The 50770-nt window shown below is 61.6% G+C and carries 78 protein-coding genes, 1 tRNA gene and 1 pseudogene (1 of these 80 cut by a window edge); 31 read left to right on the plus strand and 49 right to left on the minus strand.

Annotated elements, in window-relative coordinates; genetic code table 11:
- Nucleotides 1-157 precede the first annotated feature (157 nt).
- The 18 genes from AWB80_RS15390 to AWB80_RS15475 all read right to left on the minus strand — a co-directional run bounded on the left by AWB80_RS15390 (nt 158) and on the right by AWB80_RS15475 (nt 12939).
- The gene (locus AWB80_RS15390) at nt 158-499 is read right to left on the minus strand and encodes a phage tail protein (protein ID WP_061175544.1); all 342 of its coding nucleotides are present in this window, start codon (nt 497-499) and stop codon (nt 158-160) included.
- Entirely contained in the window at nt 499-3447 is a 2949-nt protein-coding gene (locus AWB80_RS15395) for a phage tail tape measure protein (RefSeq protein ID WP_061175545.1), read from the minus strand. The genes AWB80_RS15390 and AWB80_RS15395 overlap by 1 nt, the downstream gene beginning before the upstream one ends.
- Nucleotides 3440-3874, minus strand: a complete 435-nt coding sequence (locus AWB80_RS15400) for an HK97-gp10 family putative phage morphogenesis protein (protein ID WP_244206521.1) — start codon at nt 3872-3874, stop codon at nt 3440-3442. The genes AWB80_RS15395 and AWB80_RS15400 overlap by 8 nt, the downstream gene beginning before the upstream one ends.
- Nucleotides 3858-4172, minus strand: coding sequence for a phage tail assembly protein T (locus tag AWB80_RS15405; RefSeq protein ID WP_061175547.1), 315 nt, complete (start codon nt 4170-4172; stop codon nt 3858-3860). Before AWB80_RS15405 ends, AWB80_RS15400 begins: the two co-directional genes overlap by 17 nt.
- A gap of 2 nt (nt 4173-4174) precedes the next feature.
- Nucleotides 4175-4561, minus strand: a complete 387-nt coding sequence (locus AWB80_RS15410; RefSeq protein WP_061175548.1) for a hypothetical protein — start codon at nt 4559-4561, stop codon at nt 4175-4177.
- Between the two features lie 3 nt (nt 4562-4564).
- A complete protein-coding gene (locus AWB80_RS15415) occupies nt 4565-4999 on the minus strand; it encodes a phage tail tube protein (protein ID WP_061175549.1) in 435 nt (144 codons plus the stop codon).
- A gap of 3 nt (nt 5000-5002) precedes the next feature.
- Nucleotides 5003-5323, minus strand: coding sequence for a DUF3168 domain-containing protein (locus AWB80_RS15420; RefSeq protein ID WP_341866812.1), 321 nt, complete (start codon nt 5321-5323; stop codon nt 5003-5005).
- Nucleotides 5324-5348: 25 nt separating this feature from the next.
- The gene (locus tag AWB80_RS15425; protein WP_061175551.1) at nt 5349-5585 is read right to left on the minus strand and encodes a hypothetical protein; all 237 of its coding nucleotides are present in this window, start codon (nt 5583-5585) and stop codon (nt 5349-5351) included.
- Nucleotides 5578-5904, minus strand: coding sequence for a phage head closure protein (locus AWB80_RS15430; RefSeq protein WP_061175552.1), 327 nt, complete (start codon nt 5902-5904; stop codon nt 5578-5580). Before AWB80_RS15430 ends, AWB80_RS15425 begins: the two co-directional genes overlap by 8 nt.
- Nucleotides 5904-6266, minus strand: a complete 363-nt coding sequence (locus AWB80_RS15435; RefSeq protein ID WP_061175553.1) for a head-tail connector protein — start codon at nt 6264-6266, stop codon at nt 5904-5906. The genes AWB80_RS15430 and AWB80_RS15435 overlap by 1 nt, the downstream gene beginning before the upstream one ends.
- Nucleotides 6267-6479: a hypothetical protein gene (locus AWB80_RS15440; RefSeq protein WP_061175554.1), complete on the minus strand. Its 213-nt coding sequence runs from the start codon at nt 6477-6479 to the stop codon at nt 6267-6269.
- 71 nt (nt 6480-6550) lie between these two features.
- Entirely contained in the window at nt 6551-7717 is a 1167-nt protein-coding gene (locus tag AWB80_RS15445; RefSeq protein ID WP_208635657.1) for a phage major capsid protein, read from the minus strand.
- A gap of 251 nt (nt 7718-7968) precedes the next feature.
- Nucleotides 7969-8652 (minus strand): HK97 family phage prohead protease, encoded by a 684-nt coding sequence (locus AWB80_RS15450; RefSeq protein WP_061175555.1) that lies wholly within the window; start codon nt 8650-8652, stop codon nt 7969-7971.
- On the minus strand, nt 8649-9941 hold the full coding sequence (locus AWB80_RS15455; protein ID WP_061175556.1) for a phage portal protein: 1293 nt from the start codon (nt 9939-9941) through the stop codon (nt 8649-8651). Before AWB80_RS15455 ends, AWB80_RS15450 begins: the two co-directional genes overlap by 4 nt.
- Nucleotides 9938-11611 carry a terminase large subunit gene (locus tag AWB80_RS15460; RefSeq protein WP_061175557.1) on the minus strand — a complete coding sequence of 558 codons (1674 nt, stop codon included), beginning with the start codon at nt 11609-11611 and terminating at the stop codon, nt 9938-9940. Before AWB80_RS15460 ends, AWB80_RS15455 begins: the two co-directional genes overlap by 4 nt.
- Nucleotides 11612-11614: 3 nt before the next feature.
- Nucleotides 11615-11788 (minus strand): hypothetical protein, encoded by a 174-nt coding sequence (locus AWB80_RS15465; RefSeq protein WP_208635655.1) that lies wholly within the window; start codon nt 11786-11788, stop codon nt 11615-11617.
- A gap of 2 nt (nt 11789-11790) precedes the next feature.
- Complete coding sequence (locus tag AWB80_RS45560) at nt 11791-12327, minus strand: terminase small subunit (RefSeq protein ID WP_061175559.1); 537 nt, start codon at nt 12325-12327, stop codon at nt 11791-11793.
- Between the two features lie 177 nt (nt 12328-12504).
- Entirely contained in the window at nt 12505-12939 is a 435-nt protein-coding gene (locus AWB80_RS15475; RefSeq protein WP_244206523.1) for an HNH endonuclease signature motif containing protein, read from the minus strand.
- Nucleotides 12940-12954: 15 nt separating this feature from the next.
- Here AWB80_RS15475 and AWB80_RS43275 point away from each other — a divergent pair, with 15 nt between their 5' ends.
- Complete coding sequence (locus tag AWB80_RS43275) at nt 12955-13185, plus strand: hypothetical protein (protein WP_143328050.1); 231 nt, start codon at nt 12955-12957, stop codon at nt 13183-13185.
- Between the two features lie 106 nt (nt 13186-13291).
- Here the strand turns inward: AWB80_RS43275 and AWB80_RS15480 are convergent, their stop codons facing one another.
- From AWB80_RS15480 to AWB80_RS15550, 17 genes and pseudogenes are all read right to left on the minus strand, one after another.
- Nucleotides 13292-13708, minus strand: a complete 417-nt coding sequence (locus tag AWB80_RS15480; protein WP_061175809.1) for a type II toxin-antitoxin system HicB family antitoxin — start codon at nt 13706-13708, stop codon at nt 13292-13294.
- A gap of 56 nt (nt 13709-13764) precedes the next feature.
- Entirely contained in the window at nt 13765-13941 is a 177-nt protein-coding gene (locus AWB80_RS15485; protein WP_061175561.1) for a type II toxin-antitoxin system HicA family toxin, read from the minus strand.
- Nucleotides 13942-14020: 79 nt separating this feature from the next.
- Nucleotides 14021-14578: a hypothetical protein gene (locus AWB80_RS15490; RefSeq protein WP_244206524.1), complete on the minus strand. Its 558-nt coding sequence runs from the start codon at nt 14576-14578 to the stop codon at nt 14021-14023.
- Between the two features lie 32 nt (nt 14579-14610).
- Nucleotides 14611-14961: a phage protein NinX family protein gene (locus AWB80_RS15495; RefSeq protein ID WP_061175562.1), complete on the minus strand. Its 351-nt coding sequence runs from the start codon at nt 14959-14961 to the stop codon at nt 14611-14613.
- A 103-nt stretch (nt 14962-15064) separates the two neighbouring features.
- The gene (locus tag AWB80_RS15500; RefSeq protein WP_143328051.1) at nt 15065-15370 is read right to left on the minus strand and encodes a hypothetical protein; all 306 of its coding nucleotides are present in this window, start codon (nt 15368-15370) and stop codon (nt 15065-15067) included.
- A gap of 355 nt (nt 15371-15725) precedes the next feature.
- Nucleotides 15726-16124: pseudogene (locus AWB80_RS15505) on the minus strand (hypothetical protein); the annotation flags it as partial.
- A gap of 124 nt (nt 16125-16248) precedes the next feature.
- On the minus strand, nt 16249-16716 hold the full coding sequence (locus AWB80_RS15510) for a hypothetical protein (protein WP_061175564.1): 468 nt from the start codon (nt 16714-16716) through the stop codon (nt 16249-16251).
- On the minus strand, nt 16713-17120 hold the full coding sequence (locus AWB80_RS15515) for a MarR family transcriptional regulator (RefSeq protein ID WP_061175565.1): 408 nt from the start codon (nt 17118-17120) through the stop codon (nt 16713-16715). The genes AWB80_RS15510 and AWB80_RS15515 overlap by 4 nt, the downstream gene beginning before the upstream one ends.
- Before the next feature lie 17 nt (nt 17121-17137).
- Entirely contained in the window at nt 17138-17608 is a 471-nt protein-coding gene (locus AWB80_RS15520) for a hypothetical protein (protein WP_061175566.1), read from the minus strand.
- Nucleotides 17608-18063, minus strand: a complete 456-nt coding sequence (locus AWB80_RS15525; protein WP_425266853.1) for a DUF1064 domain-containing protein — start codon at nt 18061-18063, stop codon at nt 17608-17610. Before AWB80_RS15525 ends, AWB80_RS15520 begins: the two co-directional genes overlap by 1 nt.
- 95 nt (nt 18064-18158) lie before the next feature.
- Nucleotides 18159-18419, minus strand: coding sequence for a helix-turn-helix domain-containing protein (locus AWB80_RS43975; RefSeq protein WP_061175568.1), 261 nt, complete (start codon nt 18417-18419; stop codon nt 18159-18161).
- On the minus strand, nt 18416-19588 hold the full coding sequence (locus AWB80_RS15535; RefSeq protein WP_061175569.1) for a replication protein: 1173 nt from the start codon (nt 19586-19588) through the stop codon (nt 18416-18418). The genes AWB80_RS43975 and AWB80_RS15535 overlap by 4 nt, the downstream gene beginning before the upstream one ends.
- Before the next feature lie 7 nt (nt 19589-19595).
- Nucleotides 19596-20306 carry a phage antirepressor KilAC domain-containing protein gene (locus AWB80_RS15540; RefSeq protein WP_061175570.1) on the minus strand — a complete coding sequence of 237 codons (711 nt, stop codon included), beginning with the start codon at nt 20304-20306 and terminating at the stop codon, nt 19596-19598.
- A gap of 8 nt (nt 20307-20314) precedes the next feature.
- A complete protein-coding gene (locus AWB80_RS43980; protein ID WP_160147444.1) occupies nt 20315-20506 on the minus strand; it encodes a hypothetical protein in 192 nt (63 codons plus the stop codon).
- On the minus strand, nt 20503-21096 hold the full coding sequence (locus AWB80_RS15545; RefSeq protein WP_061175572.1) for a hypothetical protein: 594 nt from the start codon (nt 21094-21096) through the stop codon (nt 20503-20505). The genes AWB80_RS43980 and AWB80_RS15545 overlap by 4 nt, the downstream gene beginning before the upstream one ends.
- 177 nt (nt 21097-21273) lie before the next feature.
- Nucleotides 21274-21447: a hypothetical protein gene (locus AWB80_RS43985; protein WP_160147445.1), complete on the minus strand. Its 174-nt coding sequence runs from the start codon at nt 21445-21447 to the stop codon at nt 21274-21276.
- Nucleotides 21444-21644 (minus strand): helix-turn-helix domain-containing protein, encoded by a 201-nt coding sequence (locus tag AWB80_RS15550; RefSeq protein ID WP_061175573.1) that lies wholly within the window; start codon nt 21642-21644, stop codon nt 21444-21446. Before AWB80_RS15550 ends, AWB80_RS43985 begins: the two co-directional genes overlap by 4 nt.
- Nucleotides 21645-21688: 44 nt before the next feature.
- On the opposite strand from AWB80_RS15550, the gene AWB80_RS44610 reads away from it, so the two are divergent.
- The 9 genes from AWB80_RS44610 (at nt 21689) to AWB80_RS43995 (ending at nt 25516) form a co-directional block, all read left to right on the plus strand.
- The gene (locus AWB80_RS44610; protein ID WP_087131323.1) at nt 21689-22648 is read left to right on the plus strand and encodes an XRE family transcriptional regulator; all 960 of its coding nucleotides are present in this window, start codon (nt 21689-21691) and stop codon (nt 22646-22648) included.
- Nucleotides 22649-22657: 9 nt separating this feature from the next.
- Nucleotides 22658-22981 (plus strand): hypothetical protein, encoded by a 324-nt coding sequence (locus AWB80_RS43280; RefSeq protein WP_143328052.1) that lies wholly within the window; start codon nt 22658-22660, stop codon nt 22979-22981.
- A gap of 84 nt (nt 22982-23065) precedes the next feature.
- The gene (locus tag AWB80_RS15565; RefSeq protein WP_244206526.1) at nt 23066-23482 is read left to right on the plus strand and encodes a type II toxin-antitoxin system RelE/ParE family toxin; all 417 of its coding nucleotides are present in this window, start codon (nt 23066-23068) and stop codon (nt 23480-23482) included.
- Nucleotides 23469-23900: a helix-turn-helix domain-containing protein gene (locus AWB80_RS15570; RefSeq protein WP_160147446.1), complete on the plus strand. Its 432-nt coding sequence runs from the start codon at nt 23469-23471 to the stop codon at nt 23898-23900. The genes AWB80_RS15565 and AWB80_RS15570 overlap by 14 nt, the downstream gene beginning before the upstream one ends.
- Nucleotides 23897-24418, plus strand: coding sequence for a hypothetical protein (locus tag AWB80_RS15575; RefSeq protein WP_061175576.1), 522 nt, complete (start codon nt 23897-23899; stop codon nt 24416-24418). The genes AWB80_RS15570 and AWB80_RS15575 overlap by 4 nt, the downstream gene beginning before the upstream one ends.
- A 102-nt stretch (nt 24419-24520) precedes the next feature.
- Nucleotides 24521-24778 (plus strand): hypothetical protein, encoded by a 258-nt coding sequence (locus AWB80_RS43990; RefSeq protein WP_061175577.1) that lies wholly within the window; start codon nt 24521-24523, stop codon nt 24776-24778.
- 280 nt (nt 24779-25058) lie between these two features.
- Nucleotides 25059-25223 carry a hypothetical protein gene (locus tag AWB80_RS44400; protein WP_167390459.1) on the plus strand — a complete coding sequence of 55 codons (165 nt, stop codon included), beginning with the start codon at nt 25059-25061 and terminating at the stop codon, nt 25221-25223.
- Entirely contained in the window at nt 25220-25342 is a 123-nt protein-coding gene (locus tag AWB80_RS45325) for a hypothetical protein (RefSeq protein ID WP_279628659.1), read from the plus strand. Before AWB80_RS44400 ends, AWB80_RS45325 begins: the two co-directional genes overlap by 4 nt.
- 24 nt (nt 25343-25366) lie before the next feature.
- Nucleotides 25367-25516: a hypothetical protein gene (locus AWB80_RS43995; RefSeq protein WP_160147447.1), complete on the plus strand. Its 150-nt coding sequence runs from the start codon at nt 25367-25369 to the stop codon at nt 25514-25516.
- Between the two features lie 112 nt (nt 25517-25628).
- Here AWB80_RS43995 and AWB80_RS15585 read toward each other — a convergent pair whose 3' ends face one another.
- Nucleotides 25629-25994, minus strand: a complete 366-nt coding sequence (locus tag AWB80_RS15585; protein WP_143328053.1) for a hypothetical protein — start codon at nt 25992-25994, stop codon at nt 25629-25631.
- Between the two features lie 32 nt (nt 25995-26026).
- Here AWB80_RS15585 and AWB80_RS15590 point away from each other — a divergent pair, with 32 nt between their 5' ends.
- The 7 genes from AWB80_RS15590 (at nt 26027) to AWB80_RS15625 (ending at nt 29446) form a co-directional block, all read left to right on the plus strand.
- Nucleotides 26027-26956: a phage Gp37/Gp68 family protein gene (locus AWB80_RS15590; protein WP_061175579.1), complete on the plus strand. Its 930-nt coding sequence runs from the start codon at nt 26027-26029 to the stop codon at nt 26954-26956.
- A 135-nt stretch (nt 26957-27091) separates the two neighbouring features.
- Entirely contained in the window at nt 27092-27826 is a 735-nt protein-coding gene (locus AWB80_RS15600) for an HNH endonuclease signature motif containing protein (RefSeq protein WP_244206527.1), read from the plus strand.
- On the plus strand, nt 27823-28122 hold the full coding sequence (locus tag AWB80_RS15605) for a hypothetical protein (protein ID WP_061175582.1): 300 nt from the start codon (nt 27823-27825) through the stop codon (nt 28120-28122). Before AWB80_RS15600 ends, AWB80_RS15605 begins: the two co-directional genes overlap by 4 nt.
- Nucleotides 28123-28125: 3 nt before the next feature.
- Entirely contained in the window at nt 28126-28635 is a 510-nt protein-coding gene (locus tag AWB80_RS15610) for a hypothetical protein (RefSeq protein ID WP_061175583.1), read from the plus strand.
- 84 nt (nt 28636-28719) lie between these two features.
- Nucleotides 28720-29037 (plus strand): hypothetical protein, encoded by a 318-nt coding sequence (locus AWB80_RS15615; RefSeq protein ID WP_061175584.1) that lies wholly within the window; start codon nt 28720-28722, stop codon nt 29035-29037.
- Nucleotides 29034-29246: a hypothetical protein gene (locus tag AWB80_RS15620; RefSeq protein WP_061175585.1), complete on the plus strand. Its 213-nt coding sequence runs from the start codon at nt 29034-29036 to the stop codon at nt 29244-29246. Before AWB80_RS15615 ends, AWB80_RS15620 begins: the two co-directional genes overlap by 4 nt.
- Entirely contained in the window at nt 29243-29446 is a 204-nt protein-coding gene (locus tag AWB80_RS15625; RefSeq protein ID WP_061175586.1) for a hypothetical protein, read from the plus strand. Before AWB80_RS15620 ends, AWB80_RS15625 begins: the two co-directional genes overlap by 4 nt.
- A gap of 99 nt (nt 29447-29545) precedes the next feature.
- Here the strand turns inward: AWB80_RS15625 and AWB80_RS15630 are convergent, their stop codons facing one another.
- Nucleotides 29546-29743, minus strand: coding sequence for a hypothetical protein (locus AWB80_RS15630; RefSeq protein WP_061175587.1), 198 nt, complete (start codon nt 29741-29743; stop codon nt 29546-29548).
- Nucleotides 29744-29844: 101 nt separating this feature from the next.
- On the opposite strand from AWB80_RS15630, the gene AWB80_RS15635 reads away from it, so the two are divergent.
- The 3 genes from AWB80_RS15635 to AWB80_RS15645 all read left to right on the plus strand — a co-directional run bounded on the left by AWB80_RS15635 (nt 29845) and on the right by AWB80_RS15645 (nt 32710).
- Nucleotides 29845-30051, plus strand: a complete 207-nt coding sequence (locus AWB80_RS15635) for a DUF4224 domain-containing protein (RefSeq protein ID WP_061175588.1) — start codon at nt 29845-29847, stop codon at nt 30049-30051.
- Nucleotides 30048-31082, plus strand: coding sequence for a site-specific integrase (locus tag AWB80_RS15640; protein ID WP_061175589.1), 1035 nt, complete (start codon nt 30048-30050; stop codon nt 31080-31082). Before AWB80_RS15635 ends, AWB80_RS15640 begins: the two co-directional genes overlap by 4 nt.
- Nucleotides 31083-31588: 506 nt before the next feature.
- Complete coding sequence (locus AWB80_RS15645; protein ID WP_061175590.1) at nt 31589-32710, plus strand: acyltransferase family protein; 1122 nt, start codon at nt 31589-31591, stop codon at nt 32708-32710.
- 232 nt (nt 32711-32942) lie between these two features.
- On the opposite strand, the gene AWB80_RS45425 is transcribed toward AWB80_RS15645, so the two are convergent.
- On the minus strand, nt 32943-33092 hold the full coding sequence (locus AWB80_RS45425; RefSeq protein WP_160147448.1) for a hypothetical protein: 150 nt from the start codon (nt 33090-33092) through the stop codon (nt 32943-32945).
- A gap of 149 nt (nt 33093-33241) precedes the next feature.
- Between AWB80_RS45425 and AWB80_RS15655 the strand changes: the two genes are divergently transcribed.
- A complete protein-coding gene (locus AWB80_RS15655; protein ID WP_061175591.1) occupies nt 33242-33667 on the plus strand; it encodes a hypothetical protein in 426 nt (141 codons plus the stop codon).
- 50 nt (nt 33668-33717) lie between these two features.
- Here the strand turns inward: AWB80_RS15655 and AWB80_RS15660 are convergent, their stop codons facing one another.
- The 6 genes from AWB80_RS15660 to AWB80_RS15685 form a co-directional block, all read right to left on the minus strand.
- The gene (locus tag AWB80_RS15660) at nt 33718-34827 is read right to left on the minus strand and encodes an enoyl-CoA hydratase/isomerase family protein (protein WP_061175592.1); all 1110 of its coding nucleotides are present in this window, start codon (nt 34825-34827) and stop codon (nt 33718-33720) included.
- On the minus strand, nt 34824-35522 hold the full coding sequence (locus AWB80_RS15665) for a TetR/AcrR family transcriptional regulator (protein WP_061175593.1): 699 nt from the start codon (nt 35520-35522) through the stop codon (nt 34824-34826). Before AWB80_RS15665 ends, AWB80_RS15660 begins: the two co-directional genes overlap by 4 nt.
- Nucleotides 35523-35571: 49 nt before the next feature.
- Nucleotides 35572-35754 carry a hypothetical protein gene (locus AWB80_RS15670; protein WP_061175594.1) on the minus strand — a complete coding sequence of 61 codons (183 nt, stop codon included), beginning with the start codon at nt 35752-35754 and terminating at the stop codon, nt 35572-35574.
- Between the two features lie 212 nt (nt 35755-35966).
- Nucleotides 35967-36251 (minus strand): DUF1488 family protein, encoded by a 285-nt coding sequence (locus tag AWB80_RS15675; RefSeq protein ID WP_061175813.1) that lies wholly within the window; start codon nt 36249-36251, stop codon nt 35967-35969.
- 175 nt (nt 36252-36426) lie between these two features.
- Nucleotides 36427-36780 carry a hypothetical protein gene (locus tag AWB80_RS15680; RefSeq protein ID WP_244206529.1) on the minus strand — a complete coding sequence of 118 codons (354 nt, stop codon included), beginning with the start codon at nt 36778-36780 and terminating at the stop codon, nt 36427-36429.
- The gene (locus tag AWB80_RS15685; protein WP_061175814.1) at nt 36780-37046 is read right to left on the minus strand and encodes a hypothetical protein; all 267 of its coding nucleotides are present in this window, start codon (nt 37044-37046) and stop codon (nt 36780-36782) included. The genes AWB80_RS15680 and AWB80_RS15685 overlap by 1 nt, the downstream gene beginning before the upstream one ends.
- A 309-nt stretch (nt 37047-37355) precedes the next feature.
- On the opposite strand from AWB80_RS15685, the gene AWB80_RS15690 reads away from it, so the two are divergent.
- Nucleotides 37356-37739, plus strand: a complete 384-nt coding sequence (locus tag AWB80_RS15690) for a hypothetical protein (protein WP_061175596.1) — start codon at nt 37356-37358, stop codon at nt 37737-37739.
- 17 nt (nt 37740-37756) lie between these two features.
- On the opposite strand, the gene AWB80_RS15695 is transcribed toward AWB80_RS15690, so the two are convergent.
- Both AWB80_RS15695 and AWB80_RS15700 read right to left on the minus strand, forming a co-directional pair.
- On the minus strand, nt 37757-38095 hold the full coding sequence (locus AWB80_RS15695) for a DMT family transporter (protein ID WP_061175597.1): 339 nt from the start codon (nt 38093-38095) through the stop codon (nt 37757-37759).
- A gap of 4 nt (nt 38096-38099) precedes the next feature.
- A complete protein-coding gene (locus AWB80_RS15700) occupies nt 38100-38597 on the minus strand; it encodes a heme-degrading domain-containing protein (RefSeq protein ID WP_061175598.1) in 498 nt (165 codons plus the stop codon).
- On the opposite strand from AWB80_RS15700, the gene AWB80_RS15705 reads away from it, so the two are divergent.
- The gene (locus tag AWB80_RS15705; protein WP_143328054.1) at nt 38596-38814 is read left to right on the plus strand and encodes a hypothetical protein; all 219 of its coding nucleotides are present in this window, start codon (nt 38596-38598) and stop codon (nt 38812-38814) included. The two genes, AWB80_RS15700 and AWB80_RS15705, sit on opposite strands and share 2 nt — an antisense overlap.
- Here AWB80_RS15705 and AWB80_RS15710 read toward each other — a convergent pair.
- Nucleotides 38793-38869 (minus strand) — tRNA-Met (locus tag AWB80_RS15710). The genes AWB80_RS15705 and AWB80_RS15710 overlap by 22 nt on opposite strands.
- A 200-nt stretch (nt 38870-39069) precedes the next feature.
- On the opposite strand from AWB80_RS15710, the gene AWB80_RS15715 reads away from it, so the two are divergent.
- The 3 genes from AWB80_RS15715 to AWB80_RS15725 all read left to right on the plus strand — a co-directional run bounded on the left by AWB80_RS15715 (nt 39070) and on the right by AWB80_RS15725 (nt 40328).
- Nucleotides 39070-39441, plus strand: coding sequence for a DUF2946 domain-containing protein (locus tag AWB80_RS15715; RefSeq protein WP_061175599.1), 372 nt, complete (start codon nt 39070-39072; stop codon nt 39439-39441).
- Between the two features lie 85 nt (nt 39442-39526).
- Nucleotides 39527-39889 (plus strand): copper resistance CopC family protein, encoded by a 363-nt coding sequence (locus AWB80_RS15720; RefSeq protein WP_061175815.1) that lies wholly within the window; start codon nt 39527-39529, stop codon nt 39887-39889.
- A gap of 7 nt (nt 39890-39896) precedes the next feature.
- Nucleotides 39897-40328, plus strand: a complete 432-nt coding sequence (locus AWB80_RS15725) for a copper chaperone PCu(A)C (protein WP_061175600.1) — start codon at nt 39897-39899, stop codon at nt 40326-40328.
- A gap of 75 nt (nt 40329-40403) precedes the next feature.
- On the opposite strand, the gene AWB80_RS15730 is transcribed toward AWB80_RS15725, so the two are convergent.
- Nucleotides 40404-42962: a penicillin-binding protein 1A gene (locus AWB80_RS15730; RefSeq protein WP_061175601.1), complete on the minus strand. Its 2559-nt coding sequence runs from the start codon at nt 42960-42962 to the stop codon at nt 40404-40406.
- Between the two features lie 485 nt (nt 42963-43447).
- Between AWB80_RS15730 and AWB80_RS15735 the strand changes: the two genes are divergently transcribed.
- From AWB80_RS15735 to AWB80_RS15745, 3 genes are all read left to right on the plus strand, one after another.
- A complete protein-coding gene (locus AWB80_RS15735; protein ID WP_061175602.1) occupies nt 43448-43879 on the plus strand; it encodes a plasmid mobilization protein in 432 nt (143 codons plus the stop codon).
- A gap of 223 nt (nt 43880-44102) precedes the next feature.
- On the plus strand, nt 44103-44783 hold the full coding sequence (locus tag AWB80_RS15740; protein ID WP_061175816.1) for a PspA/IM30 family protein: 681 nt from the start codon (nt 44103-44105) through the stop codon (nt 44781-44783).
- A gap of 146 nt (nt 44784-44929) precedes the next feature.
- Nucleotides 44930-46144 carry a tetratricopeptide repeat protein gene (locus AWB80_RS15745; RefSeq protein WP_061175603.1) on the plus strand — a complete coding sequence of 405 codons (1215 nt, stop codon included), beginning with the start codon at nt 44930-44932 and terminating at the stop codon, nt 46142-46144.
- Nucleotides 46145-46489: 345 nt separating this feature from the next.
- Here the strand turns inward: AWB80_RS15745 and glgX are convergent, their stop codons facing one another.
- Nucleotides 46490-48700: a glycogen debranching protein GlgX gene (gene glgX, locus AWB80_RS15750; protein ID WP_061175604.1), complete on the minus strand. Its 2211-nt coding sequence runs from the start codon at nt 48698-48700 to the stop codon at nt 46490-46492.
- Nucleotides 48701-48934: 234 nt separating this feature from the next.
- Here glgX and AWB80_RS15755 point away from each other — a divergent pair, with 234 nt between their 5' ends.
- Both AWB80_RS15755 and mscL read left to right on the plus strand, forming a co-directional pair.
- Complete coding sequence (locus AWB80_RS15755) at nt 48935-50320, plus strand: DUF2252 domain-containing protein (protein ID WP_061175605.1); 1386 nt, start codon at nt 48935-48937, stop codon at nt 50318-50320.
- A 169-nt stretch (nt 50321-50489) separates the two neighbouring features.
- Nucleotides 50490-50770, plus strand: partial view of a large conductance mechanosensitive channel protein MscL gene (mscL, locus tag AWB80_RS15760; protein ID WP_061175606.1) — the 5' portion only. It continues 163 nt past the right edge of the window; only the first 281 of its 444 coding nucleotides appear in the window; the start codon lies at nt 50490-50492; the stop codon falls past the right edge of the window.

Here is a 50770-nt window from a genome sequence, read left to right on the forward strand (position 1 = left end):
TTGTCGAAGTCAAAGCAGCCAGCGAAGTGAGCGCCGCCTGTGTATTCAGCACATCGACGTTCGAATTCACCTTCGTGTTTGCGACGCGCGCGGTATCGCCGTCAACTGCCGTCGGCGGAGTGCCGAGGTTGACTTTCTGAAGAGTAGCCATCGAGATTTATGGTGCGAAGGTTTGATCGAACGTCGCCGTGATCGTGTAGACGTTTCCGTCACGCGTCGGCTCGCTCCACGTTTTGCAAACGAACAGCGCAGGCGCCGACCACAGAAGCGGAGTGAAACTAAACGACGTGGCGCCACCATGCGATCGCAAGAACGCGAGAATCGCGCTGATCGTTGCGGCGTCGTTCACAAACTGAAAGCTGAAGCTGGACGAGACGTTGTTCAGACCGTCAGCGACACGTTGTCCATACCCATCGCCGAATTGCGCCTCGCGAACTTTCGCGGTCGTGCTGCCTGACGAGCTCGCGACCGTCGGCTTCCAGATGAAGGTGTCAGCCATTACGCCACCCCGTTAGCCATCTTCCAGAGCGCGCCACCTTGACGACGCTCATTTACCACGACCGCGCGCACGGCGGCCGTGATCTTCTTCTGCAGATCGGCCGCGCCGGATTGATTTGCACTAGCGTCCGCGCCACCCTGCACGGTGACGGGCGCGTCGATATTGATGTCGCCGCGGCGCGCGCTCGATGCGCTGGCAGCCGCGCCGACAAATCCGCCGCTTGCGAATCGCGCCGCGCCATTCACGTGACGCCCTTCATTCGCTGCGTCGAGTGCGCCCACGCCGATGCGCCGCACCGCGTCCGCACTCATGACGTATTCCCCGTTCGACAGCCACGCTGGAATCGAATCAGAGGTCGCCGTTCCCGCTCCGGTCACATGGCCGCCGGCCGCGAGGTGGAAGGGCGTGGCCGTGACCGATCCCGAATAGCTAGACGCAGTCGCATCCGCGAGCGTGCTTGTGCCGGACAGTCCCAGACCCGCCGACGTCGATCCAGCCGCAAAGTACGAACCGATGGCACTCGCAGCAAAATTGAACAGGCCCGAGATCGCCGCGCGCGCCTGCATCCGCGCGATGTCAGCAATGACGCTCGTCGCGAGACTCTTGAAGTCGAGTTTGCCGGTCGTGACGAAGCTGGCGAACGCGTCTTCCATGCCTCGGAATGCGTCCTGGAACGTCGAGGCCGTCGACGCGGCGACATTTGCAGCGTCATCGGAATAGTCCGCAAGCGCGCGCCGCGCGCCGGTCGTCCAATCGGCGTTCGCTTCGCGGATGTCAGCGGAGGATTTCTGCGCGATTGCGACGGACTTGGCGTAATAGTCCTGCGTGGCTGCGAGTTCGTCGTCGTACTGCTGCTGACCGATCCGATTCTCGGTGCGCTGCTTCGCCAGATCGGCAACCTTCCGGTCATAGTCCTGACGGATGGCAAGCAGGCGCTCGAAGTCCGCGCGGTCGTTGCTGCCCATGCTAAGCCCCGCGAGTTGCGAAGCAGCCGCCGCTTGCTGCGTGGCAAGTTGCTGCTGCAGCGCATCCGTATAGACCTTCAGGTCTGCCGTCCGCTTTGCCGCGAGCTTCGCCGAATCGTCGGTGAATTGCTGGTCGTTCGCTTTGATCTTGTCCTGCGTCGATTTGACCTCGCCCGCATATTTCTCGATCGCCGACTTCTGCTTCTTGCCCTGCGCAATCTCGACCTGCTGCTGTTCAATCTTCAGCTCGTCCTGCAGCGCGTCCGCTCGCACCTTGTGCATTTGCGCGAGCGCATCTTCCTGCGTGATCACGCCCTGATCCTGAAGGCTCTTGATGTGTTCGAGCGAGGCCTTTAGCTTCGTCTCGATGTCCTTTTGCTGCTGATCCAGCGATGCGAGCTGCGCATTGATCGCATTTTGGGCCGCCGCGGAAGCAGCGCTCGCAGCAGCCTTCGATCCATTGCGGCTCTGATATTGCTTCTCGATTTCGGCGAGATTGCCCGCGTGCCGCTTCTCTGCAGCCACATAATCTGCGGCAGTCTTATCGAGATCCTTCGTCGCCGCCGCGAAATCCGCGTTTTCCTTCTTGATCGCCAGATTGCGCTGCTCGAGCGGCGTCGCGAACTTCGTGTCGTTCAGGTATTTGTTGACGGCGACCGCCGCGTCGCCAGAGGCCGCGCGCTTCGCCGCAGCATCGGCAGCGGCTTTCTGCGCCGCCTGCACCTTCTGCAATGCAGCGACTTGCGCATTCGCCGCATCGAGTTCCTGCTGCGCGGACATCGTATTGCCAAATGGCATCGCCTGCGCCTGCGCGAGACTGCGCTGCGCCTTCGCCTGCCGCTCGATGGCAGCCGTCAGCTGGTCCGCATTCGACGTGGCAACGCCGATTTGACTTATGTGATTGATCGTGTCGATCACGTCGGCCTTCAGCAGCTGCCACGCCTTCTGAATAACGCCGATGTTCTCCTGCGCGTGCTGCTTGAACTGCTCGTGCGCCTGGTCCATCCCCTGCAGAACGGCCTTATAGGCGGACGCGGTGTCACCCGTCTTGATGTAGTTCTCGATGACGTCGACCTGTGCCGCCGAGAACGTGTGGTATTGGCTCTGCAGATCCTCAAGCGCCTTCTGCGGCTCCTTCGCAAACTTGATCAGTTCCTCAGCCGCCTTGTCTGCAGCCATGCCGGTGTCTTCGGCGAATTCCGCCGTGACTTTCGTCGCGAGCGAGAGTTGATCGGCCGCGATCTGCCCGCTCGAAACCAGCGCCGTCATCGCGGCTTGGACGGTCGTGATTTGCGTGCCCGTACCGGCGATGCCGCGCGACATCTCGCCCAACTCGTCCGTCGTCAGACCGAGATAGCCGTTCGTGATTTGCGATGCGTGCGCGAGCGCGCTCATCGACGTCGCGCCCTTCGCCACCTCGTACACGAAGCCGCCAATGGCCGCGGCGACCGCGCCGATGCCGATGCCGAGCGGACTCATCACCATCGAGAGCGCATCGGTTCGCTCCGCAAGCACCAACAGCGAGCCGCCGAAGTTGTTCCACGCGCCGGTCGCGGCCTCGTGCGCAAGCACAGCGAGCTCGCGCCGCGCCGACACGGAATTCAGACTGAACTCGTGAACTGCTTTGCCAGCGCTGGACGAGGCTGCGGACGCAGCTTGGATCTGCTGGATATATCCGGAAGCGGCATCCGAGACGCCAAGCTGCGCGGCCCGCATTTCCAGCAACTGCGCGCGCGTCTTGCCGGCCGCCGCCGCCTCCTGCGCCAACGAATCGATGAAACGCTTCGTGGCATTGATCATGCGCGAGTTAACGGCGACACCGTTGTCGCGCGCTTCATCGACAGCCTTCTGCGCCGCCGTCTGACGCGCGGACGCCTGCTCTACGGACGCGGTATAGGCCTGCCAGCTCGAACGCGCCTTCTGCAGCCCAGAGGTAACGCCTTCTGAGTTGACGCTGAGTTCGTATCGAGTTTCGTTAGCCAAGTTTCGCCTCTGCGAGCTTTTTGTCGATTGCTTCGATCACTGCATAGTCCCGTGCCATCTTCGTCGCGTCGACGGCCGGACGGAAGAATGGTCGTGCGGCCATCTTCGACGTTCCGTATTCCACGAAGCGCAGGTAATAGGCTTCCGACGCCCACGTGACCACGTATGTCGCCTGGCTCCCCGGCACCGATTTCTCTGGCAGATACGCAGCGAGCAGCGAGTCACGGCCGAAGCCGATAGGAAACTTCTTCGTGCCCTGATGCCGCTCGATCCAGCCGACAGGCACGCGCCGCTTCGCTTCCTCGAGAAGAACGCTCGCTGCCGCGGCGCCCGCCGTTCGGATCGCCGACTCGCCCAGCGCATCGTCCATGCGCCGAAGCAAGTCCGGGAAACCGTCCGGATTCGATATTTCAAGCAGCTTTGGCATTTCGGGAACGTCCGAAGATAGACGCGCGCATTAGGTTCGATTGCGCAACAGGGTCGTCGAGCAGGACGGGCTCGGGCTCTTCGCGCTTCATCAGGCCGCCAATCCACGGAATAACATCGGATGGGCCCAATGGCTCCGGACGCTTCCTGGTGTCACGATTGACGTTGTATGTCGCGGCAGCGATCACGCCAGCGCGAAGATCTTCCATCTGCGTACCGAACGGCTCGATCTGGTGATAGGCGAGCCATTCAGTAAATTCCGCGCTATCGACTTCCGCCTGACAGCGCGCGACCGACATGCCTAACTCGCGGGCGAGTCGGAACCAGAAGAGCCGCTCGGGGCGGCTTCGGAGTTTTTTTCTGCATCCTCCGTCGCTTTCACGCCAAGTCCATTGAGACGCATTGCGACTCTGGCGAGGCGCGAGACCACGTCCGCGCTGCGTTGCTGCAGCAGAGGAATATCATCTTCCGTAAAAAGCGGCTGATCGTCATCGCCAACGACCGTCGCAACGATGAGGGTGCCCTCGAAGAAGCTCACCGCGCGCGGCGCGTCGCTGTTCGTCTTCTGGAACGCGTCACGCGCGAGGCCGGTCATCACGGTCACCTTCACCTGGCCGCCCCATTCAGGCACTTCGACGACCTCGCTCTTGAGGTCGTTGGTCGCAAAGATCTGGCTGCGATTCAGCATGGCTTAGGTCCCCGCCGGCACGTCGGTGACCGGGCCCGAGATCGTGAGCGCGACGGTCGAAGTGATGACTGCATCCGTGCCGCCCGCGATCGGGAACGACTTGACGAATCCATCGAACGTCGAAGCCGTGCCGTCGGGATATTCGAGCTTGAACGACTCTTTGCTCGATGCCTTCTGCGCGCTTTTCAGTGCGAGCTGGCCGGGGTCGGTCATGTCGACGTTCACATCGATCGAAAACGAGCCGTTGTCGATCAGACCGAGGCGCTTTTCTTTCGCCGTCGAGTCGAGGTCGGTGACGTCGATTTCGCTCGCGCTGCCGTCGAAGCCACTGTACGACTTGACGTTCTTGACCTTCGTCCAGGTCGGTTGAGCAGCGCCGTCCGCAGCGGTGTTCACATAGAACTTGCTGCCTTGGGCGCTCATTGCGGTGCTGGGCATGGATTACTCCTTGTACCAAATGGAAAAGTCTTGCTGACTGCCGTAAAGCTTCGTGTCGTCCTCGTAGACGTCCACTGGAGCGCCGATTGGCACACCGCGAACAGGCTCAGCAGTCAGCGCAGCACGAACCTGTTGATTGATCGATTCCGCCTCGCCGGCAGTCGTCGCCCACACGACGACCTGCACACGGCGGTTCTGCAACGCATCTGCGCCGTCAAAAGTGGTTTCGTCGACACCACCAGCGCCCTGATAAACGATGTACGGGCGCGCCGTGCCCGCAGGCGCGACGCTCGGATAAACACGGCCGCTCGCGAGCGACTTCAAAGCCGCATAGACGATCGCCTTTGCGCTAGCCATCTTGTGCCTGACCTTGCTGCGGACACTGCATGTCGACGTCGAACTCCACGATCACGATGCTCATCGTCGTGAACTGGCGCGGATCAACGGAAATCTTCACGTCGGATACGCCAGCGATATGTCGACCATCAGGAAGAACGAGTCGCTTCCCGTCGCCATCTTCGACAAGGCGCAGGCGAACACTCTCTTTCTTCCCAGCGAACGGCGCGCGCGCGACGATGCTAGCCATTGTTGTTTCCTGTGGTGCACGGCAGATCGACGTACTCGCGCCCTGCCAGATCCGGCAGCGGCGCACCGATGTTGAACACGACGCCGTCGACGACCGCGCGCATGCCGTTGGTGACGTCCGTGCGATAACGGATGCGAATGCTCGCCAACGCTGTGCCGACATCAGCATCTGACGTGAGCGTTTCCTTGCCGGTGAGCATTCGGACGTTGCCCCATACCGTCGCGACTTCCGCCCAGCCCTCGATCGGCTGCCCGAGATCGTCGAATCCGCCGCCGTTGCGCTCGATGCGCACGCGCCGGTTGAGATCGCCCGCGCGCATCAAACGCCGAGCCCCGCGCGATAGGGAAACAGCAGTTGCTTCGAACCCGTCGGTAGTTCCATGACGCTCGACGACGTGCCGACGACGACATCCTCGCGGAACGCGTAAAGCTTGCCCAGAATGAGCAAGATCGCCGCGCGCACGGCGTCGTTCACCACGATCGGATCGTCGCCAGCGGTGTCGGCGAGGACTGCCGCTGCCATATCCTCAGTCGTCGCGTAAATCTTGCGGTCGAGATAGTCGGATGCCGACTGAATCGCTGCGCCGATGTACAACGCGATGAGATCGTCCGCGACGCCGGCATCCTCGCGCAGATGCGCGAGCGCCTGCTCCGTCGTGATGATGGGCGTCGGATCAGCCATTTACTTGGCCGCCTTGCTCTTGTTTTCAGGTTCCGGCGCCTTCTTGTTGCTCGGCACCAACGCCGCCTTCTCTTCCGCCGCGCCCTCGGTTTTCACCAGGCCAGCTTTTTCGAGGTCCGCGATCACTTCCGGCGTCTCGTGCACGTCATCGCCCTTGCGATAGTTCTTGCCATGCATGAAACCGGTCGTCGCCTTCGCTTTCACCTTGCTCATGTCCGTCTCCAAAAAGAAAACCGCCTCCGGAGAGGCGGTTCTCAGTTTTTACGCAGCCGACGCGCGGCCGATTACGACACCAGACCGAAGTCGCCCTTGGTGAATGCTTGCGGACGATAGACCGCCAAGCCGAGACGCTCTTCAGCCCGGATGGTGACCATGTTTTTCGTAAAGTTGTCGGCATCTTCCGTCGACACCATCACGTTGGCGTCTTCACGATCGAACACCTGCGCGCCGAGCTTGAACGCGCCGACGAGGAACGCATCGACGTCCATCGCTTGCGTGTTTACGACCGGACGGCCCCAAAGCGTCGGGCCGGCGATCGATTGCGGATTTGCGAACAAATACGCGCCATCGGTCGTCTTCGTCAGCTCGATGCGGGTCCAGTCCGTCGGGTTCAGAACGATGCCGGTGGCCGGAAGTTCTGCGAGTTCCGACTGCAGAAGCGCGAGGCGCAGCATGTCGATACTGGTCGCGTCAGCAAGCGCGAACGGAGCAGCGTAAGGCGTGGCCTGCGTGTAGATGCCGTTCAAATTGCCGCCAGTGCCGGAGCCCTTGAGCAGTTGCAGCTCTTCGACATAAGCGAGGCCGTAACGCAGGCGGCCGTCGATGTACGAAGCGAGCATCGCCGCATCGTCGAGAATTTGCTTCGACGCCTTGACGAAGTGCGCGATCGTCGCAACCGACGTCTGTTGCAGGTCGAACTTCATCGTGGATTCGGCCTTGGCGGCACCTTCCGTCGCCTGGATTGCAGCGTTGTTCGTGAAGCCGGTTTCACGAACGTATTCGATGGCATTCGACGTCGTACGGCCCGGCGTCAACAGGTCGCGCACGGTCATGCGGCGTTCCGGCGGAGCGATGATGCCCTGCACGCGCTGCGTTTCGACCAGCGCGCCGGCCGAACCGTCCGCGTTCGTGGTGAGGCTGGTGATGGCTTTCAAAGCCATGCGCGCTTTGCCTTCACGAGCGGCCATGACCGCCTTGATGGCGTCATTCTCCACGACCAGTTGGCCAAGCGACTTCGCCTGCTCGCCGCCTTCGCTACCACGACGCGCGAGCTTCTGCTCCGCTTCGTTCAGACGCGCCTGCAGTTCGCCCTGCTTGATCAGCAGTTCGTCGACGGCCTTTTTCGTCTCGGCGCTGACATCGCCGGCGTTTTTTGCTTCCTTCAACGCGAGCTCGCCCGACTTCTTGACTTCGTCGCCAATGCGCTTGAGTTCGGCAGTCACCTGCTCCATGACCTGCTCGGGATTGTCGCCGCCACCCGATCCACCGTTCTTGCGACGGAAGCCCTCCGCCGCCGCGATGGAACCGACGCCCGCGAGCGTCCACACATGGTCGCCGATTGCGCCCAGAATGTCGCCGTGCTGCAGCGCGTGCTGCACGACGATCGATGCGGCGTGAGCATCGACCGCGAAGACCATCGCGAGCAGAACGCTCGCCGCCATGAAAACCTTGCCCAGAATAGTGCGTTGCATGTTGAGTTTCCTCAGAAAGAGAGAGATTTGAGGCTGTCCAGCAGCCGATTGCCTACATCGTTCGCCTCGCTGCCAGACTCACTCTGGAGCAGGTGCTTCAGCCCGCGGTTGGCGATCACCGCAGACTGCGACTTCGAGAAGCCTGCCTCACGCAGGAACCGCTCGAACTCTGAAAGGGATGGCATGCCACCGTGCGCGATGACTGACTTCACCGCCTCGATTCGAGCGTCTGAATTCGCCGGGTTCGTCACGATGCTGATTTCGACCAAGTCGAGTTCGTTCAGCGTGCGCACACCGGTTTTTTCGTTGTAGCTGGCGTTGATCACGTAGTAGCCGATGGAGAGGCCGGTGATCGCCTTGGCCTTCATGCCGCGATACGCGATCTTCGCGTTCGGCGCATCGTCTAGCCATAGATCGCCGTCGCCGAACAGACCGTGATCGTCCTCTTTCAGACCGGACCACGAGCCGATCGGTGTATAGCTGTCGTGTTGCCAGAGAATCGGAAGCGCGCGACCGCTCGATTTCAGTTCGGCGAGGCTCTTATCGAACGCGCCCGGCGCGACGATCTCACCATAGCTGTCGACGTTGCCGAAAACCGAGCCGTATCCGGAGAATTGGCCTTCGTCGTTCACTGCTTTCACGTCGAGATCGAACGCGCGGACCTTATAGCCGCCCTTTCCGTTCTTGCGATTCATTTTTGTTCCTCGATGAGCCAGTTTTTCAGCGCGTCTTGTGCGCTGGCGGCGGCAGACTGCTCGCCGAGCTTGTCGATCGGCAGAAGCGCCGATTGGACCGTCAGAACGGCTGCATTACCGCCCATCGGCGGCAAGTTTTCCTTCACGCGGCACTCGTCGCGCGTCATGAGGCCGTTTTGCGTCATCGTCGAGTAAAAAGATGCGCGCCCGGTACTGTCAGCGCGCAAAAGACCCTCGACTGAAAACTCGGCGTAGTACTGCTTGCGTTCCGTGGTCGTCAAACAGCCCTTTTTCACGGTCTGCTCGATCCGTGTGAGCCACGGACGCAGTGCGAACGACAGGAAACCGAGCACCTGCTGCTCAAGCCCGGTTCCCCAGCTGGTCGATTTCTCGCTGTGGCCCACCATGAACGGCGGCACGCGGAACCAGCGGCAGATCTCTTCGACGTTGAAAGACTTCGTTTCGAGCAGCTGCACGTCACCCGGATTCATGGTGATGGCCTGATACTTCATGCCGGCCTCAAGCACCATCGTCTTTCCGGCCTGCATTGCGCCGCCGAACTGCTCGGTCAGACTCGTGCGAATCTCGTTGCGCTTCTCTTTCGGAAGCACCTGGTCGGTCGACAGCACGCCAGACGGGCGCAGACCATTCCGGAACACGCTGCTGCTCGTCTTGTTGGCCGCCGTGGCGTTGCCGAGCACCTCGCGCGCATACGAAATCACCGACAGTCCCATGAACCCGTCGAGACTGAAGCCGCGAAAGTGCAAAACATCGTCTTCCGATAGCGTCACGGTCGTGCCGTCGAGATCCTGATACTTGTACTGCAGCGCGCCGTTGCTCAGCCGCTTCACTTCCGTGCGCTGCGGCAGCATCGGTTCAAGGCCGATGATCACGTTGGCAGAGCGCAACTTGCGCGCGTAGCCATTGCCCCATAGCAACATGCTTGCGACGATCACTTCCCAGAACTCGACGGCGGTGTTTTCCGCGTTCGGCTGGCTGTGAAGGATGTCGTAGAGCTGGTGCGTCGTCGCGAGCGTGCGAGTGCCGTCCGATGCCTTCTTGTAGAGATTCATCGGCAGCGTCGCGATCGTCTCCGCGATCAATCGCACGCACGCCCATGCCGCCGACAACTGAAGCGCCGAATCGACCGTGACAGTCTCGCCGCTCGACGAATTCATGCCGCCCCATGCGGCCCAGAACGAGCCGTCCGTCAACGAAATGGGCACGCCAAGCCACTTCAGAACGCTCGCCTTGAAGCGTCCTGGCGACTTTTGCTTGTCCTGTTTCATACGATGATGGGGTTCTCGAAGAAATCGTTGATGCCCGCGAGGCTCTCAGGATTGAGTGCCATCAGCGAAATCGCATCGAATGTCGCCATCAAAGGGTCGATTTTTCCCGTCCCCGAGGCCTGTTTTGTGATGTTCACGGCGTTGCCGACCGGCACGATGCGCGCATTTCCGACGCACCACGCCATCAAAGTCTGTCCGCCGTGAATCAGCACGCCTTCAGCGAGCTTCCGCTCTGCGGTTTTGATCGCGCCAGACAGTTTCCAGCCTTGCGAGATGCCGATTACCTTGTCTTGCGGCACTTCGGCCTCGACAAGCGCGTCGAGCACCCCGCCTATGCCGGCCGGATCCGCGCCAACACGATCAAGAAGCCCCGCGCGCTCGATGCTCGCGACAATGTCGGCGACGTCGGTTACGTCGTCGCCAATCTGCGCCACTACCGTCAGGTCGCCTTCCTTCTCGAAGTCGTGCAAACGCGACGCGATCTCTTTGCGCCGCTCGAAGACTGACGGATGCGCCCATGCATGCGTCCACAGCAGCCAACGGCGCGTCTCGCGCTCGCGACCGATGACGGCGAGGCCCAGCAAATCGTCCAGGCCGCCGCCGTCGATGCCGACGTCGATTACTTCGCTACGTTCGATGAGCTGCTCAAGCGAGATGCGCGGCGCGCGCGCGGCGCTTTCCCAGAAATCCGCACCCGCCCAGCGATCGCTGCGCAGCGCGAGGCCGATTTCGACGTTCGCATGCTTCGCGAGGAAGCCGCGAAACGACTCTTCGCTCTCGGTTTTTGCCTTCGCAAACTCGCGTTTCAGGAACGCTTCGTCGACGGAAAACCCAAGATTCGGGTTCACCATCGCGAGGTTTTCCGCCAGCAGGTGCTCTTTGCGCGCCACCATCTCCGGCGGATGCTCGAAGATGACGGGCACGAAGCACTTGTCGAGCACCTTGCCGTCGCGCACGTCGCGCGCGTACTGCAACTTCTGCTTGAACACGCCCGCCGGCGGATCGTCGGACTGCGTCGTCAAGTAAATGACGAACCCTTCCGGGCGCGACGCCAGGCCGCCGATCGCTTCGCGCAGCATGTTCTCGGCGTTCGGCTGCTTGCCGAACAACCACACCTCATCGACCAACGTGCCGACGCTCTTCTTGCCGCCGACCGTGTTCGAATCGGCCGCCACCACCTTCAGCGTCGCGCCGCTCGTGCGGTGCGTGATCGTCTTGATGTGCGTCTGCACCTGGAACAGGTCGTCGAGCTCCGGCTCGTGCTTGACCATGTCGCGGCTCGGCGCGAACGAGTTGTTCGCCACCTCGATTGTCGGCGCCAAGATCGCGTATTCGGCCGACATGCGCCAGTTCAGGATCATCGCCGTCATCATGATCCCGGCTGCCAGCGTCGACTTGCTGTTCTTCTTCGGGATGCACACAAACCACTCGGTGATCAACCGTCGGCCGCTCTCCGCGTCGTATGCACCGAAGATCGATGCGACTAGATCGAAGACCCAAGGCGCGCACGACTCGCCGAACGTCGGGCTGCCCGGCGCGTCGACGATCTTCAGTTCCTTGAACACCGCGAGCGCCTGCTCGGCCTGCTCGGGAAATATCGGCGGCGGAATGATCGACCGCCCCGTCTTGAGCCGCTCGGCCCAATCGGGACATGCCGTCGACCATTCCATCAATCAATTGGCCCAGACGTTTTCGCCGCCGGCTGCCAGATAGCCGCTCTTGATCGTGTCGCGCACGTTCGGCAGGCTCTCGCGGAGCGCCCTCACATGCAACGAATCAGGCATAGGCATGCTCAATGCCGTAATCAGGTTATCGAGCGTATCGATTGCCTCGGCGATTTCGTCCATGGTCATTTCCGGTTGTTGACGATCAGCTTCGGCGCAGCGAGAGATGCGAACTTACTCGCGGCCTTCTCGGCAGCCTGCGTCTTCGCATCCTTCTTGCCGCCCTCGCCGAGCTTCTGGTGCATGAAAGGCATGAGGACCTGCGCGGCCGTCACGCGCAGACGCGGCTCCGTGCGGCCGTCGTTCATCGCGGCCAGCAGAAACGCCTTCGGATCCGAAAAGCGCGTCATCGCGTTCAGGTCGAAGCCCGCCGCGCGCGCCGCGCTCGCCATGGCGTCTGCCGCGCTCACCGCGTCGCCATCCACGCCTTCGTCGGAATCTCCATCGGTCGGCAAAGGCGCTTTCGGTGACCGCGCGGCCTTCGCGCCTCCTTTTTTGCGATGGTCCGACAGGTACGCGGTGACGGCCGGGTCTTTAACAAGACGCGATCCGGCAGCCGATGCAGTTTTAACGCTGTAGCCTGCCTCGACAGCCGCGTCCTTATTGGACTTGCCGGTCAAAACAGCGTCGGCAAACAGCCGTTTTTTCGCTGTTAAAGCCATTAACAAATCCTTAAAAGGGCGATTTTTTCTGTCCGTGCGGGAACGGGCGGTCTAGAGCCGTTTTAGGCTCAGACTATTGGCCCACCCCTCCCTATCTATCGGTATATTTTACAATCTGCTGAAATTTTGAGCAGACCGGCAAAATATCTGCCGATTTCGTTTGTTTCACGCAACGTTTCACGAGATTTGCTGCTCGATCCGTTGCTTTTCGGCGCTGTGGTGCCGCGCGCACAGGCTCTGCCACCTGCTGCTGTCCCAGAAGACCTGCATGTCACCGCGGTGCGGATCGATGTGGTCAACGACCGATGCGTACGGCAGCGCAATGCGCCGCTCGGAGCACGCGAGGATGGTCGCCTCGATGCTCGTCGCCGTGATTCCAGCGTCACGCAAGCAGAAAGCACAAAAGGGATGCGCGGCAAGGAACGTCGCGCGTGCCTTCTGCCACTTGTACCCGTAGCCGCGCTGCGTGCTGCTCGTCTTATCCGTGCGCCATGAACCAGGCTGCATCGTTGCCACTCGTGCGGCTGCCTGTTGCAGGCGCGGCTTGAGCGTTTGCAGTTTCGGTCGATTCATTGCGCTGTAGAATCGTTGCGCCGGATCGGCCCGGCACATTCAAAGGAGAATCGCATGTCAATCGGCGGACCAGCCTTTCCAGTTCCCGACGTACTCAACTCAAATGGGCAGATCCAGCCATCGTCAGAAGCTGGCATGACGCTTCGAGACTACCTCGCTGCGCAGGCGCTGATCGGCTTGCTGAGCAGGCCGGTAGGGACTACCGTGATGCAGAATCCTCAGCAGCGGTTTGCGGAGACCGCCTATGCATATGCTGACGCGATGATTGCTGCGCGCGGCAAGTAAAAGCAAAAAGCCCGCACGGCGCAAACCGAGCGGGCTTTTCTTTGGGCGAGCGAACGCCCCACGCGCGAAATAGTACGATAAGACGGACGGGTTTACAACCCTTTCTTTACGCGATGCTGATCTCAAGCTGCTTGCCCAAAACGGACAAGGCCTCTGCGATCGTATCGATCTTGGTGGCGTGATTCAGCGTCATGATGCGGTTTACATCCTGTGGACGCGTACTAAGTCGGCGTGCGAGCTCCGACGGCGTGACACCCTGAGCGATCATCTCGTTAAGCAATAGGATCTTGGCCGAGACGCTGGCTGGCAGCGCGACCAGTTCCTCACCTTTCTTTGCTTTCGACGGAGACGGCACCGGGCGTTTGTCTTCGAAGTAGAAGTCCATCGCGGTAAGCAGCGCGTCGGCGGCCATTTCGCGCGCCTCATCGAGGGTATCGCCCTGCGTCAGCGCCTCCGGAATATCCCGAAACGAGACGACGAAGCCAGATCCTTCCGGCTCGAACAGTGCGGGGTAACGAAACATAGTGCACTCCATTGCATGAGAAACGGTGCGGAGAAAGCCCCTTCCGGGGCTCCCTCTCATTTCAGGTTGAGTTGCTTCAAAATCTTCTGCCTTAGACCTTCCCCGATTTCGTGGCCGGGATGCCTTGGCAGGGTGGTTTGTTTGCCGTTCAGGTAGACCTTCGTGTGATTCGAGCCTTCCTTGAAGATCGCGCCCTGTTCAGCGAGCCACCTCTTGAACTCACTCTGCTTCACCGCCTCTCCGTGTTGTTGAACATGAACCCATGTTAAACATTTTTGCTTAAATACGCAAGGAGTTTTTAAACGTTTTTGTTTATTTCAAGCGAGGCGAGCGTGTGCTCAGAAGCCCCTTCGCCACCAGTGCAGGACGCATCAATGCCTTCGCCTCAGCGTAGTCTTGATCCTGAGTCGCCGGGCTGCGCGGGTTTTGAAACACGACAGCGCCCGCGACGAAGTTGCGAACGGCGGTCATCACGGCGATGCGATGCGCGAGAGACAGCTTCTGAATGATCGGATCGACGATCTGCCCAGTCGCCGCGCGCAGTTGGTGATCGACCACGTCGTTGAGCTGGTCGTAATCCATCCATTGATTGCTGATCTTGAAGTCACGGCACGTCGCGTCCGCGCGGCCGTATCCGAGCGCCGGCTCATATGCCTGACTCCACTCGTACCACTCGGTCAGCACCGCATCGATCTCATCAGCGGCGATTGCGCTCGTCGTCATGTTCGTCCTCTTTCCGTATTGTTCGCAGCGATGTCCGTGGTTCTTGCCGTTGGCGCAGATGGTTTGCATGGAGCCGATAAATTCGTAGGTTCGTTCGTGTGGGCATCCCTTGCAGGTGCCGCCCTCCTTTGCGATCAGTTGCAGCAACGGATCGCGGAATGTGCGCGGCGCGCGCGGTGTCAATCGGACACCTCATAACCGAAGACCTCTGCAACGCGCAGCCGACATACCGCGACCATCAGCGATTCATCCACGAAGACTCCGTGGAAATCTGCGTTGAGTTGGGCTTCTGCGAGCCATTCGATCTTTCCGTCGTCGCGGAGTCGTGGGTACGTCACATAGCGCTGCCGCACGGCGATCGGTGCGACGATGTTCAGATTTCCGGATGGCTGGTATTCAACCGGGCCTAGGCTCGCTACATCGATTTGGCACCAGTCGGCCCCGCACGCATGCCGCACTTCGGGAAGCAGACCTTCGGCCTTCGCCACCCAATAGTCGAGCTGCGCGCCGGAGAGTTGAGCGACGTTCATCGACCAGCCTCCCATTGGAGATAGACAGAGAACAGGCAGCCCAGCAGTACAGGCCACACGAGTGCGAAGACAACGCCGGCGGCGTCCTGCGAGATGACGGCGCTCATGCCCATGCCCTCATTTCAATGCCGAGAGCCAGCTTGAACGCTTCAGGCAGGTTGACCTCGGCAGGCAGATCATTGTCAAGAGGAAGGCCGCTAACCGGGCGTAACCAGTCATCCGGAATATGCGGATCGGTGATAAAGCCGCTTCGAATCGTGCTGACAGGCTCGCGCGTTCGGCACACCCAGCACGGGCCGTACGTCGGATCCGCCTCAAGGTCACCGAGCACTTCGACGATCTTTCCGATGTGCCCCGGTGCCGTCGGCGCTTTTACGATCATTGCCAAATCACCCGGTTTGCAGTTCATCTACGCCACCTCTCTCACATCCATCTCGTTCATGCCGCTCGCGAGGAACGGCGCCAATGTCTTGGGGTTGTCGTCTACATACGCCCGAATGCGATACACGCCAGGCTCAATCCACGCATCGTCGAGAATCGGTATCCCTGCGCGCCGATCCTCGGGAATCCATGCATCAACCCAGACAAACGGTCGGTCTTTGCTCTGAAGCTTCGGAAGCGCCAGCCGATACACCGTCGTGACGAGCGGCCGCGTCAGCCGGAATGGCTCCATCGCGTACCGCTTCCCGTTGCGACCGCGCGGCGTGCGCCACACCGTTTCCGTCGGAATTCGAATCGAACACAACACCTTCTTCCTCCTTCAAACCCATCTTTCGCGCGCGCACTGGCATCCAGCGGTCATAGGCGCGGTCCCATGCAGCGAATTTCTCTTCTCGCGCCGCCGAGCCTTGGTCGATCCATGTGTGACATGCCCCGCATCCGGGAACGGTCTTCTCGTGCTTCGCTTTGATGCCCATGCCTTTGCCGTCTCGCGACTGGTTCGAATGGCACGGCACGACCGTCGCGCTGCCGATACACACGCCGAAGATGCGCAGATAGCAGGCTTCACCCGCGCACGCCGCCAGATACTTCGAGCCCTCTGCGACCGTCGGCTTCTTCACGCGGCGCTTCATCGCCGAGCGACGCAGCGACGCCGCGCGATCGGCGAGCGGCCAAGCGGTGCGCTTCATTGGAGCCTTGCGTTGGATCGGCGAGCGCTTCATTGGCCCCTCATCAAAGAGAAAACCGCCAGCGCCATCATGGCGGCCGCGCTCCACATGGCAACTCGAGGACTGCTCGCATGCGCGGTATAGATCGTTCCGAGAACCACGAAATAACGAGAGTCCTTCATTGGTCGCAGCCCTTGCCGACGACGTGCGAGTCACCCGGCGCCGTGAACTTCTGCCAGTGGATCCAGCCCTGCTCGGGGCAATGGAATCCCCAATGCCTATAGCGTGGACCGGTGACGAAGATCGTCCAGCACTCGCCGTGCGTCAGCTCAATGCGGTGCGCGAAGGTGCCGAACAGGCGCAGCTTCCACTGGCCGGCGGTGCGCTCGGTGCGCACGTTGATGCCGCCCGGCGCGATCGTGTGCTCGGTGTACGTGCCGCGCAGCAGGATCGACAGATTCGACCAAGGGTGATCGTGCAGCGCGCGGTCGTCGTCGCTGCGCATGAAGCGATGCAGGTAGACGTTGAAGAAGCGATTGCGCGGGATGACCCACCAGCGGAGCAAATACGGGTCGTCGTGGCCGCCGATGACGACATCGGGCGCGCGGCGCGTCATGCGCGAGATGATCCATTCGCGGAGCTTCATGCTGCTGCCCTCCCGATGCAGCACATCGCATGCATTCCGGCAACCAACGCTGCAAGGGCTGGCGGAACAGGCATCGCGACCTCGGGGCTGCGCTTATTCATCTCGGCAGACGAAGGAAACGATTTGCCAGACCAGCGGTACACAACCGGCGGCTGTCCGCCGATGGACGAGCGGCTCTTTCCGACTCGCTCGATGTATCCATGCGCCTCGAGCGCCACAAAGACGTTCTTCAGGATGTCGCGAGAGATCTGAAGGTCTTCGACGACGACGCGCAGCGTCGCGTGCCGGCGGCGTTTCAACGCTTCAAGCACCAGGCGCTGATTCAGCGGCATCGGCTTCGTGATTCGCTTCTTCGGCGCGCGCTTGCTCAGATCCTGCCGCTCATAGTTCTCGTTTCCTCGCATCTCTTTCTCCCCGATAGTCACGCTGCCTCCCTGAACGCATTACCTGCATCGATCCGACGGTGAACCTCCGAGAGTGCCGACAGCACGACAGCCTTGGTTACAACTCGCATTTGTTCGTCGTGGAGCGCAATCACCGCGCGAACGTCGTTCATGGCGTCGCCGTCGAAGCCCCAGCGCCCGCATTTGCGCGCTCGATCGCGAACTCGAACAGCGCCCGCGAGAGCCTTCTTTACCGTCTCGACGAGCTCGGAGCCGTATCCGCGCTCCGCCAGAACCAGCGAGATGTTCAACGCACAGACCACCGTCGACCAATGCTCTTCGGTCCCGCGCCCTTTCAGCATCTCGTCCAGAGCGACGTGATAGGCGATGCCGAGATCCGTCGTCTGCGCCTTGTCCATCGGCGTGCGACGCTCGAGAACGTCGATACCGATCGTGCGGTTGATTGCGCGCGGGCGGTACGCCTTGCGCGGTTTCTTGTTGCCTGCCATCAGATCTCCCTGATCGTGATGTTGTGCACCGCCAGCATTTGCTTACGCTTTTGCACGTAGGTGCGGTTCTTCCGTGTCGCAACGGACTTCACGTCCTCGACGACTTCCTTGCCTGCGTCGACGTCGAAATAGACGAAGTCGGCGACGTACTTCGATGCCCTTTCCCACTTGCCGTCGTCGCGCTTCTTGCGCTCGGTCAGGACGAAGGGAACCTGAAGGCGCAGATCGCGGATGCGGCCGGAGGCTTGTAACTGGATCAGGTGGAACCAGCGCGAGCGCTCCTTTTCGCTGTCGAATTTGATGCCGCCGTGCTCGCACTTCGTGTTGCGGTACTTCGGCGGCTTCTTGGACGCCTGCATGGGCGCGGCTGCAAACGGGTCGAGGGGGTCGTCCAACGCGCTCGACTGCGGCGGGTTTCCGTTCAGCTTGTAGATGGCACGCTGCGCGGCGGTCATCGTCGGGCGGATGTTTTCGTCGCGTACGCGCGCAGTGCCGACGTTCTTCGTTCCTTCCGCGACGTGCATCGGCCAGGGTGCGGAGCGCTTCGTCATCAGAAGTCCCCCATGCGCAGGCCATACACGTTCGGCGCGGCGTGGTCGTTTCGCTCGACCATCAGAAGCCCGGCCGCCTCAAGCTCGCGCACTGCTTTCCAAACGGTCATCAGCGAAACGCACATCTCGGCTGCTAGCTCCGGCGCGGTGATGGCGCATACGCCGTTGGTGCTCTCGGACCGGCGAGCCAGGGCCAGCAGCAAAAGCTTCTGGGATGGCTTGACCTTCTTCGCCCATACGAGATCGGTGAATGTCTTCACGCGTGCTCCTGCTTTTCGATTGCGGCCCGCACGCGCGCAGCGATCGCCGGTACCGGCTCTTCGTCGTCGAATGCGATGCCCATTTCCTTCGCCTTGGCCTTGATGCCGCTGGCGGACTTGTCCCAGTCTTCGGCGTGCACGCGCGTACCGTCCGGATTGCGCTTGATCGCCATGCGGCCGCGCACGTCGCCGTAGCCTTTCGGGCTGATGAGATAGTCGAAACCTGCATGCGGCGGCAGTTCGACCTTGTCGCGCACGGCCGGGAAATAGCGCTTCCACGCCTGCGGATCGGCCGCGAGCTTGCAGAGGAACGCGCGGATTGCGCCGGCACGCGCCTCAACGAATCCCGCCTCGTCTACGGTGCCAACTCGCTCCCCGAGCGCCTCGTTGAAGGCTCGGATCACGGCAAGTTCGTCGTCGCTGTACGCGCTCTGGATCTCGTCCATCCATCCGCCAGCGTTCAGCCATGAAGCGGCGTACGGGATGAACTGCGGGTTTGCCCACTGCTCCGAAGTCATGGCCTGCGTCAGACCGGCCATCAGGGCCGTCATCAGCTGCTCGTCCGGATTGAGCTTGGCGAAGGCTTTCTCAGCCTTGGCCTTCGATTTCTTACGCGGGTATGCCGTCCAGAAAATTTCAAAGCGTTCGCGAAGCGAGCGCGAAAGGTGTTCTTTTGGAGATGTCTTTTGGGTATGTGTTTTGGGTTTGTCTTTTGTGGTTCCGGATTCCAGAACCTTAGAGTTCTGACTTTCAGAACCTTCCGTTACGGATTCCATAACCGTATGGTTCTGGATTTCAGAACCCCAAGACGACAAAACGACGCGCACCTCAGACGACCACTTCGAATACACCTTGTTCAGGGACAACACGCGAGCGTGTCGCCCTTCGTCCGCCAGCAGCACGCGCATCTCGATCAGCTGCGAGACGGCGAGCGATGCTTGCGGCTTCTTCATGCCCGTGCGCGCCATGATCTGGCTGAGCGCGAGCTGGTCGGATTGCTTGTTGAAGCCGTACGTCATGCGCCAGACGGTCAGGATGACCTTGTACTGGTTCTGGCTGAACGGCGCGAGCGTGATCGCCTCGAGCAGTTCGTTGGCGATGCGCGTGTAGCCTTGCTCGAGTTGCGGCGAGCGGTACTCCGGCATGTGGATGACGTCGGCGAGTGCCATGGCGGTCTCAGTGAAGATCCGCGCCGCGCATCTTCTGCGCGATTTCGGTGAGGCCCTTGGCGGTCACGAGAACCTGCGTGGTGACCTTCTCGGAGCCGTCGTTGCGGTGCACGGTCGTGATCTTGTGCTCGAGCACACCGCGCTGCAGCTTGTCCTGATAGGCGGTCCACGTCGCGCCGCCGGGACGGCGATAGATCCAGCCGTTCGACTGCATCCACTCGAACACGCGCTTCGGCTGCTCCTGCAGGTTCTTCGCGGCATCCGTGATGCACATTGCACCGCCGGCAACGGCCAGGCGATTGAGCGCTTCGACCTTCGGCGCGGCTGCGGCAACTTCTTGCTTCAGACGATCGCGGTCCTCGGCCAGATCCGCGGCGAGGCGGAGCGCTTCCGACATGCTCTGCGGAATGGCGAACGCGGGCGCCGTGGCTTGCTGCTCAAGTTGTTGCCAACGATCGACGAGGCGCGCGGTGAATTCCGGCGAGAGCTGCGCGACGATCACGTAGCTGTCGCGCTTGCAGATGCGGTATTCGCTGACGACGCGCGGCCGACCTATCGAATCGGGAATTTGTACATCCGCCAATGGCGGTTGGACGATAACGCCGCGCGCGGCGAGACGTTCGATCGAACGCTTCACATCGTCGTGACGCGATTCGACCAATTCAGCAATTTCGCGGCTCGACATCGTCGGCGCGCCGGGCATCGTCAGATCGTTCATTGGTGACCTCAAAGGTCGTTGTCGTGACCGCACGGCAGCGAACCGTCCGCGCGTTGCTTGGCGCCGCAACCGATGCAGGTCTTCGCCTCTTCGGCTTCAACCTTCTCTTGGTGCTCGGCAGTGAGCGGGCCGTCAAAGAAACGACCCGTGGTGATCATGTCGGGGAAGGCGGCGAAAACGTGACCGGCGGACACCATCACGACACCTTCCGCAGTTCAGCGACTTGAACGCCGCTCTTCGAGATTTCCGCCTCGACAGCGCGCATGACCTGCTGCTTTTCGCGAATGTCGTGCGCGAGGCTGCTGTGCAGGCGCGGCAGTTCGCCCGGGTCGATGCCGTCGAGCAAATCGGCCGCATCGGATTCGGTCCGATGATTCGTGCGAACGATGACTTGCATGACGTGTTGAACGTTCAGATCCGCGCTGGACTTCTGGTGACGCGCTCGCGCCACGCAGTCGATCTGGCTCAGGATCTCGTTGAGCACGTCCACGCGCCTCTCCATCGGAAACGCCGCAAGGATCGAGTTCTCGAAGTTCGCCGGCATCAGGTTGTTGTCCTTCGACTCGTCGTCGAGCCAACGCCATATGCGATCTGCGTTCTTCTTCGCCGTCGTGAATGCGTCGCCACTGCTTTCGAACGTGATGCCGGTGACCGCTGCACCGCCGATTCGTTCGTGTGCATCGACGATCGCCATCGCCGCTGCCTCGCGGCTCCAGCCCTGCTCCTTGCGCCACGCGGCCACGTGGTCTCGGATGACTGCGATTCGGGTCTTGTGCGATTCGCTTCGCATGATTTTTCCTTTTTGGGTCCGTACCATGCTTTCAACAAAAGACGGACCAAAACAAAAAACGGGGTAAAACTAAAATGAAAAACGAGTGCAGCCTGGGAGACCACGGTGAGCTTAGTAGTCCTCAATCAGATCGAGTGAGCCGCATACTCAAACCGACAGAAGAAGGACACTCGCCGATTACTTCGCTGCTTTGGCTGGTCCTGCTGACTCCGCTTTCAGTTCGCGGATCTGCAGGACCGCTTTCTTTCGAACCTCATCGATATACGCCTCGGGGAAGTTCTTTGCGATCAACTCAAGGAGCATCGCTCGCACTTCCTTTTGCTCGGCAGCCGTAAGCGGAACCTCGGTCATGCAGCCTCCGCGTTGTGCTCGGTCGCCAATTCAGCGTGGAGCTTTACAAGGCTGTCTTTAGTGGTCGCTCGAACGTCCTTGCGACGGCCCGTCTCGATGTGGCTGATCGCGCCCTGCGACAAACCGCAACGCTCCGCAATTTCCTCCTGAGAAAGCCCTCGCTTTCGGATCGAAACGACGAGCTGTCGCGCGTCCATTTGTCTGCCCCATTTCAAGTAATAACAACGACAGATTAATACATATGTATTTGGATGTCAATACCAATGTAGTCGATGATTCGGGTACGCTCCAATACATGAGTAATATTGGTATTGGGAAGCGCCTGATTGAGGCCCGCGAAAAGCGCGGGTGGTCCCAGGACGAGCTCGCGGATAAGGCGGGCGTCAGCCAAGGCACGATCGGCCATCTTGAAAGCGGCAGGAACAAGAGTTCGACCAAGCTTCCACAGATCGCGGCCGCGCTAGGCGTAACCGTCGAATGGCTTACGGGGTCCGCCAAAGAGAGCGGGAAATCGGCCGCTAATCAGTCATTCGGCGCGCCCGGTCTGGCAGATAGAATTAAGTCAGTGCTGGAAACCGCCGGCGGGAACATTTCAGCCGTCGCGGCAGCGGCAGGCACGACTGAGGAAGTCGTAGCAGGTTGGTTGGCTGGAAAAACCGCGACGATAGGCGTCGACGAGGCCGTTGCCCTTCAGGAAAAGTACAGCATCAACTCAGTATGGTTGATGCTCGGCAAGGGGCAACGGACGACGGCTGTTCGTTATAACGATGAATGGAACCCTATTCCAGTAACTGGATGGCGGGGAATACCGGTAGTGGGCATGGCGCAATTGGGAGACGGTGGCTTTTGGGCTGACGTCGAATACCCCGTCGGACATGGTGACGGGTTCGTAGACGTGCCGACTAAGGACAAAGACGCATACGCCCTTCGGTGCAAGGGCGACTCGATGCGTCCTCGAATCAAGGATGGCGAGTTCGTCGTTATCGAGCCGAATCACGAGATCGAGCCCGGTGATGAGGTGTTGGTCAAGTCGAAAGACGGGCGCGTGATGGTGAAGGAGTTCCTTTACAAACGCGCCGGCCGCTGTCACTTGGCATCGGTCAACGAGACGCATGGAAGCCTTGCGTTCGCGGACGATGAGATCGAAAAAATGCACTACGTTGGTTGGATCGCAAAGCCGTCCGCGTGGCGCCCAGATTGAGACAACAAGATGAAGCTTCTCGTTGTAGTCGCACTCGGTGCGACACTTGGAGCCTGCGCAACCGCAGATGATCTTCGCACCAAGCAACCAGCATTCACCGGCGAGACTTCGCGACCGGCGCCCGAATATGCAGGATGCGTGCAGATGGGCTGGCAGGACGCGGGATCCGATGCTGTCACGTACGCGCCGACGGCAAAGGGGGTTACTCTGACAGTCCGCGGGATTGCGGGGTATGAACTGCTGCTCGACAACCAGTCCGGCTCGGTAACCATGTTCACCCGCCTGCCGTACGGCAATGGCAAGTTCGTTGAGGCAGCGCGGAGCTGTCTGTGATGTTTCGGTCTGCCCCGGCGCCGTGCGAAATGCCACACAGCGAAGTCAAGTAAAGTGAATCACAATAACTTTTAAGTTAAGATCTTGCGCATAGCTGCCGTTATCAGTGATGTCTGGAGCATCTACGAGCTGCTCAACGACCGGGGAGACGCGGTGCTCTCTGGAGTCCGGGAGGACGAGATGTCGGCCTGCCTCGCGTTCCTCGCGAAAGTCTCCGTTCATGGCCCGGCATCTTTACCGGATAACAGGAGTCACCATGTTTCTACTGACGAACCGAAGATCTGGCAGTTCGATGTCACGGCGAAGTTGCGCCTACTCTGGTTCTACGACGCAGGCAAATTAGTCGTCGTATCACATTGCTTCTACAAGCAGGGCGGGAAGAAAAATACAACACCGCGAGAGCTTGTCGAAGCCGCGCAAAGCGTCTTTAGGCAGTATTTCGCCGACAAGGCAAACGGCAATTTACAGATCGAGGATGGAGCAGAAGATGAAGATCAGTAACCGTTACCAAAAGGCTTTTGAACAGGCAAAGGAAACGCCGGCGTACTGGGCCGAAGGCGCGATGCTGGACATCGCGCGTCAGATTGTTGCTGTGATGCGAGACAAAGGCGTAAGTCAAGCGAAATTGGCGGAGATCATGGGAAAACATGCTCCGTTCATCAGTCGCGTTCTGAGCGGAGAGCATAACGTCACGATTCAGACGATCGCGGAAGCCGTACATGCGTTGGACGCGCATTTGGACGTACGCATCGTACCGAACAAAGCGATCTCGCTCCCAGTTACCGAATTCACGGCCACTGTCGACGATGCTGCGATGATTCCGAGTCACGGTGTTGGTTTCCGAAGCCTCAAATTGGTAAAGCTTCACGCGATGAATCAGACTGCGCAGGAGCAGAACTTCTTGAAGAAGGTTGCATGAACGACAAGCTCGCGTTCGTCCTTGACCACTTGATGGTTCAATCGGCCTTCCCGTCCAAGATTCTTTTCGAGGTAGCCGATTGGTACGATCATCGCCAGGCGTTCGACACTTTCACACGACTGACGTGGAGAAACGCGGACGCCATGATTGGAGAGATCGAAGTCGAGGCCGCTGAAGGGCCGCAGAAGATCCACATTTTCCGATTTAAGATTTCGACAAGGACTAGGCTCGTCCGGATGGGGCCCGAAGGGCTGCTGGGTGACGATAAAGAACCGGCGCCCGAGGACGTGGTATTTGATGCGAACATCGACTTCATGGTCGAATACCTCGTACACGGCTGCCTCCCGACGGATCTCGATGAAGACGCTGTCTCGGAATACTCGTTGCGAAACGTCCCATACCATCTCTGGCCCTTTTACCGCGAACTGATTCAGAGTCTAGCGGTTCGTGCGCGCATCCCTCCGCCCAATGTCCCTTCGTTCCGCGTTCCAAAATCTCACCAGAAACCGGCAGACTGACTACCGCGCCCTGCCGGGGGGCCCCACCAATGAACCCGCTTCGGCGGGTTTTTTGTTGGGTAAACGTTTAAGAACGGGCGTCTCCTTGCCGATAGTAGGGTTATGGAACCCAGAGACCTATTCCCCGTCGGTGCTTACGAGCTGCGTCTGACAGACATCGATCTTGCGCACCTCCGCGCCGTCGTGCCCTGCGAAGTGAAGAATCCGAGGCGCGTGCTCCCACTCGCCTACTGGCGATGGCGCGTGAGTCAGCTGCTTGCTTCCAAGCACCTCATGCCCGCGCAGCTGACGATCGCCCATGCCCTTCTGGACCAGATCGACGCTGGCGTCGAAAGCGCGCCACTGGCCAAGGCAAGCTAATTTCGGTCCTCTTCGAGCAACCCGCTTCGGCGGGTTTTTTGTTGTCTGCGCGCTACCAATTCCCGCGGCGCGCCCCGTCCGATCACAAAAATCCCTACGGCAAATACATTCGTATTTACTTTCTCCAAATACCTTTGTATTATTTGTCCTATGCACTCACCGACGCACTGAGAGGATGGAATGGTAGGAAAGATTGGACTGATTTCCGCCGCGCTCGCATGGGCACTCCTTGCGACGGCGGGTGGTATTTGGCTAATGACCATCTGAACGGGAAACGAAGATGCAACGCGTACTGAATGACAACGCCCTGCTCCGCGATGTCGAGCGGCTGGAGGATGCCAATACTCTGATTAAAGCCGTCGGAGTTGGAAGCCTCTACTCCATCGGCATCGCATGCGTGTGGTTCCTCTGTGTAGCGGCTCCCGCCGGAGCGCTTTGGAAATGACTCTGCTGAAGATCTGGGCGGTCGTTCTGATCGTCGCGGCAGCCTTCCTCGCCCTCGATTCCGAATCGTCGCACCGCAAGGCCGAAATGGAACGCTGCGCACATACGCGCTGCATCTGATAACTGGTCCCGGAAAACCTCACCATGAACGCGACTCAGATAGTAGTCCTTCTGTTCTTCGTGACGATGGTTGCCGCAATCGCGCTCGTGCGCGGCGCAGATCTGCGCGCCAAGCGTCACTTCGAAGAGATCGAGCAACGCAAGAAGCGCATCCGCTGGCCGGCGGCGCACTGAATTCCAACCAACCGCGCGCCGGCGCGTAATCCGGCCGTCTGACTTGATGGCGTCGCGCCGCCTGGCCGTGATGGGCAACCCGAAAGGGCGACAGGCTAGCAGCGTCATCAATTCAGATCGTGAGGTATTCCGTGAGGTCAATGACGAAAGCTTCTTTGACGCGGTAGCGAATCGTCTTGCTTCCGTCATCGAAGTCACGCATCCGCTCTTTGACGAGGGCGTGCAATTTCGAAATGTGTCGCTCCAGATCTTCGGCGGAGAGCGAAGAAAGCTGCTCCAAGAACTGATCTGAGAAGTAAATCGAGACAGTTCTTGACGTTTGGGTGAGGTCGTCAGGCTGGTTTGCCAGCGGCCAATCGAGAAAAAAGTTGCGAGGCGCATCTGGCGCGCGATGAAACTCAACACCTGCGGGGAACAGCGGGCGAACGCCCTCTGCAAGCAACTCTAGAGATTTGAGCTTTCGCGGATCGATGGACACAGTTCTCTCCAGTTACAGACGGGAATCCTAGTATGAGCGAAAACAGCAAAATCGAGTGGACGGACCACACATTCAATCCGTGGGAAGGCTGCCAGAAGGTCGGACCGGGCTGCGATCACTGCTACGCCGAGACGCGCAACGCGCGCTTCGCTGGCGGCACGGCGATCAACTGGGGCCCAGGCGCGCCGCGGCGCCGCACGTCGGGCGCGAACTGGCGCAAGCCTCTGCATTGGAACGCGGTACACGCTGACTTCCTGTACAAGCACGGCCGCCGCCAGCGTGTGTTCTGCGCGTCGCTCGCCGATGTATTCGATAACGCCGTCGATCTTCTGTGGCGCCGCGACCTGTTCCGTCTGATCGCCGAAACGCCGAATCTCGACTGGCTGCTGCTGACGAAGCGCATCGGCAATGTGCCGACGATGCTCCGCCATATCGGTGTCGACCATCTGCCGCGCAATGTGTGGCTCGGTGCGACGATCGTTAATCAGGAAGAGGCGGACCGCGACATCCCGAAGCTGGTGTCGATCGACGCGCGCGTGCGCTTCCTGTCGATGGAACCGTTGCTTGGCCCGGTACAGCTTGACCAGTTCCATCCGAGCCGCGAGCCGGCGCTGCCGCCGCTGCTTTACGGAATCGATTGGGTCATCGTCGGCGGTGAAAGCGGACGCGATGCGCGCCCCATGCATCCTGTTTGGGCCCGCTCGCTGCGCGACCAGTGCGCCGCCGCCGGGTTGCCCTTCCTGTTCAAGCAATGGGGCGAGTGGCGCCACATGACCGTCGACGAACAGCGTGCGAATCCCAGTGCCGTAGCGCGGGGTAATACGAGCGCCTGGCCTGACGGCACTCTCGGTTATGGCGACTTCCGCAGCAATGGCGGTTACGGGAAGCCCCTGTTCCTCATGGGCAAGAAAGCCGCCGGCCGCGAGCTGGACGGCGCGACGCACGACGGCTTTCCCGCGTGACCCGCCTCCTCCCCACCTTCCGCGCCCTGCTCGAAGCACTCGAAGCGCTCGGCTTGGCGAAGAAACCCACGGCACAGCAAGTTCACCGCGCGTGCGAGAGCTTCTTGGAGATGGTCGCGGACGTCGAGCAGCAGCGTGTTGAGATCCGAATTGGAAACGCAGTATTGGGAGGTCGCCATGCAGCGACGCTTTTGGACAGATGAAGAGATCGCGCGGCTGAAGCGCGAATATGCCCACCGGCAAACCGGCGAGCTTGCCCGCGAGTTTGGATGCTCGATTGCACGAGTCTATGCGAAGGCCGGAGAGCTTGGCCTGCACAAGTCCGAGTCGTTCATGGAGTCTGACCGCAGCGGGCGCGTGCAGCGCGGCAAGCAGGACGCGCGAATGATCGCGACGCGCTTCCAGAAGGGGCAGACGTCGTGGAACAAGGGCGTCAAGGGCATCTGCGGCACGCATGAGAACTGCCGCCGCACGCAGTTCAAGAAGGGTTCGATGAGCGGAGCGGCGCAGCACAACTATGTGCCGATCGGCTCGGAGCGCATCAGCAAGGATGGCTATCTTGAGCGGAAAGTGAACGACGATCATCCGGTGCCGGCGCGCCGCTGGGTCGGAGTGCATCGGCTCGTTTGGGAAGCTGAGCACGGCCCGATTCCGCCAGGTCACGTCGTCTGCTTTCTGCCAGGCCGGCGAACCGCCGACCCTGAGCGCATCACGCTCGACGCCCTCGAACTCGTAAGCCGCGCCGAACTCGCGCACCGCAACCACCCGCGCAACAGAGATCCCGAGCTCGCGAAGCTTGTGCAGCTCAAGGGCGCCATCACCCGCCAAGTCAATCGCATCGCCCGCGAGGCGAAGGAGAAACAGTCGTGAGCAACAACATCAGCACCGTTCGTCAGCATCTGCTCGACACCCTCGCGGATCTGCGCAACCGCGAGAATCCGATGGAAGTCGAGCGCGCCCGCGCTGTCGCCGACGTGGCGCGTGTCCTGGTCGACAGCGCCAAGGTCGAAGTCGACTTCATTCGAGCGACTGACGCGACAGGCTCGGGCTTCTTGCAGCAGCCTGAGCACCGCGCGGCACCGGCACCGGAGTTGCCGACGCCTGTTGCCAGCAAAAGCGACATCGAGCGCACGCCGACCGGCCTCGTTCACCGAATCAAGGGCTGAAAGATGACAGAAGAACGACGCGCGGTTATCCGCGACGCAATCAGCAACATCACGCAGAGCGCCGAGTCGCTGCGCGCGTGCCATACGTCCTTCGACAGCCGCGACGACTGGGGCGACGATCACGAAGCGAAGGCCGATTACGACGCTGAGGTCGCGCTTGTTGCACGGTTGAACGCCCTTCTCTCCGCGAGCATCGCCGACACGGCGGGGGCGAAGCAAGAGCCTGTGGCGCGCGTTGTGTACGGCGTCGATGTGGACGGCGACGCATATGCCCGCGCTGAATGGCTCACGAACGCTCTTGAGAACGGGACGCTGCTCTATCTCGCCGCCACTCCCGCGAGTTCGGTAGCCGATGCGGCGGGGGCGAGTGAGCGAATCAAAGCGCTGTTCATCGAGAACCCGGCCGATGAGATGGGTCCGAGCGACGAGCCGGAATCTCAGTATCGGCTCGGATACAACACGGCGCTTGAGGACGCTATCGACGCCATCGCAAAGGAGGCGAAGCATGGATAAGAAAGCAGAGTATCAAGCGTACTGCGATTGGGCCTTCAAGAAGGAAGGCGAAGCCATCGGCCGCATGGACGGAAACGACGCCGGATGGGCGCGAGTGAGGGGCAGGCGGAGCCGGTGGCGTGGCAGTGGCAAGACGAAGTTACGCAGCGATGGCATACGCAAGAGCACAAGCCGAATTACGCCGATGGAACCGCGATTCGCCCGCTCTACACCCACCCATCCGCCGAGATCGCCGCGCTGCGCGAGCGGATCGCGGGGATGGAGAAGGATGCGGGACGCGGATCAGTCGCAGCTTTGCAAAGCGCCAGGCACGCGGTTTATACCGCCAGCACGCTCGACGAAGCGTTCACCTCCGTTCAGAAGTTGATCGACGCCGCCATTGCCAAGGAGAAGCAGGGATGAATACCGCAATCGAAAAACTAGGCACAGCAATTGAGGCGGCGTTGGAAGAGGCGCCGGTCGGCGATGTGCTGTCCATCCTGACTGGCGCGTTCGTCGGCCTCACCATCGAGTTGGTGCGCCGTCAGGGGCATGACGTAGAAAAGGAAATCAAAGTCGATGGTGGGGACCAACGCGACATCACCATCCACGCGCCGAAGGATCCGAAATGACCGAGCAAACCATCGCGCTCGCATCCGACACCGCCCGCCTCGACTTCATGCTCCGCACTGGCGCCGTCGTGCAGTGGTACGGCGAGACGTGCCAGCTTCACGGCAGCGCAGGCGTCATTTCTGGCGCGGGCGAGTTCTACGAATCGGCGCGCGAGGCTATCGACGCGGCCATGGCGCTGGAGCAGCGATGCGCAAGCTGACCGCGTTCGAGTGGGCCTGCCTTGCCGTTCCGGTCATCGCGGGAATCGCATACCTGATCGCGGAGTGGATCTGATGTGCGCCCGCTGCGGAAGCTTGAATCAGGAATGCGCCAGTTGCATCAGGTCGGGCAGCTTCCAATTCGGCGCTTCCTGAGCGAGCTTGTGAATGAAAGTGCGCCAGTACACATCGCCGTGCGCTTTGCTGTCCGCGTCGTAGTGGCCGTATTGAATGACAACGTCCGCCACCGCAAGGGCGTCGGCGGACTCGAGAAGGGTTTGGGCTTTGATCTTGTTCATGCCCGCGTTATCGGCAGCAACAGACAGAACTTTAGGCAGTGAAATGCAGCAGCAAATCGAAGAATTCATGCGCGTGACGCGCGCGTATCTGGAGAGCCAGCATGGCGATCGTGACGAATGACCAGCTCGTCGAACTGACGGGCGGCCTGCGCCAAGGCGCGGCACAGAAGCGCTGGATCAAGAAGGCGCTCGGCATCGACGCGCCGCGTAAAGCGGACGGGCACCCGCTCCTGACGTGGGAGCAGGTGAATCGCGGCCCGAGCGAGACGCAAAAGAAATCCGTAATCAAGTGGAAGAACGCAGCATGAGAAAACCAGTGCGCGATGGCCTCCTGCCTCGCATGGAAGCGCGGCCCACGAAGAAGGGGTTCACGTACAGGTATCACCCGGTCGGCGCAAAGCCGGTCAACCTCGGCCCCGACCGGATCGAAGCGATTCGGAAAGTGCTGGAGATCACCGGCGGTGGCGACGACATCGGGACGATCGCTCGCCTGTGGGAGCAGTTTAAGGAGACGCCGGGCTGGAAGCGGTATTCGCAGTACACCCGGACGGACTACGAGCAGTGCTCGCTGAAGCTGCTGGAGATCTTCGGCGATGCGCGCGCCGACCTGATCGATGCGACGGATGTCGCGAAATACCTCCGGAAGGAGCGTGCCGACGCGCCGGTGCGCGCCAATCGAGAAATGGCGCTGCTTTCGAACCTGATCGGGCTCGCGATCGAGCGCGGCGAGGCGAAACACAATCCCTGCCGCGAGGTGAAGCGCAACGAAGAGCAACCGCGCACCGAAGCGCCGGAACCGGAAGAGTTTGCCGCGTTCGCCACTTGGCTGGCGGAACAGGGCGGCCAGCGCGCGCTTGTCGGGATGGCCGCGGAATACGCTGCCGGCGCGGGCAATCGGAAGGTCGAGTTTCTCGACCTGTCGTGGCCGCAGGTCGACGAGGTTGCCGGGCATATTCGGATTAAGCGCGCTAAGCAGCGCGGCAAAAAGCGCGGCGAAGTGATCGAGCAAATTGAAATCACTCCGCATATATCCGAGTTAATCGCCCGATTGAAAGTCGTGCGCGCTCGTCAAAAGAATCCGGATTGCCTTTACGTATTTCCGAATCGCTTCGGGACGTCATATACGCAAGAGGGATTTAAGGCGACGTGGGGAAAGTTGATGCTCGAGGCGATTAAAAAGAAAGTGATTCAGCACAGGTTCACTTTTCACGATCTCCGCGCCTATTACGTGACCCAGCATAAAGCTGAACGCGGCGCCCTTCCCGACCTCCACGCGAACCCGGCAACGACCGCGCGAGTGTATGACCGCAGTAAGGTTGTGAAGCGAAAAGCACTCTGAACCGCGGGAACGAAGTCCGAAAAAGCCAATAGAATCAATGGCCCGTTTACGACTTGCGTTCCCATTCGTAGGGCTGAGATCCTTGTCCGGTATGGTTAGATGATTAGGATTGTGATTCCTGTCGTCGTGGGTTCGAGTCCCATCAGCCACCCCACTCTTCTCAGCATTAATCCCCAGTTGTTCTTTTTATTCTGTAACGCGATTTTCTACAAAAACCGCGATTTCAGAATTTCGCTTTAGTCCCATCACAATACTTCGCTGTACATTCATACAGTCACTCGCGCGCGTTCGTTGCGGCCGCAGGCGGTCCGACTGTCGGCACGGCACTGGTCGGAGCCAGCGGAAAGATGGCCTGAATCTCAGGTAAGATTGAGCACGCTCATAGCGTACCTTCGATATGAATAAGCGTTTGTCCAATTGTTGAGCGGGGGTTCCGTCTGGAGCCTATGGAAGCTTAATTTCGCCATATCATTCGTTTGCTTTGGTTCTGTGGAAATGCGCCGCACATGAAAGACGATACTAAAAATGCTGAAATTGAAGGGATGCGTGGCGTTGCCGCGCTCTTCGTCTTATACAATCACATCCCGTTCGCATCGGCGGCCTTGAATTCGAAATACCCCGCACTTTTTGGCTTCGTAGCAGGAAGCCAGCGCTTTTATATCCCCGGGCATTGCGGGTCGCTCGGCGTGCAACTGTTTTTCTGTATTACAGGTTATCTGTTCTGGAAGAGAGTCGTAGTTTCCGGAAAATCGACTGATTGGGCACAGTTCTATCGGAATCGATTTCTGCGGCTCGCTCCCGCGTATATTCTCTTCGCAATATTGATGATGCTTACACTGAGTGTGATCGATGGTTTCGAGAGACACGTATCAGCGTTCGAACTTGCACACGATGTATTCGCGCAGCTAGCTTTAGGTATCGTGCAGCAGCGTCGCTTCAATGGAATCGATACGACGATGTTCAACACCGTTACCTGGACGCTCGCATACGAATGGGGATTTTATGTGCTTCTGCCGCTGCTCGCCGGTTTGAGGGCCAGGCGATGGACAACGGCGGTTGCGCTTGCAGTTCTCGTAATTACTATCTTCATTTACGACGCGCGATTGTACTTGCTACTCTTTTTCCTGACCGGAGCGATCGCTGCGGAACTTCGCCTCAACGTCCAGTCCCGGCCACTCTTGGGCTCGTTGGCATTCTGCGCCCTTGCGCTGGCCGACGTCATGTTTCCCAAGGAAGCGATAGCAACCGCGATTTCCGCGGTTGCAGGATTTAGCTCGTTCGCGGACGTTACCGTTGCTTTGGTTCAATGGGTAATCGTGAGCGCAGCGTTTTTTGTCGCTATCAAAACCAAACCCTATATACTGCGCCTTCGACCATTAATGATGCTCGGAACGATCAGTTACAGTTTGTACCTGCTTCATCTAACGGTGCTGCAGATCTCTATCCGAATCGCGGATAGGTTTGAACCGATCTCGCAATGGAGCATCGCGCATTTCTGGCACTGGGCCATCATTGCGACAGTCTGTTCGATCGGCGCCGCAGCTCTCTCCTACGCATTCGTTGAGCGCCCCTTCCTGCATCGAAGACGAAACGAACGACGTTCTGCGCTGGCAAGTCAGGGACTGTGAGCGTTGATATTCTTCATGCGGCGCGTTTCATAAGTCGTGCGTTCGAGTTCCATCGGCCACCGCACCGGAAATTCATGCAAAAAGCCCAGTGATCCGACTGGGCTTTTTGCTTTCACGGAGCTGGCTCGGGCACGCGTCATGCACATCGAAGGTCTCCCCTTCGCGAAAGACCGATCATGACCCGAGCTCCCCTCGCGATAGCCACCCTCCTTCTCGTCGCGTCTTTCGCAACTCAAGCCCAGACCGCGCGCCCCGACGACAGCGCATCGATGGTCAAGCCACCGGGCGCACCCGGCGCGCCGTCGGCAAGCGCGACGCGCCCCGACAATCCTGACAACATGCCCGTCAAGCGTCCGAACCCGCCGCCGAACAGCGATCGCATGCTGCATCACAGCCCCGCCAGCGACGCAATCGCAAAATAGCCCGCAATCGCGACGGAACCGGCTCGGAAGCGCGCGCGACGCCACTATAATGGCGCTCGTCACGATAATCGGAGAGAAACGCGCCTTGAGGCTCCAGGCGGTCTAGCCAATGCAAAAAGTCATTCTGCCGTTCGTTTCTGGTTTTCTTGCCGCACTCTTCTTTCGCGAATCGACGCTGGCGCTGCTGCATGCCGCGGGTCTCGTCGATCCAGCCGGCTATTCCACCGCGCCGTTCCTGCCGCTCGGCATTCCCGAATTCATCGCCAATGCGCTATGGAGCTCGATCTTCGGCGTGCTGATGGCGTGGCTGCTGCGCGTCGCGCCCGATCGCAGCGCGCCGTGGATCGGCGCTCTCGTATTCGGCGGCATCGTGCTGACGGCCGTGGGCGTGTTCGTGATCGATCCGGCGCGCGGCATCTGGCCGACCGGCAACATGCTGCCGCGCCTCGCGCCGAACTTCATCGCGAACGCGATCTGGGGCTGGGGCGCGCTCGTGTTCATGCGCGCGTTCATGGCGGGCAGCGAATCGCGCTGAACCGGCGTCGCAATGAAAAACGGCCCACGCGGGCCGTTTCTCTCACAGCGTCAGTCCTTCAACAGCCGTAGCGGATGCGACGCGGGCGTCCACGCGCTCTCGAACATCCGGTCCACATCGGCGGTGTTCACGTCTTCGACGCGCGCGATCTTCCATTGCGGCTCGTTGTCCTTGTCGACGATCCGAGCGCGGATACCCTCCAGAACGTCCCCGCGCGCGAACATCGTGCGCGTGAGATCGAGATCGCGGCGCAGCGTCTCGGCCATCGTCGAGAACTTCGCGCGATCGACCTGCTGCAGCGCTACATCGACGGAAAGCGGCGAGCGCTCGCGCAACTCGGCGGCCGTGCGCTTTGCCCAGTCGTTGCCGACGTCCGCCTCGCGCTCCAGCGACGCCAGGATCGACGCACCGTTGCCCGCCGCGAAGTGCTTGTCGATCATCGTGCGCGCATCGGCGAGTTCGCTCCGCTCGGGAATTGGCGCGACCTTGTACTTCGTGGTTTCGTTCTGCACGAAACGTATGATCTCCACGCCATCCAGAAAACGCTGATGCCTCAGGGACTCGACGAGCCCTGGCAGCGCGCCATCGTCGAGATAGGCGTCGGCCATGCGGGCGTAGAGCGCGTCGGCGGCTGCGAGACTCGCGCCCGTCGCCGCGAGATAGCGGCCGATCGCGCCCGGCGTGCGCGCGAGAAACCAGCTCACGCCGACATCGGGAAAGAGCCCGATGCGCGTCTCGGGCATCGCCATCCGGGTCGACTGCGTGACGATGCGCAGCCCGCCCGTATGATGCGCGCCCTGCGAAATGCCCATGCCGCCGCCCATCACGACGCCGTTCACGACCGCGACGTAGGGCTTCGGAAACGTGAAGATCGCGTGGTTGAGCTTGTATTCGTCGGTGAAAAATGCGTCGATCGCTTCGCGTTCGCCCGCTATCGCCGACTCGTACAGGAAGCGGATGTCCCCGCCCGCGCAGAACGCGCGCACGTGCGGGCTATAGACGACGACTGCGCGGATCGCCTGATCGTGGCGCCACGCGCGCAATGCCTCGCTGATCGCGCGCAGCATCGGCGCGGTCAACGCGTTGAGTGCCTTCGGACGATCGAGCGCAATGAAGCCGATGCCATTGGCGGTGTCGATACGGATGTCTTCGGTGGTCATCGTGTTGAAGTGTCGGGTCGATTCGCACAAGTGAATCGGGATTCGGTTCCGTTGACCGGCGCGAACCACGCATCGAGCGACAACTCGACGAGCGTCGCGACCGGCGTCTCGGGCAACGACGCGCCGTTCAGTTTCAGCGCGACGATGCCATGCAGATTCGCCCACAGCCCTTCCGCACAGGCGAGCGGCGCGGCGCGAGGCGGCAGGCGGTCGGCCGCGCGCAACTCGACGAACGCGTCCGCGATCAGCGAAAGCGCCGCCGCGCCGGATTCCGCCGCGTGGCCGCTCGCAGTGGCTTCGGCACCTGCGTCGGCGAAAGCTGCGGGCTCCATGAACATCATGAACATCAGCCGATACGTCTCGGGCTCGGCCAGCCCGAATTCGACATACGCGCGTGCCATTGCGTTCAGCCGCGCGGCCGGGTCGACGATCGTCGAGTGCGCGAGAAACGCTTCGCGCAAACGCGCGTGCCCTTCCGTGCGCAACGCCCGGGCGATCTCGTCACGGCTCCTGAAATGAAGATAGAGCGCGGCGGGAGAATAGTCGATCGCCTCGGCGAGCTTTCTCATCGAGAGCGATGCGAACCCTTCGCGCTTCACGATTTCACGCGATACCTGAAGTATGCGCTCGCGCAGCGCCTGACGCTGCTCGCGTCTTTGCTCGGTGCGCTGCGCTTGCAGTCCCGTCCGAGGCATTGTCGGCACCGCCTCTTTCGAAGTCAATTCGCGGCGCGGGCGCGCCCGCTCAGACGATCATCTTGCCGTCGTCGTCCCGACGCGATGCCGCGCGATACAACGGCTCTTCCGAGTCGCGCAACACGACCGAAGCGAACACGATGCACAACGCAAGAATCAGCACACCAACGGCTGCCCAGATGAGCCATAGCGCATTGGACTCGACAAGTGAGTGAAGAAAGGAATGAAGCATGACGACCCCGCGCGATTTTTATATTTGGTTGCTCAAACACAGCTCAAAGCCGTTGAGCAAGTAGTGTGCCGAGCGAATCGCATCGCGTGCGGCATAAAGTGATGGTACTCCGTTGCAGGGATGCGCGAAAGGAGCGCGACGAATCTCGCGTCGATAAAAGTTCGCTGCGCGATGCAGGTCTTACATCGCGCCGTGTAAGAGCGAGGGCTGTGTCAGGCCGTGACGCGTCCCGGCGGAAAGTGTCCGCTTTTCAAAAGCACCGGCATGCCGTTGGTCACGCGCAGATGCTCGCGCGCGACTTCCTCGATGCGCGGGCGGCCCGCATCGAATGCGTCGATCCAGCCGGCGCTGTCGTAGCTTTGCGCGCCGAAGTGATCTTCCAGCGCTTCGACCGATATGGCGCACGGCACGCGCCGGCCATCGACGATCGCGGCGAACTCGACGGTCAGGTTGGTATCGCGGTAATCGGGCGCGTCCGGGAGGAATCGAATATTCATGATTGTCTCGTTGCTGGGGCGTGGCGGCCGATGCACGAAGCATCCAGCCGGGACCGACGCGAAGACGTTCAAGCGCTCCATTCGATGCGAGCCGTTCGCAGCCACGCAAACGATCGCACGAATCGATTCGGCGATTATGGTACTCGCGCTCGCGCCGCGTGGTCCAGCGCCGCGTTCAGGCAGCGAGCACGGTTTCATCGACATCCACGACGAGCAGCGAACTCGCGCGTGGATCGGCATAGTTGAAGTCGAGCAGCCGGCTCATTTCGCGCACGCGTTCGCATACACGCTGCCGCCCCTGCTCGGACAGATGCGGATAATCGCGCAGCACCAGCGCATCGAAGCGATAGTGCACGCCCCACGCGATATTGCCGGGATGATTCGCCACGCCGCCCGTGCGCCAGCTCACGAAGAGCGCGGGCGTCGCCTCGAGTCCGACTTCCGCGACATCCGCGCCGCTCGGAAAAAGGTCGATCAGGCAATTCGCGACGTCGTACAGCACGGTGTGTCGAAGGTGAACGGGACGCATCAGATCGAGTGCAGCAAGCGGTCGATGTACTCACGCGCGGCTTGCTCCACATGCGCGAGCGCTTCGCCTTCGGTTGCAAAGCGACGCTCGGGCCCGAGATCGACGAGCGCTTCGAAGCGATGCGCGTCGTCCGGGCCGCCGCGCGCGAGACTCACCGAGCCGACGTAGATCGGCGCGTTGCCATCGGTTTCGCCGTGTGTCTGCACGAGCCGCGCCGACGCGCTGATGTAATACCCTCGATATGGCCCCGAGACTCTTTCCGCCATGTCATTTCCTCCCTTCTGTTCGTGCCGCATGCCTTTGTCTTAAAGCGCCCGACAGGCAATTTGAACCGACATTCCGAATGAGTAAGGCGTGTGATCCGGAAAATAGTTCATCGGGCGCGGACGGAGCCGCTCACCGCTTCGTTCGCAAGCATCGCGCCCGAGCGGGCCTTCGCCGTCGTGTCAGGCCGCTAACAACCGCTTACGTGTGGCGTAAGCCGCGTATGGGACAATGCACATCTCAAAAAACGCGCACTCGCCTTCGCATACGGCGCCAGGGCGCGTATCGCAATTCGCTCACACGAGGTAAAGATGAAGGAACCCGGTCGGCGCTTGCGCCGTATTTCCGCTCGCGCCGCGCATGACGGCGCCGTTTCGCGCTTCACATGGCTGCGCGCGGCCACGCTCGGCGCGGCAGTCGCCGCCCTCGCGAGCCTCGGCGCTTGCGCGTCGTCGAACGAAGCGTCGCTCATCAACCTGCCCGACGGACAGACGGGCTACGCCGTCAATTGCAGCGGCGCGGATGCCGGATCGAGCTGGGCGAGCTGCTACGTGCTCGCCGGCAAGAAGTGCGGCGCGACGGGCTACGACATCGTCTCGAAGGACAACGAGGAAGGCGGACCGACCGGCGGCGGAATCAGCAATGTGGTTTCCGCGAACGTCAAGAACCGCTCGATGATCGTGCGCTGCAAATAAACTCGACTGCGCGTGCGTCAGTGCGCGCTCATCTTCGAGAACGCATTGAGCACCACGACGCCCGCGACGATGAGGCCCATGCCGAACATGGCGGGCAGATCGGGCGTCTGCTTGAAAAGCAGCGCGGCGACGAGCGTGATGAGCACGATGCCCGCACCCGACCACACCGCATACACGATACCGACGGGCAACGTGCGCAGCGTCAGCGACAGCAGATAGAACGACAGCCCGTATCCGGCCACGACGATGGCCGCGGGCAGCGCGCGCGTGAAGCCATCGGAGGCGCGCAGTGCGGAAGTCGCGATCACTTCCGCGACGATCGCGATGGCGAGCAGCACATAAGCGGTTGAGCGCATCGTGTCAGTCGCGTCCGAGCGAGAGCTTGCCGAAGTCCTGGCCAAGCACGGCGCATAGCGCTTCGACGACCATCTGATGATCGTCGCGTTGTGGAAGCCCCGACACCGCGACCGAACCGATCACGCCCGCGCCGGACACACGCAGCGGAAATGCGCCGCCGTGTGTGGCGAACTCTGCGGAATTCAGGCCGTACTTCTCGGCGAGCGTCGTTCCCGCCTGCTGTAGCGCAAGACCGAGCGCGTACGAGCTGCGATGGAAATGCTCGACCGTGCGCGACTTGCGCTCGACCCAGCGCGCGTTATCGGGCGTGGTGCCTTCGAGCGCGGCGTAGAAGAGCTTGCGCCCGAAGGTGCGTACATCGATGACGACGGCCGCGTCGCGCGCGAGCGCCATTTCGCGCAATTGCGTGCCGATCTGCCACGCGTGTTCGGCATGAAACTGCGGGAACACGAGCGTGTGTTCCTGATGCGCGATGGCTTGAAGAACGTGTGGAATGTCCATGAGCGAGCGGCTCCTCTATGGCGTGTGCGGACTTGCGATTTTGACATGCGCACGCGATGCCGCGATGTACGAGTTGGTCATGAACCGGTGCAATTGCGACTTCGTGAGCCTGCGCCTCGGACGTATCGACGATGCGCGCGCGGAAATGCAAAAAGCCCGGCTTGACCGGGCTTTTGTGCGTGATGCTGGACGGGTTGGTTGCGGGGGTAGGATTTGAACCTACGACCTTCGGGTTATGAGCCCGACGAGCTGCCAGACTGCTCCACCCCGCGTCCGTCGAAGAAAAGATTATAAGTCATCGCTTACTTTGGCGCAATGCCTCGTTTGCTTCAATCGATGAAAAGAGAAGATTCGAACGATCGATGCTGCGTCGAAGCGCCTCGTCCCAAAGCGAAGAGCATGGAAACACACATGGCATAATCGTCCGCTCATCATCGTCTTCATATCGACAACGTATTGGATCGAGCGCGGTATGCGTGACTTGCGTCGGAGCATCATCGGGAAGATCGGCGGCTTCGCGGCGTTATGCGCGATGCTGCTGCTCTCGCTCGCGCCCGTCGCATCGCAAACGCTCGAACATGCGCGCATCGAGTCGCTGCTCACCGCCGTGTGCGCATCCGATGGACAAGCCCCACAGAACCCGCATCACGGCATCGTCGATCATTTGCAGGCGTGTGCCTATTGCGATCTCATCGCGCACGCGCCCACGCCGCCGACCTCGCTTCATCGAGCCTCCTTCGCGTTTGCGCCGCGCGACGTGTTTGCCGCCGCCCCGTTCATCGATACGCCTCGCCGCGCCCTGCCCGGCGCCGCACAGCCGCGCGCCCCGCCCGCCTTCGCCTGAATCGCGTTCTTACGCACAGGCCTTCACATCCCCATTGCACCCATCGCCCGGCCAGCATCCCGCTGCGGGCACGCAAGGACATATCATGCTTTCATCATCGCTCATGCGCGGCGTGCTCGCGCTCGCATTCGTCGGCTCCGCGCAGCTCGCATTCGCGCACGCCTTGCCGAAGCTGCAACAACCCGGTCCCGGCGCAACCGTCAGCGCGCCGCATGAAGTCGCGATCGACTTCGGCGAAGCGCTGGAGCCTACCTTCAGCAAGCTCATCGTCACCGATGCCAAGGGCACGCAGGTCAACACGGCAAAGTCCGCCGTCGACGCCAACGACAAGAAGCACATGAGCGTCGCGCTCCCCGATCTCGCTCCGGGCGTCTACAAGGTGCAATGGACCGCTGTCGCGGCGGACGGGCATCGCACGCAAGGCCATTACAACTTCACCGTCAAGTGAGAACACAATGAAAAAGATCGCTGTACTCGTGGGCGCGCTCGCGTGCGCTTCCATCGCCCAGGCCGCTACGCTCGAAGCGCGCGACTGCTGGGTCCGCGCGATGCCGCCGAACCTGCCGTCGTCGGGCTACTTCACCGTCGCGAACAACGGCGACAAGCCCGCAACGATCACGGCCGCCGACACGCCCGCGTTCGGCATGGCGATGATGCACAAGTCGGAAAGCAAGAACGGCACGGCGACGATGTCGCACGTGGAGTCCGTCGATGTACCCGCGCACGGCACGTTGAGCTTCGCGCCGAAGGGGTATCATCTGATGCTCGAAGAGCCGGCCAAGCCGCTCAAGATCGGCTCGACGATTCCCCTCACACTTTCGTTCGCCGACAAGTCCAAGCTCAACGTGACCTGCGAAGTGAAATCGGCGGCGACGGTCGGTCACTGATCGCATCAGCCACAAAAGCAAAGCGCGCCGGGTTTAGAGTCCGGCGCGCTTTTTTATCGACCACGCAAAATCACATCAGGGCTTGCTGAACATGTCCATGATCTGCTTGCGCTCGTCGGTCGTGACTTGCGGCGTCGGCGGCGCCTGCATGCCCGCCGGACCGACACCGCCCATCGTGGTGGCGTCGCCCGCCATCGGATTGGTGTTGTCCAGCCCGATGCTCGCGACGAAGCCCGCGCCCGGCGTGCGGTCCGCATAGAACAATTCGCCGTCGACCGTGGTGATGCCGTCCGGCTTCGCCATCTGCTCCTGCGGAATGCCGCGCAGCGCGCGTCCCATGTACTCGATCCAGATCGGCATCGCGAGTTGCGCGCCGAACTCGCGGCTGCCGAGCGTCTTCGGCTGGTCATAGCCCATCCACGCGACCGCGACCAGTTGCTTCTGATAGCCCGCGAACCAGCCGTCCTTGGCATCGTTGGTCGTGCCGGTCTTGCCTTGCAGGTCGTTGCGCTTCAGCACGTTGGTGCCCGAACCCGTGCCCTGCGTCGCGACCGTGTGCAGCAGGCTGTTCATGATGTACGCGTTGCGCGGTTCGAGCGTCTGTGGCGCGTTGCTGCCCGCCATAAGCGGATTGGCGCGCGAGATCACGGTGCCGCGCGCATCGGCGACATCGGCGATCAGATACGGATTGATGCGATAGCCGCCGTTCGCGAACACGGAATACGCGCCGCTCAACTGCAAGGGCGTGACGAGCCCCGCGCCGAGCGCGAGCGGCAGATACGGCGGCGTCTTGTCCTTGTCGAAGCCGAACTTCTGCGTGACGAAGTCCTGCGCGTAGCCCGTGCCGATATACGACAGGATGCGGATCGACACCAGGTTCTTCGACTTCTGCAGGCCGGTGCGCATCGACATCGGGCCGTCGGGCTGGTCGTCGTCCTTCGGCTCCCAGGCGTCGCCGCCGCCCGCCGCCGGGAAATACAGCGGCGCGTCGTTGATGATGGTCGCCGGCCCGAGCCCCTTGTCGAGCGCCGCCGAATAGATGAACGGCTTGAAGCTCGAACCCGGCTGACGCCATGCCTGCGTGACGTGATTGAACTTGTTCTTGTTGAAGTCGAAACCGCCAACGAGCGCGCGGATCGCGCCGTCCTGCGGCGTCATCGAGACGAGCGCGCCTTCGACCTGCGGCAACTGCGTGATCTGCCAGTTGCCCTTGTCGTCCTTCGTCAGGCGCACGATCGCGCCCGGCTTGATGGCGAGCGCCTTGGTCGCATTGCTGCGCAGACCGGCAGCCACGAAGCGCAGACCATCGCCGGCGATCGTCGCGGTATCGCCGCCGACGAACTGCGCCGTCACCTGCTTCGGGCTCGCGGCCGTCACGACCGCGGAGACGAGCTCGCCGTTGTCCGGATGATCGACGAGCGCGTCTTCGATCGCCTCGGCGCGATCATCCGCGTTCGACGGCAGATTGATGTTGCCCTCCGGCCCGCGATAGCCATGGCGGCGTTCGTAATCCATCACGCCCTTGCGCACGGCCTTGTACGCGGCGTCCTGATCGGCGGAATCGATCGTCGTCGTGACCGTGAGGCCGCGCGTGTAGGTCTCTTCCTTGTACTGCGCGTACATCATCTGCCGCACCATTTCCGCGACGTACTCGGCATGCACGCCGTACTCCGTGCCGGTGGATTTCGTGTGAATCTCCTCGGCCGCGGCCTGGTCGTACTGTTCGCGGGTGATGAAATTCACGTCCAGCATGCGCTTCAGGATGTACTGCTGACGCACCTTCGCGCGCTTCGGATTGACGACCGGGTTATACGCGGACGGCGCCTTCGGCAGGCCCGCGAGCATCGCCGCTTCGGCAAGCGAGATGTCCTTCAGATCCTTGCCGAAGTAGACGCGCGCTGCGGCGGAAAAACCATACGCGCGCTCGCCGAGATAGATCTGGTTCATGTACAGCTCGAGAATCTGGTCCTTCGTCAGCGCGCGCTCGATCTTGTACGCGAGCAGCATCTCGTAGATCTTGCGCGTGTAGGTCTTCTCGCTCGACAGAAAGAAGTTGCGCGCGACCTGCATCGTGATCGTGCTCGCGCCCTGCGACGCGCCGCCATGCATCAGGTCGGTGACACCCGCGCGCAGAATGCCGATGAAATCGACGCCGCCGTGATCGTAGAAACGGTAATCCTCGATCGCGAGAACGGCCTTCTTCATCTGATCGGGGATGTCCTGGAAGCGCACGAGGCTGCGGCGTTCCTCGCCGAACTCGCCGATCAGCACGTGATCGGCCGTGTAGACGCGCAGCGGCACCTTCGGCCGATAGTCGATCAGCGCATTGAGCGACGGCAGATTCGGCCCCATGACGACGAGCGCATAACCGACGATGAGCGCGCCGACCACCACGCCGATGGCCGCGAGGCCGGCGAACCAGATGGCGATGCGCGCGAAAGGAGAACGGCCGGAGCCGCCGCGGTCATTGCGATCGTTGCGGCCATCTCGGCCGTTGCGCCCGCCGCCGCCGTTGCGTCCACCGCCGTCGCGGCCGCCCGAATCCTTGCGTGAGTCGTTGCGTGAGTCGTTCCAGCGGGGTTCGCGATCGTATCGCGAGGCATTCGATGAGTCGGGTCGTTTGATGATAGGCATGACTGGGTTCGTTCGGCGCGCCGTGAAGCGCGCGCGCTGCTGCGCTGCGATGCGCCGGCATCGGCGCTACTGCAAAGGCGGGAAGGCGATATGCGGGCCCGGCGTCGACCGAGGGTAACAGCGCATTTTAAAGAATTCGCGCGCGCCACCACAAAACGAGCGGGATTTTTTTGTAAGTAAATGCCCCGCGCCGGGCGGATGCGCGTGAATTGTGGGGTTACCCACAGAAAGTGTTGAGAGCCTTGTGGACAACCGTATGAGAAAATAGCCAAGTCGTTGATCGCGCGCCTGTTTTGCGCAATGCTTCATCAAGTGCGATGCGGGGTGAGCCACACGCACGGCCGCGCGCAAACCGATATGATGGATAAACGCATGGCAGGTTCCCCGGACATGGCGCGGGTGCCTTCCATGGCGCTGTCGTGCCGTTTGATGAACCGAAGTTGCGATCGTCTCTTTACGATCGCCTTACTGTTTGCGAGCCGCTCATGACGACCAAACCCAGCGAACGCATCGTTGTTTTCGTGACTCCCGCGCAGAAGCTGGCCATCAGCAAGACAGCGGACACGCTCGGCATCAGCGTCAGCGAGCTCATGCGGCGCGCGGTGCTGAACTTCAACGCAACCAGCGAGCAGATCAAGGTCGCGGGCATCGTCGACCGCTTGCGTGCGCCCAAGGCGCCCGATGCGCTCAACGCCGCGCTGAAAAGCGTCGCCGCGAAAGCAGCGGCGCGCGAGGCCCGCGAGGCGGCGGCGCGCGAGGCCCGCGAGGCGGCGGCGAGCGCGACCAAACGCGCCGCGCAGGCGCGCAGCGTGCCGCACACGCATGCCGCGTCCGCCGAACCCGAAGACGAGATCGAGCACGACACGGATCAGGGCGACGACGCCTCGCTCACCGACGACACGCGCTCCGAACGCTGACGATCCCGACGCGCCCTGCATCAGTTCTCCGGCCACGCGCGTCGTTACACTCCTTAACGTTCCGTTAAGTCCCGGTTAAGTCACGGCATGATCTAATGAGCGGGTAAACCCGGCGTGGATGTCGCGCTCATTGCGCTTGCAATCCCGCGCATTGCGCCTCACATTCGAGCCGCGTGGCCAGCAGGTGAGCGCACACGCCGCCGTCTTCATCCAGGAGAAATACATGTCGCTTTTCGATTCCATCACGCGCACGGTCAGAGGCCTCTTGAACGACGCGGCTGACACCATGCAGGACCCTTCGCGCGACGCGCGCCAGATCGTGCGCGAGCTCGACGACAGCATCGCGAAGGCGGAGAACTCGCTCATCGAGATCGAAGCGCAGGTCGCCACGCAGCAAAGCAAGCGTGACGCCGCCGCCGACAAGGCGCGGAAGTACGAAGATGGCGCAAAGCGCGCACTGACGGCCGGCGATGAATCCCTCGCGCGCGAGGCGCTCGCGGCGCAGGCGAACGCCGAAACCGAACGCGACGCGCTCGCGGCGGAACTGCAGACGCTGGAGCCCTCGGTCGAGCATCTGAAGAAACAGATCACCGACATGCGCCAGCGCCGCAACGATCTCAACGCGCGCTCGAACATCCTGCAGGCGAAGCAGCAGATCGCGCAGGCGAAGGACACCGCGGCGACGGCGCTCGGCGGCATCGGCGGAAAGAATCTGTCGGAAGACTTTCAGAAGCTCGAAGACAAGGTTCAGCTCGCCAACGCCCGCTCCGACGCGCGTCTGAATTCGGCGGACCAGAAGTCCGGCAAGGCGCTCGACGACAAACTCGCGGATCTCAATCGCGGACCGTCGGTCGAGGATCGGCTCGCCGCGCTGAAGAAGCAGTTGAATCCGCCGGCGCAGTAAGCATCGGCATCCGCATGCGTGCGCACGCGGCGAACTCCCGGGCGCGCGGCGCGCCGCACGAATATGCGTTACCTTGAGCATCACCCTTGCATGACCCGATTGCAGCTTCGACAGGAGACGGACGTTCATCGCGTCCGGCCCGCATCATGAAAAAGTTTTTGACGGCTGTGGCGTTGTCGCTGTCGCTCGCTTCCCCGCTCGCGTTCGCGGTGCCCACCGCGCAGCAGGTCGAGCAGTCGATGACGCAGGGCAACTGGAAACAGGCCGACTCGCAGTTGAGCGAAGTGCTCGACGCGCATCCGAAAAACGCGCACGCGCATTATCTCTACGCGCAGGTGCTCGACCGCGAGGGCCGCTACAGCGACGCCCTTTCGCATCTGCAGCAGGCGAAATCGCTCGATCCTTCGCTGAGCTTCACCGACCCTTCCCGTTTCGCTGCCACGCAAGCCCGCATTCAGGGCGACGCAACACGCGCCAGTCTCGCGCCGCGCTCGAACAACGGCGCGAACACATCGAGCGCACAGAATCCCTTCAGTCAGGATCAAGCCGCTGCCGCGCCGCAGAGCCATGGCCTGGGCATGGGCGCGTGGATCGGCCTTGCGGTGCTGATCGGGGCGATCGCGCTCGTGCTGCGCTGGGGCTTGCGACGTGCTCGCGCACGCGACGACGGCCAGGCCGAAAACGACCGCCGCACGCAGATCAAACGCGCGACCGAGCTGCTCAACGACGTGCGCACGCTCAAGCTCGACGTCCGCCTCTCCACCGCGCCGGACCACGAGGCACTGCTGAAAGACGTGGAAGGCGCGGAAACGCAGTTGCGCGAAATGGTCGAATCGCTGTCGAATTCGAAGAATCCGGTGCCGCCCTATGCGATCGAGGATCTGGAGAATCAGGTCGCGAGCCTGAAAGCGCGCGCCGAAGGCCGCCCCGATCCGAACGCGGCCAGCAACGCTCAAGTGGGTGCGCCGAACGGGTCGCCGTATGCGCAGGAAGCCGAGCGCTTCGGGCGCGGCCCGCAGCAATATCCACCGCAGCAAGGGCCTTATCCGCCCTATCCGCCGCAGCAGGGCCAGCAGCCGCCCGTCATCATCCAGCAAGGCGGCGGCGGGTTCGGCGGCGGCATGGGCGGCCTGCTGACCGGCGTGCTGCTCGGTCAGGTGCTGTCACATGGGCGCGATCGCGTGATCGAGCGCGATGTGCCCGTCGATCGCCCGTCGCAGAACGACAACGGCGGACTCGACTTCGGCAACAACGGCGGCGGTCTGGACCTCGGCAATGGCTCGAATGACTGGAACGATGGCGGCGGAGGCGGCGGCGGCCTCGACCTCGGCAGCAACGACGATGGCTGGCGCGACACCTGATCTCGCCGCACGCCCGATCGAAGGCCCTGCTTGCGCGGGGCCTTTTTGTATCGGCGTGAGCAATCAGCGCGTCAGCCGCCGCCGAGAAAACGCAGCAGACCCCACAGAAACTTGAAGAAGCCGACGATGAATTCCCAGATCCGTTCGAGCTGATCCCAGCTCGCGGCGTGCAGGATGGCATGCAGGATCATGCCGTCGGGCCCGCGCGGCCTTCCACAGGCGCGCGTTCATGCGTGAGTGACAAAACCATCATCGAAAAAAAGAAGGCGGCTCGCGCCGCCTCCTGTCGCTATCGCAAAAGTCGCATGATACCCGGTCGCGCGATGCGGCCCGTCAATGAGAACGTCACTCCGCCGGCTTCTTCTCTTCGCTTTCGGGCGGCACTTCGTCCGTGAGCGCCTCTTCCAGCCGCTTGAAAATGCGCTTCGTCGCGCCGCGCGGTTGCAGCGCGAACAGCAGCAGCGAGCGGCCCGTCACCTGATACACATCGTCGGAGCCGAACTCGGGCAACTCCTCGCGAATCGGCGCATTCGTGTCGATCAGGCAGATCCATTCGTCCGGGCCCGGAATGTCCGGCAGCGTGAAATCGACCACGTCGTGATACGCGTTCACGATCAGCAACAGCGTCGCGTCCGAGGCCGGCTTGCGGATGCCCGTCGCCTGCGCGCGGCCGTCGAAGACGAGGCCGAAGCAGCGCATGTTCGGATCGTCCCATTGCTCCTGCGTGAGTTCGTCGCCGGTCGTGCCGAGCCATCTGACGTCGGCGACCTGCAAGTCCTCGTTGTAGGCGCCCGTGAGGAAGCGCTGACGCCGCAGCACCGGCAGCGTGTGGCGCAGCGTCGTCAGCTTGCGCACGAACTCGGTGAGCGCGCGGCCGTCGTCGTCGATGTCCCAGTTGACCCAGCTGATGTCGTCGTCCTGGCAGTAGGCGTTGTTGTTGCCCTGCTGCGTGCGGCCGAACTCGTCGCCCGCGAGCAGCATCGGCGTGCCTTGCGAGAACAGCAGGGTGGCGAGCAGGTTGCGCTTCTGGCGCTCGCGCAGCGCGCGGATCTCGGGGTCGTCGGTCGGGCCTTCGGCGCCGCAGTTCCACGACTTGTTGTCCGAGTGGCCGTCGTTGTTATCCTCGCCGTTCGCCTCGTTGTGCTTTTCGTTGTACGAGACGAGATCGTTCAGCGTGAAGCCGTCGTGCGCGGTGATGAAGTTCACGCTCGCCCACGGTCTGCGTCCGCGCTTGTTGAACTTGTCGCCCGATGCGGTGATGCGCGTGCCGAGTTCCGGCGCGACACCTTCGTCGCCCTTCCAGAACTCTCGCACGGTATCGCGATAGCGATCGTTCCATTCCGCCCAGCCCGGCGGAAATCCGCCGACCTGATAGCCGCCCGGCCCGCAATCCCACGGCTCGGCGATCAGCTTCACGCTCGACAGAATCGGATCCTGCCGGCAACTGTCGAGAAAACCGCCGCCTTCGTCGAAGCCGTAGGGCTCGCGGCCGAGAATCGTCGCGAGGTCGAAGCGGAAGCCGTCGACGTTCATCTCCGTCACCCAGTAGCGCAGGCTGTCGGTGACCATCTGCAGCACGCGCGGATGCGAGAGGTTGAGCGTGTTGCCGGTGCCGGTATCGTTGATGTAGTAGCGCGCCTCTTCCGGCATCAGCCGATAGTAGGACGCATTGTCGATGCCGCGAAACGACAGCGTCGGCCCGCGCTCGTTGCCTTCGGCGGTGTGGTTGTAGACGACGTCGAGAATCACTTCGAGGCCGGCTTCGTGCAGCCGGTCGACCATCTCCTTGAATTCGGCAATGGCGCCCGCGCCGCGCGCGAAGTAGCGCGGATCGGCGGCGAAAAAGCCGATCGTGTTGTAGCCCCAGTAGTTCGTGAGCCCCTTGTCGAGCAGATAGCTGTCGTTGACGAAGGTGTGGATCGGCAACAGTTCGACCGACGTCACGCCGAGACTCTTGATGTAGTCGACAACTTCCTTCTGCCCGAGCCCTTCGAACGTGCCGCGCATGTGCTCGGGAACCGCCGGATGCCGCTTCGTATAACCGCGCACGTGCGTCTCGTAGAAGATCGTGTGCTCCCACGGCACGCGCACGCGCGTCGCGTGGGTCCAGGTGAAGGTCTGATCGACGACCTGGCACTTCTGCATGAAGGGCGCGCTGTCGCGTTCGTCGAAGGTGAGATCTTCGCCCTCGGCGTCGAGCGTGTAGCCGAACAGGGCCGGGTCCCAGTTCGGCGTGCCGACGTGCGCTTTCGCGTAGGGGTCGAGCAGCAGCTTGTTCGGATTGAAGCGATGCCCGGCTTCGGGCTCGTACGGACCGTGCACGCGATAGCCGTAGACCGTGCCGGGTGCGAGCCCGTGCACGTAGACGTGCCAGACTTCATCGGTGAATTCGGGCAGCTCGATGCGCTGCGTTTCCTTTTCGCCCTTCTCGTCGAAGAGACACAGTTCGACCTTGGTGGCATTCGCGGAGAAAAGCGCGAAATTGACGCCGTTTCCGTCCCAGTTCGCGCCGAGCGGAAACGGGGAGCCTTCGGCAATGCGGAGTTCGTTCGCCATGAGATGATGTATTCGAATGGTTGACGCGCGCGGCGTCGGGATCGTGCGGTGGCATTGCGGGGCTTCAGGCGGATCGTAAGAAGCATTTCGTGTGCCCGTTTGCCGTATCGCGCGCGGCCTGCTTCCCGACGCGCTGTGGCTTCTCGCCGCCGCGCGCCGCGTGTAAAACGTTCCTGTCGGGTGCGCCGAATGCTTGGGAGCGACCGACGCCCCATCGCCGAAGGAGAGCACGCCTTGTCCACACGCCCCGATTCCGCCTCGACGAATACCCAGATCAACGGCGCGGCCGAAGAGAGCCGCGCCGCTGGCCGCGCGCTGCGCGACGCCGTTCCGTTCGACGCACACGGCGCGTGGGCGCCCGAACCCGATCGCCCCGATCCCGTCGAGCGCGTGCTCGCCGGCAACGCGGGCCGGCAGGAGCGGCTGATCCCGTTGCGCATGCAGCGCATGGCCGAATCGCCGTTCGCGTTTCTGCGCGGCTCCGCGACCGTGATGGCGTGGGATCTGGCGAAGTCGCCGTCGATCGGACACAACGTGATCATCGACGGCGATGCGCACGTCAATAATTTCGGCCTGTTCCGCACGCCGCGTCAGGACGTCGTGTTCGACCTGAACGATTTCGATGAAACCCTCGTCGGCCCGTGGGAATGGGACTTGAAGCGCCTGACCGCGAGCATCAACGTCGCGGCGCGCGAAAACAGCGTCGATACGGCCGGACGCGAGCGCGCGGTGCGCTCGGCGTGCGCCGCGTATCGCACGACGATGGCCAACCTGTGGCAAGTGAGCCCCTACGATCTGTGGCAGATGCGCTCCTACGCGAGCGCGCTGCACATGGACGCGCCGACGAAACTCGACGCCGACGAAAAAGCGACCATCGAGAAAACGGTCGAGCGTGCGATGAAACGCTCGCACGCGACCATGCTCGCGAAAATCGCGGAGCCGGCGGGCAAGAGCTACCGTTTCAAGGTCGATCCGCCGATTCTCACGAAGCTCGACGCCGCCGAGAAAAATCATGTGATCGATGGCCTCAAGGCGTATCTGCTGACCATCGCGGGCGAATGGCGCATGATGCTCGAACGGTACGATGTCGTGGATGTGGCGCATCGCGTGGTCGGCGTGGGGAGCGTCGGCACGCGCGCGTATCTCGTGCTGATGCTCGGCCGCGCGCTCGGCGACCCGCTTTTCATGCAGGTGAAGGAAGGCATCGTGCCCGCCGCCGCGCCCTTCGTGCCGGCGCTGCCGGAGCCGTATCGGCATCAGGGACGGCGGGTCGTGCACGGGCAGCGGCTCATGCAGAGTTCGTCGGACGCGCTGCTCGGCTGGACCACCATCTCCGGCCGCGATTTCTACGTACGCCAGATGAAACAGATTCGCGGCTCGATTCCCATGGACTGGCTGCACGGCGCCACCTTCGATTTCTACGCGTGGTGTCTCGGCCTGCTGCTCGCCCGCGCCCACGCGCGCACCGGCGACGCCGCGCTCATCGCGGGCTATTGCGGCAATTCGGACCGGCTCGACGCGGCCTTCGCGATGTGGGCCGAGCGCTACGGCGCGCAGACCGTCGCGGACCACGCCGCCTTCTGCGCCGCGATCAGCGTGGGACGCGTGCCCGCTGCGTGATGCCGTTTTTTCGGCGCGCGGGCGGCACGCGGTCGAATTGACTATCATTGTCGAGGCGCCCGCCGATGAAACGCGCCCTGCTGCACGTTTCGCGGGTGTTTCAATGGCATAGCCCTTGCTGCCGCTTTGGCCCGCACAACCGTCTAACTCAAACTGGAGGAAGCCGCGCATGAGCATGATTGAGGAATTCAAGAACTTCGCCCTGAAGGGCAACGTCATGGACCTCGCGGTCGGTGTCATCATCGGCGGCGCTTTTTCGACGATCGTGAACTCCATCGTCAAGGATTTGATCATGCCGGTGGTCGGGCTCGCGACGGGCGGTCTCGACTTTTCGAACCTCTTCATAAAACTCGGGCAGATACCGCCAACCTTTAAAGGCAATCCCGATTCCTACAAGGATTTGCAGACCGCGGGCGTCGCGGTGTTCGGCTACGGCTCGTTCATCACCGT

The organism is Caballeronia pedi, assembly GCF_001544915.2.
Lineage (GTDB): Bacteria > Pseudomonadota > Gammaproteobacteria > Burkholderiales > Burkholderiaceae > Caballeronia > Caballeronia pedi.

Coding starts and splice junctions, on each gene's coding strand:
- AWB80_RS15390 (WP_061175544.1), bottom strand. CDS start 499: ATGGCTGACACCTTCATCTGGAAGCCGACGGTCGCGAGCTCGTCAGGC.
- AWB80_RS15400 (WP_244206521.1), bottom strand. CDS start 3,874: ATGCCAAAGCTGCTTGAAATATCGAATCCGGACGGTTTCCCGGACTTG.
- AWB80_RS15405 (WP_061175547.1), bottom strand. CDS start 4,172: ATGTCGGTCGCGCGCTGTCAGGCGGAAGTCGATAGCGCGGAATTTACT.
- AWB80_RS15410 (WP_061175548.1), bottom strand. CDS start 4,561: ATGCTGAATCGCAGCCAGATCTTTGCGACCAACGACCTCAAGAGCGAG.
- AWB80_RS15415 (WP_061175549.1), bottom strand. CDS start 4,999: ATGCCCAGCACCGCAATGAGCGCCCAAGGCAGCAAGTTCTATGTGAAC.
- AWB80_RS15425 (WP_061175551.1), bottom strand. CDS start 5,585: ATGGCTAGCATCGTCGCGCGCGCGCCGTTCGCTGGGAAGAAAGAGAGT.
- AWB80_RS15430 (WP_061175552.1), bottom strand. CDS start 5,904: ATGCGCGCGGGCGATCTCAACCGGCGCGTGCGCATCGAGCGCAACGGC.
- AWB80_RS15435 (WP_061175553.1), bottom strand. CDS start 6,266: ATGGCTGATCCGACGCCCATCATCACGACGGAGCAGGCGCTCGCGCAT.
- AWB80_RS15440 (WP_061175554.1), bottom strand. CDS start 6,479: ATGAGCAAGGTGAAAGCGAAGGCGACGACCGGTTTCATGCATGGCAAG.
- AWB80_RS15445 (WP_208635657.1), bottom strand. CDS start 7,717: ATGGAGCAGGTGACTGCCGAACTCAAGCGCATTGGCGACGAAGTCAAG.
- AWB80_RS15450 (WP_061175555.1), bottom strand. CDS start 8,652: ATGAATCGCAAGAACGGAAAGGGCGGCTATAAGGTCCGCGCGTTCGAT.
- AWB80_RS15455 (WP_061175556.1), bottom strand. CDS start 9,941: ATGAAACAGGACAAGCAAAAGTCGCCAGGACGCTTCAAGGCGAGCGTT.
- AWB80_RS15460 (WP_061175557.1), bottom strand. CDS start 11,611: ATGGAATGGTCGACGGCATGTCCCGATTGGGCCGAGCGGCTCAAGACG.
- AWB80_RS15465 (WP_208635655.1), bottom strand. CDS start 11,788: ATGGACGAAATCGCCGAGGCAATCGATACGCTCGATAACCTGATTACG.
- AWB80_RS45560 (WP_061175559.1), bottom strand. CDS start 12,327: ATGGCTTTAACAGCGAAAAAACGGCTGTTTGCCGACGCTGTTTTGACC.
- AWB80_RS15475 (WP_244206523.1), bottom strand. CDS start 12,939: ATGTGCCGGGCCGATCCGGCGCAACGATTCTACAGCGCAATGAATCGA.
- AWB80_RS43275 (WP_143328050.1), top strand. CDS start 12,955: ATGTCAATCGGCGGACCAGCCTTTCCAGTTCCCGACGTACTCAACTCA.
- AWB80_RS15480 (WP_061175809.1), bottom strand. CDS start 13,708: ATGTTTCGTTACCCCGCACTGTTCGAGCCGGAAGGATCTGGCTTCGTC.
- AWB80_RS15495 (WP_061175562.1), bottom strand. CDS start 14,961: ATGAACGTCGCTCAACTCTCCGGCGCGCAGCTCGACTATTGGGTGGCG.
- AWB80_RS15500 (WP_143328051.1), bottom strand. CDS start 15,370: ATGAACTGCAAACCGGGTGATTTGGCAATGATCGTAAAAGCGCCGACG.
- AWB80_RS15510 (WP_061175564.1), bottom strand. CDS start 16,716: ATGAAGCTCCGCGAATGGATCATCTCGCGCATGACGCGCCGCGCGCCC.
- AWB80_RS15515 (WP_061175565.1), bottom strand. CDS start 17,120: ATGCGAGGAAACGAGAACTATGAGCGGCAGGATCTGAGCAAGCGCGCG.
- AWB80_RS15520 (WP_061175566.1), bottom strand. CDS start 17,608: ATGGCAGGCAACAAGAAACCGCGCAAGGCGTACCGCCCGCGCGCAATC.
- AWB80_RS15525 (WP_425266853.1), bottom strand. CDS start 18,063: ATGACCGCCGCGCAGCGTGCCATCTACAAGCTGAACGGAAACCCGCCG.
- AWB80_RS15535 (WP_061175569.1), bottom strand. CDS start 19,588: ATGGCACTCGCCGACGTCATCCACATGCCGGAGTACCGCTCGCCGCAA.
- AWB80_RS15540 (WP_061175570.1), bottom strand. CDS start 20,306: ATGAACGATCTGACGATGCCCGGCGCGCCGACGATGTCGAGCCGCGAA.
- AWB80_RS15545 (WP_061175572.1), bottom strand. CDS start 21,096: ATGCGAAGCGAATCGCACAAGACCCGAATCGCAGTCATCCGAGACCAC.
- AWB80_RS43985 (WP_160147445.1), bottom strand. CDS start 21,447: ATGACCGAGGTTCCGCTTACGGCTGCCGAGCAAAAGGAAGTGCGAGCG.
- AWB80_RS15550 (WP_061175573.1), bottom strand. CDS start 21,644: ATGGACGCGCGACAGCTCGTCGTTTCGATCCGAAAGCGAGGGCTTTCT.
- AWB80_RS44610 (WP_087131323.1), top strand. CDS start 21,689: ATGTATTTGGATGTCAATACCAATGTAGTCGATGATTCGGGTACGCTC.
- AWB80_RS43280 (WP_143328052.1), top strand. CDS start 22,658: ATGAAGCTTCTCGTTGTAGTCGCACTCGGTGCGACACTTGGAGCCTGC.
- AWB80_RS15570 (WP_160147446.1), top strand. CDS start 23,469: ATGAAGATCAGTAACCGTTACCAAAAGGCTTTTGAACAGGCAAAGGAA.
- AWB80_RS15575 (WP_061175576.1), top strand. CDS start 23,897: ATGAACGACAAGCTCGCGTTCGTCCTTGACCACTTGATGGTTCAATCG.
- AWB80_RS43990 (WP_061175577.1), top strand. CDS start 24,521: ATGGAACCCAGAGACCTATTCCCCGTCGGTGCTTACGAGCTGCGTCTG.
- AWB80_RS44400 (WP_167390459.1), top strand. CDS start 25,059: ATGCAACGCGTACTGAATGACAACGCCCTGCTCCGCGATGTCGAGCGG.
- AWB80_RS45325 (WP_279628659.1), top strand. CDS start 25,220: ATGACTCTGCTGAAGATCTGGGCGGTCGTTCTGATCGTCGCGGCAGCC.
- AWB80_RS43995 (WP_160147447.1), top strand. CDS start 25,367: ATGAACGCGACTCAGATAGTAGTCCTTCTGTTCTTCGTGACGATGGTT.
- AWB80_RS15590 (WP_061175579.1), top strand. CDS start 26,027: ATGAGCGAAAACAGCAAAATCGAGTGGACGGACCACACATTCAATCCG.
- AWB80_RS15610 (WP_061175583.1), top strand. CDS start 28,126: ATGACAGAAGAACGACGCGCGGTTATCCGCGACGCAATCAGCAACATC.
- AWB80_RS15615 (WP_061175584.1), top strand. CDS start 28,720: ATGGGCGCGAGTGAGGGGCAGGCGGAGCCGGTGGCGTGGCAGTGGCAA.
- AWB80_RS15620 (WP_061175585.1), top strand. CDS start 29,034: ATGAATACCGCAATCGAAAAACTAGGCACAGCAATTGAGGCGGCGTTG.
- AWB80_RS15625 (WP_061175586.1), top strand. CDS start 29,243: ATGACCGAGCAAACCATCGCGCTCGCATCCGACACCGCCCGCCTCGAC.
- AWB80_RS15630 (WP_061175587.1), bottom strand. CDS start 29,743: ATGAACAAGATCAAAGCCCAAACCCTTCTCGAGTCCGCCGACGCCCTT.
- AWB80_RS15635 (WP_061175588.1), top strand. CDS start 29,845: ATGGCGATCGTGACGAATGACCAGCTCGTCGAACTGACGGGCGGCCTG.
- AWB80_RS15640 (WP_061175589.1), top strand. CDS start 30,048: ATGAGAAAACCAGTGCGCGATGGCCTCCTGCCTCGCATGGAAGCGCGG.
- AWB80_RS15645 (WP_061175590.1), top strand. CDS start 31,589: ATGAAAGACGATACTAAAAATGCTGAAATTGAAGGGATGCGTGGCGTT.
- AWB80_RS45425 (WP_160147448.1), bottom strand. CDS start 33,092: ATGCGATCGCTGTTCGGCGGCGGGTTCGGACGCTTGACGGGCATGTTG.
- AWB80_RS15655 (WP_061175591.1), top strand. CDS start 33,242: ATGCAAAAAGTCATTCTGCCGTTCGTTTCTGGTTTTCTTGCCGCACTC.
- AWB80_RS15660 (WP_061175592.1), bottom strand. CDS start 34,827: ATGACCACCGAAGACATCCGTATCGACACCGCCAATGGCATCGGCTTC.
- AWB80_RS15665 (WP_061175593.1), bottom strand. CDS start 35,522: ATGCCTCGGACGGGACTGCAAGCGCAGCGCACCGAGCAAAGACGCGAG.
- AWB80_RS15670 (WP_061175594.1), bottom strand. CDS start 35,754: ATGCTTCATTCCTTTCTTCACTCACTTGTCGAGTCCAATGCGCTATGG.
- AWB80_RS15675 (WP_061175813.1), bottom strand. CDS start 36,251: ATGAATATTCGATTCCTCCCGGACGCGCCCGATTACCGCGATACCAAC.
- AWB80_RS15680 (WP_244206529.1), bottom strand. CDS start 36,780: ATGCGTCCCGTTCACCTTCGACACACCGTGCTGTACGACGTCGCGAAT.
- AWB80_RS15685 (WP_061175814.1), bottom strand. CDS start 37,046: ATGGCGGAAAGAGTCTCGGGGCCATATCGAGGGTATTACATCAGCGCG.
- AWB80_RS15690 (WP_061175596.1), top strand. CDS start 37,356: ATGAAGGAACCCGGTCGGCGCTTGCGCCGTATTTCCGCTCGCGCCGCG.
- AWB80_RS15695 (WP_061175597.1), bottom strand. CDS start 38,095: ATGCGCTCAACCGCTTATGTGCTGCTCGCCATCGCGATCGTCGCGGAA.
- AWB80_RS15705 (WP_143328054.1), top strand. CDS start 38,596: ATGAGCGAGCGGCTCCTCTATGGCGTGTGCGGACTTGCGATTTTGACA.
- AWB80_RS15700 (WP_061175598.1), bottom strand. CDS start 38,597: ATGGACATTCCACACGTTCTTCAAGCCATCGCGCATCAGGAACACACG.
- AWB80_RS15715 (WP_061175599.1), top strand. CDS start 39,070: ATGCGTGACTTGCGTCGGAGCATCATCGGGAAGATCGGCGGCTTCGCG.
- AWB80_RS15720 (WP_061175815.1), top strand. CDS start 39,527: ATGCTTTCATCATCGCTCATGCGCGGCGTGCTCGCGCTCGCATTCGTC.
- AWB80_RS15725 (WP_061175600.1), top strand. CDS start 39,897: ATGAAAAAGATCGCTGTACTCGTGGGCGCGCTCGCGTGCGCTTCCATC.
- AWB80_RS15730 (WP_061175601.1), bottom strand. CDS start 42,962: ATGCCTATCATCAAACGACCCGACTCATCGAATGCCTCGCGATACGAT.
- AWB80_RS15735 (WP_061175602.1), top strand. CDS start 43,448: ATGACGACCAAACCCAGCGAACGCATCGTTGTTTTCGTGACTCCCGCG.
- AWB80_RS15740 (WP_061175816.1), top strand. CDS start 44,103: ATGTCGCTTTTCGATTCCATCACGCGCACGGTCAGAGGCCTCTTGAAC.
- AWB80_RS15745 (WP_061175603.1), top strand. CDS start 44,930: ATGAAAAAGTTTTTGACGGCTGTGGCGTTGTCGCTGTCGCTCGCTTCC.
- glgX (WP_061175604.1), bottom strand. CDS start 48,700: ATGGCGAACGAACTCCGCATTGCCGAAGGCTCCCCGTTTCCGCTCGGC.